This is a genomic window from Mycobacterium sp. UM_CSW, assembly GCF_000455205.1.
GTDB lineage: Bacteria > Actinomycetota > Actinomycetes > Mycobacteriales > Mycobacteriaceae > Mycobacterium.
In genome coordinates this window covers 57,672-113,557 of sequence record NZ_AUWQ01000041.1, presented here as the reverse complement: position 1 = coordinate 113,557, position 55,886 = coordinate 57,672, and the positions used below count along the sequence as shown (strand labels likewise).

Below are 55,886 nucleotides of genomic sequence, written 5' to 3'. Positions count from 1 at the left end.
GTGGCCATGGTGTCGGCGATGTGCAGGTAATGCGCGAAGCATTCGGCGAAGTCCTCCCACGGGTGCATCGTCGCGTATTCGGAGATGTAGGAGTCGCCCCAGTCCGGCGGGGGGCCGAATTTGTAGTGTCGTGCCATCTCGTGTTGGTAATCCGCGCGCTCGTCGCCGAAGATCTCGCGGCATTCTTCGAGATAGCGGGCGGCGCCGGGATCCTGCTCCACGAGGACGTTTTGGTAGTAGTGGCCGATCTCGTGGCGGAAGTGACCGAGCATGGTGCGATAGGGCTCGCCGAGATTGACCCGCAGCGCCTCACGGTAGGCGTCGAGCGACTCCACCAGGTCGATGGTGATCACCCCGTCGGCGTGTCCGATCACCACCCGCTCGCCGCCGCTGTAACTGGACAGCAGGTCGAACGCCAGCCCGCCGTCCTTCCGCCAGTAGGGATCGATCGGCAACCCGATGTCGATGAGTTGATATACCAAGCGGCGCAGCGCACGCGCGGTGGACGCGAGCTTCTCCACTGCGATGGTGTCGTCCGCGTCGGGCTCTCGGCGGATCAGCGAATCGGCTAGGCATCGGCCCTGCTCGCCGCCGATTTCTTGGCGCTCCGGGGTTAACCAGTTGCAGCCGAGGGTGGCCGACCTCGTGCACCGAATCCAGACCTCGCCGTCGACGACGGCCGCACCGGAGGAGGTCACGACCATCGCGCGGCTTGGCACATGCAGTCCAAGCTCGGCCGAGCAATTCGGGCAGCGCGTCGATTCGAAGGGCGCGAAGCCGCGACACCGGGGGCAGGCGAACGCGTGCACCGGAGGATCAACTCGGGTTGCGTAGGGGAAGCCCCGCGGCCCGGTAAATCTCGTCGATGACGGTCATGTTTTCGATCGCGTCCTCGGGGGTCGTCTTGACCGGTTCCCCGCGCAGCACCGCCGCGGCGAAGGCGTCGAGCTGATAGGCGTAGGTGGTGCGGCGCGAAAAGCGCTCGACGCGTCGACCATCGTGCGATCGGATCGTGAGCCGGTGGAAAGCGCTGGGCAACACGGGGTTCAAGACCCGCACCTCACCGTGCTCGCCCACCACGTGGGCGCTGATCTGCAGCAGCCGCGACGACCACATCGAGCAGCGGACTCGGCCGGTGTGCCCGCCGGCGAACTTCACTTCGGCCGTCATGGCCCGGTCGACCTGCGGATCGCGCAATTTCGCCCGCGCGGAGACGACTTCCGGCGTCGAACCACCGAAGGTGCGGACCATGTGGACCGAGTAGCACCCGGCGTCCATCAGCGCCCCGCCGGCAAGCGAATAGTTGTAGCGGATGTCGGAGAACCTGGGCAGGGGGAAGCACATGGCGGCCTCCACCCTTCGCAGCTTGCCCAGCTCGCCGGAGGCGATGATCTCCTCGACGCGGCGGGTCAGCGGGTGGTAGCGATAGTGGAAGGCCTCCATCACCACCCGATCGGAATTCGCGGCGATCGCGGCGATCTCGCGCGCCTCGGCGGCGTTGGCGGTGAACGGCTTTTCGCACAGGACATGCTTGCCGGCGTCCAGCGCGGCCCGCGTCCACCGGCCGTGCAGGCCGTTCGGCAGGGGGTTGTAGACCGCGTCGACGGTCGGGTCGGCGATCAGCGCGTCGTAGCTGTCGTGCACCCGCGGGATGCTGTGCTTGGCGGCAAAGTCCCGCCCACGCGCCGGGTCGCGGGCCGCCACGGCGGTCACCTCGACCTGGCTGTGTTGCTTTGCGGGGTTGACGACCGCCAGGGGCGCGATGCGGGCCGCGCCCAAGATGCCGATACGGATGGGGTTGCCGTCAGCTGACACGGAGCCGACGCTAGCACTCGGGCGCAACCCGCCACGGCTATCGAAGAAATCCGCTTCTAGAGGTCGGCGTCGAACACCGAGATGGGGTCGAGGATCACGCCGGTCTCCTCGACATAGCGATCCCACAGCGCCAGCAGCTCGGCCAGCTTGTCGGGCCGCTCGGCGGCCAGATCCTCGATCTCGCCCGGGTCGCCGGACAGGTCGTACAGCTGCCAGGCGCCCGGACCGTACGGCGCGGGCAGATAAACCGCCTTCCAGTCACCCTGACGGATCGCCCTGCGCCCAAACAATTCCCAGCCGGTGCCGGTGTCCACGCCGTGGACCGCTTCGCTTTCGCACGACAGGTATGGCACCAGGGAACGGCCCCGCATGGGCGCGACGTCGCGGCCCCGGTAGGCGGTGCCCGGGTGCGCGACACCGGCGAGCTCGAGCACCGTCGGGGCGATGTCCATGACCGTCGTGAAGGCCGTGCCGACTTCGGCCTGCCGGGCAAAGCCGGGCCAGGTCACGAAGCCCACCACCCGGATCCCGCCCTCGGTGGTGAACGCCTTGTGCAGTCGCGACGGCGCGGTGGCCGCCTGCGCCCAGCGCGGGCCGTACCAGATGAACGAGGTGGGCCCGCCCAGGTTGTCGAGGCTGTTGTCGCAGTACTTTTCGATCTGCGCGACGATCTGGGCGCCGCGCAGCGGCATCGCCTCGACCATCGCACCCTCCGCGCCGTTGTCGGACAGGAAGATCACGACGGTGTTGGCCAGTTCGCCGGTGTCGGACAAATAGTCGATGACCCGGCCGATGTTCTGATCCATCCGGTCCACCATCGCGGCGTAGACCTCCATGCTGCGGGCCGAACGCGCGCGCTCGTCATCGCTCATGTCGGCCCATTCGGGGGCGCCGTCGGCCACGACCGGGTGCGCCTCGACGTCGGGCGGGCACAGGCCGAGCTTCTTCAGCGCCGCCAGTCGGGCCTCGCGCAATTCGTCGGGTCCGGCGTCGTAGCGGCCGTGATAGGTCGCGATGGTCTCGCCCGGCGCCTGCAGCGGCCAATGCGGGGCCTGAAATGGCAGGTAGGCAAAGAACGGACGGTCATCCTCGTCGGAGCGCTCGCGGAAGTAGCGCAGCAGGGTGTCGACGTAGAAGTCGGAAGAGTAGAAGTCGTCACCAACGGTGACGAACTGGTCATCCTCGGTGTAAAGCGTTGCCACGGGCGAAAACCCGCCACCTACCGCGGGGCCGTAGTGGCTGGCGCCGGCCGGCAGCAAGGCGAACGAGCGCTCGAACCCGCGGGCCCACGGCGACGTTTCGATGGTGTCGCCCAGGTGCCACTTGCCCGACATCAGCGTCAGATACCCGGCGTCGCGCAGCAGCTCGGGCAGGGCCACGACCCGGTCGTTCAGGTAGCCCTCGTAGCCGGGGGCGCCGCGGAACTCGGGAATCGCGACCTCGAGCATCGTGCCGATGCCCGCGATGTGGTGGTCGGTGCCGGTCAACAGCATCGCCCGGGTGGGCGAGCACGCCGGGGCGGAGTGGAAGTCGGTGAACCGGACGCCGGCGTAGGCCAGCCGGTCCAGGTTCGGCGTATTGATCTCGCCGCCGAACGCGCCGATGTCGGAATATCCGAGGTCGTCCGCCACGATGACTAGAAAGTTGGGCCGCTTCACGGTGAAGCATCCTGTCAGGTCGGGCGCCGGGATGGAATGGCAATGCTTCGCCGATATTCTCAGGGCAGCGTGTGATCCGGACTCGAAGGGGGACTGCGATGCTGGAACAGTTCGAGATGTCGATACCGCTGGTCGCCGCCCCGATGGCCGGCGGGCCGACCACGCCGGCGATGGTGTCGGCCGCGACCCAGGCCGGCGCCCTCGGCATGCTGGCGGCCGGGTACAAGACCGTCGACGCCGTCGAGGCGGAGATCAAGAAGGTGCGTGCCGAGGGAATTCCGTTCGGGATCAACCTCTTTGCGCCCAATCCCCTGCCCGTCGACCCCGACAGCTACCGCGCCTACGCAGCGATCGTCCAAAAGGAGGCCGATCAGTTCGGTCTGACGCTTCCAACCGAGCCGATCGACGACACCGACCGCTTCGACGAGAAGATCGCGCTGCTGCTCGACGACCCGGTGCCGTTGGTGTCGTTCACGTTCGGGATACCGCCGCGCGAGGTGATCACCGCCCTGAAGAAGGCCAATACCGTTGTGGTGCAGACCGTGACGACGCCCGACGAGGCGGCGCAGGCGCGCGACGCCGGGGTCGACATGCTCGCCGTGCAGGCGGCGACGGCCGGCGGGCATTCGGGCACGCTCTCGCCCCGCAGGCCGTTGACACCGGTCCCGATCGTCGACCTCGTCGCGCAGATCGTCGCGACGGTACCGCTGCCGGTGATGGCCGCCGGTGGCCTCGCCACTCCGGTCGCGGTGGCCGACGTGATCCGCGCCGGCGCCGTGGCGGCCGCGGTCGGAACGGTTCTGCTCCGCGCCACCGAAAGCGGCGCCTCGGCCACCCACCAGGCCGCCCTCATGGATCCGGCTTACAGCGAGACCGTGATCACCCGGGCCTTTACCGGCCGGCCGGCCCGCGGCCTGCGTAACGCGTTCATCGATGCCCACGAGGCGCAGGCGCCGCTGGGCTACCCGGCGATTCACTACCTCACCAGCCCGATGCGCAAGGCTGCCGCCGCGGCGGGCAAGCCGGACTACGTCCACCTGTGGGCGGGCACCGGGTATCGGCACGCCACCGCCGAGCCCGCGGCGGACATCCTGCGGCGGTTGGCCTCCGACCTCTGACCGGCTACCGGCCGGGGCCGGGAAATCAGTTGCTCAGATACAGGTACCAGAGGCCGTCGGAATGCTGAACGCAGGAGAAATGGGTGAAGGTGCCGGGGTGGTTGACCTCTACGTGGGGGCCGTCTACCTCGCACGCGGCCTGGGTCGCGTAGTTGCCTTCGACCTGAATCTCTTCGGCGTTGCTGATGCCGACGCCGGTGGTCAGCAGCCCACAGAACGCCAAAGCACCGGCGGCAACGATCTTCCTCATCGGGCAACCTCCAGTTCGCTTCCGCCCCGGGGCGGAGATGTCAGCCAATTGCGATGGCCCGACGTTAGCGAGCCGCGGGCGTTCCCGCACAGCAAACGAAAAGAATTTGCACGCTCATAACATTCGAGCCTGCCGCCGGCGGTCAGCTGGCCGCGCCACGGACAGGCCGGCGCCGCATGGACATCACTCCGTCGATCGCCGCGCTGACGCACTCCGCGTCCTCTTCCAGCAGCATGTGCCCCGCGGAGGGCCGGTGCAGGTGGGTGGCGCCCGGGATGGCGGCCGCCAGATCACGCGCGTGCTCGGCCGGCGTGGTCCGGTCCGCTCCACCGCTGATGACGACCGTGTTCGCGGCGATCGCGGAGAGCCCGTCGTACTGGTCGTACCGCTTCAGGCTGGGCAGGAAGCCGGCCGCCGTCGTCAAGGAGATCGTGCGGATCGCGGATTGGGTGACCGCTGCGGCGCCGTTGCGCTCGACGCCGGAATATTTGATGAGGCCTTCGCAGACGGGTCGCACCAGCCCGTTGATCGCCTGATCCGTCGCCCGCCGCGGCATATGGTGCACGAGATCGAACAGCGCTCCCGTGGCCCGGCTGGCCAGCAAGCGGCCCAGCCCACGCTCGGCGAGCCGGCCCGCCGCCGTCGCCACCAGGACGAGGCCCTGCGGCTCCACCGGGCGCTCGGCGGCCGGCCGCGCCAGGTAGGCCAGGGCCGTCATCCCGCCCATCGAGTGGCCTGCCAGGGTCAGCGGGCCGCTCACGCGCAGAACGGCGAGGACGTCGGCGAGGTCTGCGGCCAGCCGGTCGATCTCGTAAGTGTGCATGTCGGCCCCGGTCGAACGGCCGTGGCCGCGGTGGTCGTAGGTAATGATTCGCACGCTGTCGCCCCACCGACGCACCAGGTGGCGGACCTGAAGGGCCCAGCTCGACTGGGTCAGGCACAGGCCGTGCATCAGGACCACGGTGTGATCCCGGGCGCCGGCCGCACCGTAGTCACGGACCGCGAGCCGCACGCCGTCACTGGCGATGACCGTGCGCTCGACATAGCCGTCCCGCCCCGTGGGCAGTCGCTGCGGAAGCGCAGCGGACGTCCCGCTGTAGGCGTTTGATCCCGTAGTCAGTTCCGGCTGAGTGAACACGGCGCGCTCCTGGTCGGTGTCTGGGTCGAGGGGGTCTCGACACCTTGTTCACTCGAAGCTACGGAGCGATTACGGCGCAGACGCGCTTGTGCGCAATACCCGCTCAACGAGCGATTTTGAGCTTTTGCGCATTGTGCTCGTGGGGTTGGGAGGCCTAATCGCCGCCGTGTCCCTTGCCATGCCCCTTGCCGGGGCCATGCCGTGGCGGAGGCGCCGGCTGTTCCGTGGGAGGGGCCGGCGGAACCGGATTGCTCACCGGCACCGGCACCGGCGACGGGGTGCTCGTCGTCACCGGATTGGCGGGCGCGCTCGAGGGCGCCGGGTCGGAAGCGATCGCAAACGGGACAACGAGCATCGCCGCCAGGACGGCCGCGGCGGCAAGCAGCTTCCTCGTCCGGCCCCCGGGCCGCGGATTCCGCGCCGGCAGGGGCGCCTCGAGCACCTTGGTCGGCCGGCGCGGCGGCGCCGCGACGGGCATCCCCGCCACCACGGCCGCCCCACGACCGTGCAGGGCGCCCCGCATGTCCGTGGCGCCGCCGAACCGCTGTCGCGGATCCGGCGCCATCGCGCGTTCGATCGCGGTGATCAGGGCGGGATCGACGTCGGGTCGCAGCAGGGCCAGCGGCGGCGGCCGGTCGTGCAAGATGGCGCGGGCCAGGGCGCCCATGTTCTCCTGCGGGAAGGGGCGATGCCCCGCGAGCGCCTCATAGCCGACCACCCCGACGGCGTAGAGGTCATCGGCCACGGTCGCCGGCGCCCCGGCGAGCCGCTGGGGACTCAGGTAGGCGATGGTGCCGAAGACCTGGCCCGTCATCGTGTGGGCGACTGCCTCGTGGGTTTTGGCGATCCCGAAGTCGGCGACCTTCATGGCCTCGCCGTCGGCACCGACCAGGATGTTTCCGGGCTTGATGTCCCGATGCAGGATCGCTGCGCGGTGCGCGGCCGTCAGCGCGGCGAGAACGTTGTCGAGGGTGGCTCGGACGTGCGGGACCGGAAGGGGACCGCGGGCGATCTGGTCGGCCAGCGAACTGCCCGGCAACCGCTCCATCACGATGAAAGGTATGCCGTCGTGCTCGCCGCAGTCGTGAACCGCCACGATGTTCGGATGGTTCAGCGCCGCGGCCGCGCGCGCCTCCGCGTCGAATCGCTTCCGAATGTCGGGCTGCGCGTTGAACACCGGGTGCAATAGCTTGATGGCGACGGGCCGGTTCAGTCGGGTGTCCCAGCCGTCGCGAACTTCGGCCATGCCGCCCAGGCCCAGCCTGCCGCGCACCTCGTAGCGGCCGGCCAGCAACGCGAGGGTGTTCATTCGCCTGCCAATCCCACTGCTTGTCTGACGGTCGGATTTGAACGCGCGGACCGACGTCCCCGAACGGCTACCCATCGCCCGGCGGTTCAAAACGCACGCCCGCGACCGCCGCGACCAGAGCTTTTGCGCATTGTGTTCGGTCGATGCGACGTGTTCGCCATCCGGTGGGGGCCTCGCTCCGAAGGACTAACGAGCAATTGTTGTCGGGGTCGATGCCGTCGGGTCGAATAGGGAGGCTGTCTTGATGGGAATTGCGACGTTCAAAACGGTTGCCGCTGGCGATGGTTCACCGCAGTCCCCGTCCGGATACTGCTACTACCTGGTTTTCCACGCGGTCGCGACGGCCTTGCTGCTCATCACGTTGGTGGCCGCCATCTGGCAGTTCATGAACTGGATCGCGGAGCCGTCGTGCCCGAGGGACGTGTCGCTGGCGTCCGTATCGTCATCCGTGTCGGCGCCGGTGGGCGCGTCGCACCACCTTTCGGCGCGCGGCGACACGGATTGCCCGTGTCCCCACGAGCGTCAACCCGAAAAGGCCTAGAAAGCATCGGGATTGCGCTGGACCTCGACCGGCACGGGATGCCGGTACAGCCGAGACGCGTTCTCCCAACTGAACTTTCGGATCACGTCCGGTGGCAAATCGCCGATCTGTTCGTGGATCGTTTCCTGGGTATGCGGCCAGGTGGAGTCGCAGTGCGGGTAGTCGGCCTCCAGCATGATGTTGTCAGCGCCGATCCGGTCGCGCTGCACGAACGACGATTTGTCCTCCACCGCGCAGAACCAGAAGTTGCGGGTGAAAACCTCTGCGGGAGTGAGGCTTTCGCCGAGGGCCTGCCAGGTGCCATACATCGCGTGGTAGCTGAGCATGTGGTCGAGGCGGTCCAGCAAGCCCGCGACCCAGCCGATTCCGCCCTCCGACAGGCAGATCTTCAGGTTGGGGAACCGGCTGGGCAGGCCGGAGTACAGCCAGTCGACCGCCGCGGAAATGGCGTAGGCGAAGAACAGCACGCCCTGGACGTCCGGCGGCGCGTCGTCGGTGGTGGACGGTGAAGAACCGGAGGAGCCGATGTGCAGGTTCACCACGGTGTCCGTCTCGGCGCACGCCGCCATCATCGGGTCCCAGTGGCCGGAGTGGATGCTGGGCAACCCGAGCATCGCCGGGTTCTCGCTGAAAGTGACGGCGTGAAAGCCGCGTTCGGCGTTCTCATAGATCATCTTCGCGCCGAGTTCGGGGTCCAGCAGCCACGGCAGCTGGCAGGGAATGATGCGTTCGGGATACGAGCCCGCCCAGACCTCGAGGTGCCAGTCGTTCCATGCCCGCACCGACGCCAACGCCAGGTCGCGGTCCGTGGTGACCTGCTGCAGCCGCTGGCCTGCGAACCCCGGGAGGAACGAGGGAAAGTTCAGCGAGGCGTAGATGCCGTTGAGGTCCATGTCTTTGACGCGCGCGTGGATATCCCATGCGCCCCTGCGCATCTCGTCGAACCGGACCGGCTCGAAGCCGTACTCGGCCACCGGCCGCCCGACGACGGCGTTGAATCCGACGTTGGGCAGTTCCCGGCCGTCGTACACCCAGGTCTGTCCCCCGCTGCCGGTCTCCACGACTTTTGGGGCGCGGTCGGCGAACTTGCGGGGCAGTCGCCCGGTGAAGGTGTCGGGCGGTTCGACGATGTGGTCGTCCACCGAGATCACCGCGTAACGCCGTGGCGCGCGGGGCGGATCGGGCAGGAAGGTAACCGAGCGGTCGCCGCCCGTCTTGGCGGTGGTGAAGTTCAGGTCGCCGGCCAGCTCATCGATCGATTTCACTCGTCAGTCTCCTCGCGGGGCAGGGCGCTTGAGTGTGCGCTGACGGCTTTGACTGTGCGCCCAGGGCGGGAATCTGGGCCGACACGCGCCAAGGGGACACACGCAACGCCCACGTTTCACGGGCATCACGTGAGGACATCGGGATCGGCCTTGATGGTCATCCGGGCCGCCCCCGCCCAGTACACGTCGGCGGCGCGCTCGATCAGCGACCGCTGCATGCCGGCCATGTCCGACCAGTTCATCTTCACCGGTTCCCGGCCGGTGAGCATGACGTCGTAGGCCAGCTTGCAGACCCGTTCGATGGACGCCGCCCGGTACACGGCTTCCGGCAGGTTGCGACCCGTCGCGATGACGCCGTGGTTGGCCAGGATCGTGAGGTTGGCGCCGCCGATCCGCGCGGCGAGATCCGCGGCGCGCGCGGGGCTGTCGACTTCCCCGTCGTACGTGTCGACCAGGCACAGGTCGTCGAGGTAGAGCGAACCGGTTTGGTGGACGAGTTCGGGAAGCTTGCCCAACGCGGCGAGCACGCACACGTAGTAGGGGTGGTTGTGGATGACGACCCGGGCGTCGTCGCGCACCCGGTGCAGTTCGGTGTGGATGTGGATGGCCGGGGTGACATCCCATCGACCGCGGACCACCCGCGCCTCGCTGTCCACCACGCAGATATCCGAGGCGGTGAGCTCCTGCCACCACAGCCCCCACGGATTGACGAACATGTCCGTCTGGCCGTCGAGCTGCCAAGTGATGTGTCCGGCCATGTTTTCCGCGAAGCCGATGCCGGCGAGGTGCCGGAAAGCCACGGCCAGCGCCTGCTCGTTGGACAGGTCGACGCCGATCGGGGGCACCACCGACGGCGCCCACACCTCGACGCCACCTCGACGTGCGTTAGGAGCGTTCATGATCCGCCTCCGTCCTGATTCGAATATCCTCGCGGAGCTGGCCTTTGGCAATCTTGCCGCCGGACGATCGGGGCAGCTCGTCGACCACGATGAGCCGTTCGGGCAGCAGCTCCTTGGAGACGCCCAGCGCCAACAGGTGCTCGACGAGCTCCGGCAGATCGACGGCCCGCGATTCGACGAGTTCGGCGTAAAGGCAAACCTTTTCACCGAATACCGGATCGGGCATCGCGACGGCCGCCGCTACCGCGATCGCGGGGTGGGTGGTGGCGGCGTCCTCGACCTGGCTGGCGCTGATGTTCTTGCCGCCGCGGACGATGAAGTCGGACGTCCGGCCGGTGACGCTCAGATAGCCGTCCGCGTCGATCTCGCAGATGTCGCCCATGCGCATCCACCCGTCGGCGGTGAACAGCTTGTCGTGGTCGGTCCCGCCCAGGTACCCGAGGCTCGTCGCCGGGCCCCGGCACGCGGGCTGTCCGCGCCCCGTCGCGGTGACGTCCCGGTCGCCGTCGAAGAGCCGAACCGCCATCTCCGGGACGATCCGGCCGCCGGTGCGCAGCCGGCGCTCCCGGGGGTCGTCGACCGTGGTCGCGCTCAGCATCCCCGTCTCGTTCGAGCCGTAGAACTGCAGGATCTTCGCTCCGGTGAGGTCCTCGAACTCCGCGGCGGGCCGGTAGGGCAGCGCCTCGCCGCCCGCGAAAACGACGCGTAGCGAACTCAGGTCGTGATCGCGAGATGTCGGGTCCGCCATCAGCATCGTCAGTTGTGTGCTGACACAACACAGCACGGTGACCTGGTGGCGGGCGATCGCCTCACACGCCGCAGACGCGGTGAACCTCGGCAGGATCACCGCGGTGGCGCCGAGGTAGATCGGCGTCGTGTGGCTGGTCCAAAGTCCAAACCCGAACGGCGTCGGTATCACCGGCAGGAAGACGTCGTCCGGTGTCAGCAACCCGTTTGCGACGGCCTTCTGGTGAAAGTAGTGCCAACGGTTTTGCGTGTGCACGACGCATTTGGGCAGGCCGGTGGTCCCGGAGGTGGAGTTGATCAGGAAGACGTCGTCGGGACCCAGTTGTGTCTCCGCGGTCACCGACCTTGGCTCCGCGTCGACGTTCAGCCGCAGCGCGCCCGGATCGCCGTCCAGGACCAGCGCGGATTCGCCGGCCACGCCCACCGCGGCGTCGGCGCGCTGGGCGTCGCTGACCAGAATCTTCGGCCCCGCGTTGCGCAGGATCGCGGCGACCTCGCGGGTCCCGGCGCGCGCGCCGATGCCGACCACGACGGCACCGCACCGTTCAATCGCGACGAACAGCACGTGGATGGCGGCGGAGTCGCCGTGCCACACCGCGACCCGATCACCGTGCGCCACACCGACACCGGCCAGTAGCTCGGCCAATTGTGTTGCGGCACGGTCGAATTCGTGCCATGACAGCGACTTCCCGGGATGGTCGACGTAGGCGGGACGCTCCGGCGCCGACCGAGCGTTCTGGCGCACCGCGGCCGACAGCGTCAAATCGGACCACCAGCCGGCGGCGCGAAACAGGGCCGGGTCCTCGTCGGTGAATGCCGGCGAGCCGACGGTATCCAGCCCACCTGCGCTCATTCGCAAATGATAGGAAAGCCGCCCGGGTCCTGGTCAGGAAGCCCGGTCGCTACGGATTTTGCGGGGGCGGAGCGTCGTGTTGGTTGGCGCCCGCCGTACCGGGATGCGGGTGCGGCGTGGGACAGGTGCGGTGCGGAATGCAGCCACAGTTCAGGCCGATGATGCAGGCGCCGCCGCCGACGGGCTGCACCGGTATCGCGCCGCCCCCATCGCCGGGAGCGGGCGCGACACTCGAGGACTGGGCCGTCGCGCCGCTCGGCGACTCACCAGCGCCGGTGACGCCCAGCCCGACCGCAAGCACGACACCGGCGCCAGCGCAGACCGCGGCCGCCGTACGGCGCATACGGTTCGTCATGGCAGTCAACTGTAGTTTCTTTTCAGAAGATGCGCATCGCGACAAGCGGAGGGCAGCGGCAGGATGAAATACCCACGGGCTTCCCACTTGTGGCCGGGGCTGCTGAGCGGCGCCGCCGCGGGAGCCGCCGGTACCACCGCGCTCAACGTGATCACCTATCTCGACATCGCGGTGCGCGGCCGGCCGACGAGCTCCACGCCCGAACGGACCGTCGAGGCGATGGCGAAGCTGTTCGGCCTGACGGTGCCGGGATCCGGTGACGTCCTGGCCAACCGGCTGCTCGGCCTGGGCGCGCTGACCGGGTATGCCGCGGGGATCGGGATGGGCCTGATCCTCGGGCTGGCCTACGCGCTGGGCTGGCGCCCGAGCCTCGTGGTCGCCACGCTGGTCGCGACGGCGATCGCCTTGATAGGCACCAACGGGCCGATGACCGTGCTCGGCGTGACCGACCCGCGAACCTGGGGCGTCGTCGGCTGGATCAGCGATTTGGTTCCGCACTTCGGCTACGGCGTCGTCACCGCCCTGGTGCTGGATTGCCTTTGCCGCAGTTGGGATCGGTAGCCACCCGCCCGGTTTCCACTTGCCGCATGAAGACCAAGGCCGCTGTCCTGTTGTCCGGCGCGCTGATCGCCCTGCTGCTGGTCTCGCGCTACTTCGCTCTGAGCCGCGCGGGCGTGCCGCTCGGGTGGATGCTCTACCTCGGGCTGCCGATCACCGCGGGCGGGGTGCTCTTCGCGCTCCGGCTCGTCAACCTCGGCTCGGGATGGGGCATCCGGGACACGAGGCAGCCCGCGCATCCGACGGCGCCTTCGTATCCGGACCCGCCGGTGCCGGTTCCCGAGCGCTTCAGGGAACTGGAGGCGCTGCGCGCCGCCGGCGCGATCTCCGAGTCGGAGTACACCGCCAAGCTCGCCCGCATCCTCTCGCAGATGTGAGTTGCCTGGGCTTGAGCGTGGGGCCTATGGACGAATCCGCGGCAGTTTCCCTACCTAGGGCCCACACTCGCCGGCCCCCGTATTGTCATTCTGTGCTCATCGGGTTCCTGCTCGCGCTGGGCTGCTCGGTGTGCTACGGCACCGCCACGGTATTGCAGGCGGTCGCCACACGATCGGTCGAACCCGCCAGCAAGTCCGGCGTCGACGCGGTGCTGCTGATGCGGGCCGTCCGGCAGTGGCGCTATATCGCCGGCATCGGCCTTGACGTCCTCGGGTTTCTGCTTCAGGTGATGGCGCTGCGGTTGGTGCCGATCTACGTCGTGGCCGCGGCGCTGGCAGCATCGATCGCGGTCACCGGCATCGTCTCGGCGTGGGTGCTGTCGGCACGGCTGTCCGCGACGGAATGGACGGCCGTCGCGGTGGTCTGCGTGAGCCTCGTCGTGCTCGCGTGCGCTGCGGGTCCCGGGCACTTTCGCCGCGCCCCGGCCGGACTCGGCTGGGCGCTGATCGGTGTGGTCGCCGCGATATTCCTCATCGGTGCCGCCGCCGGCCGGTTGCATGACCGCGCCCGGGGGCTCGCCCTGGGCCTTTGCGCGGGAAGCGGATTCGGCGTGGTCGAAATCGCGGTGCGCCTGATGGACGTGGTCGACCCGACCAAGCCTGCCTTCTACACCCAGCCGGCGCTCTACGCGGGCGCGGGCGGCGGGGTCGCGGGATTTCTCCTGCTCACCTCCGCCCTGCACCGCGGTTCGGTGACGACGACGGTGGCGGCCATGGTCGTCGGCGAGACGATCGCACCCGCGATCGTGGGCGTCGTCTGGCTGGGTGACTCCGCCCGCGACGGCCTCGGCTGGCTGGTGATCGCGGGATTCGTTGTGGCCGTGTGCGGAACGCTGGTGTTGGCGCGCTTCGGCGAGGCGCCCACGCCCGCCGAGGCCGGTTGAGTCATTTCGCTCTGCCCGCGGAACCTATTCTGCTGCAGCCGATATAGCGACCCTGAGTGACGACTGAGTCCAGGGCGACGACGACGCGGGTCGGTTTTCGTGCGCGGTCCGGCCGGCCGGAACCCAGGCATGCGAAAACGGCTCGGGGCCAACCCGATTGCGTCACACGGCCCGTTACAGACCGGCTCCTGCTATTCATCCTCGGCCAAGTAACCGGGCGCCACGTGCCTGGCGTGGCTGGCGGATTCGCTGATGCCGATTCGGTTGTGCAGCCAGGCTAGCGGTTTGGGGCTCCACCAGTTGGCCCGGCCCAGCACATGCATGAAGACCGGTAGCAGTACGGTGCGTATCACGGTCGCGTCCATGAGTATGGCCAGGGTCAGTCCGAGCCCGAACATCCTCATGAACGAGACCTGCGAGGCGGCCAGCGCGGCAAACGAGATTGACATGACCAGCGCGGCGGCGGTGATCACGCGCCCGGTACGGGCCACTCCCAACGCCACGCACACGTCGTTGGCGTCGCTGCTACGGGCCGATGCCAGCCAGTACTCGCGAATCCGTGACACCAGGAACACCTCATAGTCCATGGATAGGCCGAACGCGATGCAGAACATCAGTACCGCCGTGTTGGCGATCAGCGTTCCGGTAGACGTGGTCCCCAGGGCGTCAAGGTGGCCCTCTTGGAATATCCACACCAAGGCACCGAACGTCGCCGTCAGCGATAAGACGTTGAGGATCAACGCCTTGAGTGGCAGCACCACGCTACCGGTAAGCAAGAACAGCAGGGCGAAGGTGACGACAGCGATAAATCCGACCGCCAGCGGCAGGCGCGAGGTGATGGCTTCGACGCTGTCGCGGTCGGCTTGCGCGAGGCCAGCGAGCTGGACTGACCGGCCACCGGGGCCCGGCAGCTTGTGTAACCGGTCGAGTTGGGTGTCGGAGGCTGACGAATTCAACGGCGCGGAACTGGCGACGGTCAAAAATGCACTGCCGCCGACGATCCCAGTCGCGGCCTCCGGTGGCCCAACATCGTGCCCATCGATGAAGGTGCCGGCCGGAGCGGCTACCGCGGACACGTCGGGCACCCGAGACAGTTCGGCAGCGTAGCCGTCAAAGTCGGAAGGAACCAGGTCGCGCGCGTTGGGGATGACGACCTGTATCGCCGGCGCGGAATCGTTGGCGAAACCGTTGCGGAGCTGGTCGCCCACCTGATGGGCGGACGCAGATCGCGGCAACAGGCGGTCGTCGGAATAGCCCCACTTCACGTGCAGGAATGGGAATCCCAGCAGCAGCAGCACGGCGAGCGCGGCCAGCCCGATGGGCATCGCTCGGCGCATCACCAGCTTGGTTGACCGGTACCAGAACAGCTGTTCCGGTCGTCTCGGCAGCGGATCAGGTCGATGCAGCACCCGACGTGCCAGCCGGCGAACATCCAGGGAGTCCAGCCGGGGCCCCAGTGCGGCAATCGCTGCCGGGGTCACCATGATCGCCGCCAGACCCGCAAATGCGACGGTTGCAACTCCGGCATAGGCGAACGATCTCAAGAAGTACATGGGGAACAACAGCATCACGGCCATCGACAGCGCTACCGTGGTCGCGGAGAAGAGCACGGTTCGCCCGGCCGTGGCCATCGTCCGGATCAGTGCGTCGTTGGGAGTGGCTCCTTCGGCCAGCTCGTCGCGGTAGCGGCTGATGATCAATAGCGTGTAGTCGATGGCCAGCGCCAGGCCCAGCGCGGTGCTGAGGTTGAGCGCCAGAATCGAGACGTCCGTGGTGAAAGTCAGTAGCCGCAGTATCGACATGGAACCGACGATGGCGATCAGCCCCACGGCAACGGGCAGCGCCGCCGCGAGCAGGCCACCGAACACCCACACCAGCGCAAGGAAGCTCAACGGGATTGCGATGAATTCCATCAACACCAGGTCGCGCTGGGTTTGATCGTTGACCTGCGCGTAGACCATCGCCATTCCCCCAGCGCGCACGTCGACTCCGTCGCGGTCGCCCCCGATTTGATCGGACAGCGCCTTGGCGTATTTCGGCGCGTTGTTTTCCCCGCCTTTGAGGTTGGCCACGATCAAGCCGGACTTGCCGTCCTTGCTAATCAGCCCGGCCGCGATTTCCGGTGCAGCGGTCCACGCCGAGGACACGTTCAGCACGTGCGGGGACCGCAACAGCTGTTCGCCGATATCGGTGCCGACCCGACGAGCTTGATCGCTGGCGGCACCTCCGGGCGCAGTCACCACAAACACCAGCTGTTGATCGCTTTGACCGAACTTGTCGGTTAACAGCCCGCTGGCGTGGGCCGACTCCGAGCTCGGATCCCGGAAGCCGCCTACCGACAGGCTCGGAGCGACCGGGGCGCCAAAAACCGTTGCCCCGATAAGGATCAGCAAGGCAACGGCGATGACCCGCCGCGGCGCGGCGATAGCCAACAGCGCGATCCGGTGCAGCATGTAGTGTCCTTCCAAAGTTTGTCACCCGGTATCGCCCGACGTACCATCCCCAGTTGAGTAACGTGAGTACATGCCGATAGCGGTCATGATAAACGGGAGTACACATGGGCGGCCACGGGGATGCGCAAGGCGTGGAGAAGGGCGACCTGGCGGCCCGCCTGAACAAGCTCTTCGAGATCATGCGTCGGCCAGACACGCCGCCGCTGTCGAATGCTGCCGCCGCGGCCGCGATCACCACCCAAACCGGTGTCTCGATCAGCCCGGCATACCTCTGGCAGCTGAGAAGCGGAGTCAAGGACAACCCAACGGTCCAACATTTGCGCGCCATCGCCGAGTTTTTCGGGGTACCGGCCAGCTATCTCATTGATCGCGATCCGGACGCGCAGATCGATGCCCAACTCAATCTTCTGCAAGCGTTGCGTGATAACGGCGTACGGGACTTGGCCATGCGTGCGAGCGGCCTTACTCCGCAGGCACTCAACAGTGTGGCCCTGATTCTTGACCGCGTTCGCGAACTTGAGCGGCTTCCGCCGATCGCGCACCCGGGCGCCGGTGAGGGGGAGGCGTAAATGACACTTTCGAATGGTGACATCTTGGCGCTGGCACGTCGCCAACCGATCCCGGTCCCCTGGGACAGGGACGTGTTCATCCGCAATCTGGCCGAATTGCGCGGCCGCCCAATCAGATTGATTCCGACCGACACCGCCGCTCTGGCCGACAGTCCATGCGGGCTGTGGCTGGCTCGCGACAACGACGACCTGATCCTGCACGAGATCGGGACCACCGACTACCACATCGACCAGATCGTCGGCCACGAGATCGGGCACATGCTCCTAGGTCACCACCGAAGTCCTGCTTTCGGCGCAGACAAGGGGCGGGAACACGACCTGTGCCGCCAGGTCTTGCCCGATATCGATCCTCAAACCGTGCACGCGGTGCTCGGGCGCAGCAATGGCGGCAGCGAGCAAGAGCGCGATGCCGAAATGTTCGCTTCCCTGCTGATGATCGCGGCCGCCGAAGCCAACGAACGCTCGTCGATGATGATGCGTAGCGCCTTCTTCCATCGGCGATGACCTCCACCGTCCCAGGCTTCATCGCCTGGCCCGTGATCATCGCCATGGCGGTGCTTCTCGCCGCGCGCTTCCGCTGGTGCAGGACCAACCTCTACGAGAGGTACTACAGCAATCTGATGGCCTGGATCCTGCTGATCGAGCTCCTGCGTGAGCACGAAGTAGAAGTCATGCTGTCCAAACGGGCTCTGTTGACCGTCACCACCGCCCAGCAATTATCTTCCGCGGCAATGATCTTCGCCGCCACCGAATTCATTGGCTTCACGATGTTGTGGACTCGGCTCTCACCGGTCGAAACGCGCCGGGGTCACCGCTATTACCGCCTGGCCGCGGTCATATTATGCGTGGCATACCTGGTCGCGGCGACCCGTGCCCGCGTTGCCGGTCAAACCCTTGAAGTCGCCGGCGGCTGGGACGGAGTCTTGGCCTGCAGCTTCTATACGGCCATGATTCTCCTGCTGGCGGTTCGGGCTATTTGGATGTTCGCAGCCGAGGTGCGAAAGAGCACCCAGAAACGTGACCTCTTCCTCGCCGTCGGCGGGCTACTGGTCGGTGTGCTGACCGCAGCAGCCTGCCTGGAAGCGCTGGTCTCTGCCGCGACCGATCAGCTCGGCTGGACCGACACCCTGAGGTTCCGGCTCTGGTTGCACGGCTTTGAGGCCTTTTGCATAGCAGTCATCGTGTATGGCTTCGGAGCTGTTCCGCTCGTAGCGCGAGTGCTGCGGTACCTCGGACTGGATCCCACCAGCCGCTCCTGGAAAAACTTGGCCGCCTTAAGGGCAAGCTTGACAACGGTGGTCCCGGAAAGCAGTTTCAACCTCGACGACGACAATTATCGGTTTCAAAAGACCACCCTGCAGCTACACCAAACAATTATCGAAATCCGCGACGCCATCCTGCACCTGCGTCCCTATTTCCGCGACATAGCGCCGCACGAGCTGGCCGGGTTCCTCCAGGCAAACGCCGTGCCAACCGCCGAACACGACGCGGCGTCGCAAACCTTACAACTGGCTCACGCCGCCAGAGCCAAAACCGCAGACGCCACGCCCGGATCCCCCGACGTGGCAACGATCCTGCGCTCCCGGGCGACAACCCTCGACGAGGAGGTCACCGAACTGTTGGCCCTGGCGAAATGGTGGAAGCCCGCCCTAGCGGCCACCGAACAGTTCAGCCAGATTGCGCCCGCCGAGGCCGGGTGAGTCACGGCGTCACGCTGTAGGTGGTGCCGCGCGTCGCGCGGGTCCACAGCATCCCACCCTGCGCGGTGATGCCGGCGGCGATCAACTCCCGTTTGAGGATCTTGTTGGTGGCGGTCGCGGGCAGGTCGTCGTTGATCCGCACGTAGCGCGGCCACGCCTTGGGCGACAGGTCGGGCTGCGAGGCGAGGAACTTCTCGAAATCATCGGGGCTCAAGGGGGTTTCGTCGCGTAGCACGAGTGCGGCCATCACCTGGTCGCCGACCCGGTCGTCGGGCACCGCATAAACCGCGACCTGACCGACCTGCGGCAGCCGTTCCAGGATCCGCTCGATCGGCGCGGCCGCCAGGTTTTCGCCGTCCACCCGCATCCAGTCCGCGGTGCGCCCGGCCAGATAGATCCAGCCGTCGGCGTCGCGGTAGGCCAGATCGCCCGACCAGTACATGCCGTGCCGCATGCGCTCGGCCGTCGCGGCGGGATCGTTGTAGTAGCCGGTGAACGGTCCGGCGCCCTGGGTGTTGACGAGTTCGCCGACGGCGTCGTCGAAGTTGGTCAGCGCGCCGTGGTCGTCGAACTCCGCCACCGCGCACTCGGTCAGGGTTCGCGGGTTGTAGATGCTGACTCCCGGGTAGGGCTTGCCGATCGAGCCGGGTGGGGCGCCGTCCTCGCGCACGACGATCACCGCGAACTCGCTGGAGCCGAAGCTGTCGATGACGCGGCATCCGAAACGCCGTGCGAACTCGTCGATGTCGCGATCGGTCGCCTCGTTGCCGAACGCGATCCGCAGCGAGGTCTCGGCGTCGTCGGGACGTTCGGGCGTGGCAAGGATCAGCGCCAGCGGCTTGCCGACATAGTTCAGGTAGGTCACCTGGTAGCGGCGCACGTCGTCGATGAAGCGTGACGGCGAGAACTTGGCCGGCACCATCGTGGCGCCGCTGCCGATGGCGACCGCCCATCCGGCGGCGATCCCGTTGGAGTGAAACAGCGGCATGGCCAGGTAGCAGACGTCCTCGGCGGTGACGTCGTACTGCCAGATCAGGCTGGTCCCGCACATGATCGCCATGCCGTGCGCGAATCGGACGGCCTTGGGGTCTCCGCTGGTGCCGGAGGTGAAGATCATCATCAGGGTGTCCGCGGCGGTGACCTCGCGATGCGGAACGAGGGCCGGGGCCGCGGCGACCGCGTCGGCGTAACGCGTCGAGCCCACGTCGATGACCTGAATCCCGTTGAGCGCCAGGCCTTCCAACAGGGGCAGGTGCTCGCCGTCGACGAGCAGGATCTGGCAGTCGGATCGGCGGATGTCGGCGAGCAGCCCTGGCCCACGCCGGGTGGTGTTGATCCCGCACAACACGTAGCCGCCCAGCGCGGCGGCGGCCATGGCGCGCAGCATCGCCGGGGAGTTGCTGAGCAGCGCGCCGACGTGCAGCGGACGGGCGGGGTCGGCGAGGCCGATCAGCGCGGCCGCCTCGGCCTCGGCCTCGGCCAGATGTTGCCGCCAGGTCCACGTCCGGTCGGCGTGGACGACCGCGACAGTGTCGTCGTTGCGGCGTTCGCGTAGCAGCTGCTGCACAGTCTCGGTCATCGGGTGGTCAGCACCAGCCCGGCGTAGTTGTGGGCGGCGACCGCGTCGCAGTGGCGCCGGTAGTTACCGAAACCGCCGGCGTAGGGCATGAATACGCGCTTCTTGCCTTCGATGTTGGCGCCCAGGTACCACGACGACGCGGCCTTGGGGAAAAGCGTCTGGTCGGCGGCCTGTGCCACGTGGCGGGTCCAGGCCACGGCGGCGTCGCGGCGCGGTTCCACCTCGCTGAGGCCGAGTCGGCGCGCCGTGAGCATCAGTTCGATCACCCAGTCGATCTGCACCTCGGCGTGCAGCACCATGTTGGCCAGCACCGACGGGCTGCCGGGCCCGCTGATGGTGAACAGGTTGGGCAGGCCCGGCACCATCAGGCCGAGGAACGTCAGCGGGCCGTCGGCCCACACGTCGCGCAGCCGCACTCCGCCGGGCCCGCACGGGTCGATCCGGGTCAGCGCACCGGTCAGCGCGTCGAAGCCGGTCGCGAAGACCAGCACGTCGCACGGGTAGGTGGCTTCGCTGGTTCGCACGCCCTCACCGGTGATGGAGTCGATGGGCTCGCGGCGCAGGTTCACCAGCCGGACGTTGTCGCGGTTGAACGTCGCGTAATAACCTGCGTCGGTACAGATCCGCTTGGTCCCGATCGGGTGGTCGACCGGTATGAGATCGGCCGCGACGACGGGATCGTGCACGATTTCCCGGATGCGTTCCTCGGCGAATTCCCTTGCGATGTCGTTCGCCGCCGGGTCGCTGTTCTGATCGGGGAAGGTCTTGGCGAACAGCACGCCGCCCTCGCGCCAGCGCCGCCACAGGGCATCGAGGCGCTCCTGCGGTTCGGTGTCGATCGCCTTCTTGTGGTAGGTGCCGTGCGGCGTGCCCGCCGAGGCGTAGGCCGACAGCCGGCGGCGCTCCGGGTAGTCCTCCCGGATCTGTTGCTGTTCCTCGGGAGACCATGGGCGGTTGGGCATCGGGATGCTGTAGTTCGCCGAGCGCTGGAACACCACCAGCCGCTCCGCCTCGGCGGCGATGACCGGAACCGCTTGAATGCCAGACGAACCCGTGCCGATCAGCCCCACCCATTTGCCGCGCAGGTCCGGATCCTCGTCTGGCCACTCGGCCGTGAAGTACACCTCGCCGGCGAAGTCGCCGGCGCCGGGGATGTCGGGGCGGTTCACCGCCGAAAGGCAGCCCGTCGCGCACAACAGATAACGCGCGGCGTGCTCCTGGCCGCCGGAGGTGCGCACGTGCCAGCGCCCGTCGTCCTGGTCGAAGTCGGCGCCGACCACGTGGACGCCGAACCGGTAGTGGCGGCGCAGGTCGAACCGGTCGGCGACGTGGCGGAGATAGGCCAGGATCTCCGGCTGCGCGGCGAAGCGTTCTGTCCAGGTCCAGCTCCGCTGCAGTTCCTCGTCGAACGAGTATGAGTAGTCCACACTTTCGACGTCGCACCGTGCGCCAGGATAGCGATTCCAATACCAGGTGCCGCCCACGTCGGGAGCCGCCTCGATGCCGATCACCGACAGCCCCGCCGAGGCCGCCCGGTGCACGGCATACAGTCCGGCGAACCCCGCGCCGACGACGATGACGTCCGTATCGGTCATGTCGCCTCGCAACGCGTCGGCGCGAGGAGCCCGCGCAGGTCGCCGCATATCATCTCGCGCGCCGAGGCCGCCGGCGGAAAGGATTGAATCGTCATGAACCCGTGGAACAATCCCGGGAAATCGCGGTGCACGACCGGTACCCCGGCGCTGCGCAGGCGGTGCGCGTAGTGGCATCCTTCGCTGTGCAGCGGATCCAGCCCGGCGGTCGCGATCACCGCGGGGGGCAGGTCCGCATGAGAATCCGCGCGGGCGGGCGCCACCAGGTAGGGCGGGTCGACGAGCCTGTCGGCGCCGAGGTATTGCCGCCAGTACCACTGCATCGCGGCGCGGGTGTTGAAGTATCCGGTGCCATAGCGGTGGTAGCTGTCGGTGTCGAACGACGGGTCGATGGCCGGGTAGAGCAGCAGCTGGGCGGCCGGCGGGGAGACGCTTCGTTCGCGACACAGGATCGCGGTGACGGCCGCGAGATTCCCGCCGGCGCTGTCGCCGGCGACCGCCGTCCGCATGGGGTCGATGCCGAGCCCGGCCGCGTGTTCTACCACCCAGCAGTACGCGGCGAAGGCGTCGAGCGCGGCCGCGGGTGCGGGGTGTTCGGGGGCCAGGCGGTAGCCGACGGACACGACGACGGCCTGGGCGCCGCGCGCCAGGGCGCGACAGAAGCCGTCGTGGGATTCGATGTCGCAGAACACGAATCCGCCGCCGTGGTAGAAGACGATCCCGGGGCGGCGGCCGAACGGTTCGCCGTGCGGGTGGTAGATCCGCACCGGGAGGGCGCCCGCCGGGCCCGGGATCGCGTGGTCGATGGTGTCGCGAACGTCGCCGACGTTCTCGACGGGCAGCCGTCGTTGGGCGACCGCGGCGCGGGCTTCGGGTCCGGTCATGGTCTCGACGCGCGGGAATCCGTCGTTCAGTTCGCGCAGCATCGCCTGCACGACGCCGTCGATCGGGTCGTCCATGGTGGCCTCCGCCGCTGGGCCGGTCACGCCGGCCGATACTTCAGCAAGGTGATTCCGCTCTCGGGCAGATCGTAAAACACGGGCGTGACCCGCATTCCGATTCGGATGCCGGCCGGGTCGACGTCCACCAATTCGGTGCTGATCCGTGGCCCGGCGTCCCAAGCCACCACCGCGGGCAGTTGCGGCACCGCGTCGGCCCAGGGCGGGCCGGTGGGTCGGCGCGCGACGGTGAACGTGTACAGCGTTCCGGCGCCGTCGATTTCGCGCCATTCCAGGTCGTCGGCAAGCGAACCGGGGGCCAGGCTGCGCGGGTAGAAGACGTGGCGTTGCAGCGACGGCGAGTACTGCACCAGGATTCGGTGCTGGCGCAGGCCGTCCCAGAACGGTTGGGAGACCGGCGTGGGCTCGGGCACGGGGTATTCGGCGGTCACGCTAGTCCCCCCGGATCAGCAAGGCGACCTGCTCGCTCATGATCCCGCCGTTGCCGGTGATGAACCCGACGTCGCAGCCGGGCACCTGTGCGTCGCCGGCCCGGCCCATGACCTGACGCGCCCCGTCCACGACGTGGTGCATCCCCCCGGCCATCCCCGCCTGACCGAAGGACAGTTGACCGCCCGCGGTATTGAGGGGGAAGTCGCCGCGGTAAGTCAGATCGTGGTCGCTAACCCAGGACATGCCTTGGCCTTTGGCGCAGAAGCCGGCGTCCTCCAGGCTCATCAGCACCGTGATGGTGTAGCAGTCGTAGATCGAGGCGACGTCGACATCGGACCGGTCCAGCCCCGCCATCGCGAACGCCTTCTCGGCGGCGCGCGCAATCGGCGTGCGCAGCAGGTCGTCGGCGTAGGTCGGGGTTTTGAACGCGATGTGCTCACCGAAGCCCGTGATCCAGACGGGGCGGTTGCGGCTTCGGCGCGCGATGTCGGCGCTGGCGACCAGGACCCCGGCTCCCCCGTGCACCCGCATCACCGTCTCGAGCATGTGGATGGGATCGGCGATCATCGGGCTGGCGAGAACGTCGTCAACCGTGATCGGGGTTCCGTGGAACACCGCGCCCGGATGCGCGCAGGCGTTGGCGCGCTGGTCGACCGCGATTTTGGCGACGGCGGCGGCGTCGTAGCCGAACTCGGCCGCGTAGCGCTGGGCGATCTGCGCGTAGGGGGCGTTCTGGCCGACGTTGCCGTACGGGATCTCGAACTCGGCCTGCGGGGAGCCGTAGGTGTTCGATGACGCCCCATACCAATTCGGTGCGGGCGGCGGCCGCCGTTGGGACTGCGGCAGGGCGGCCGACCCCGGGACGACGGCCAGTGCCGCGTCGCAGATGCCGAGCTCCACGGCCGCCGCGGCGCGCCACACCATTCCCGCCGAGGTGGCTCCCCCGAGATCCACCCGCTCACCGAAATCCAATGCCATGCCGAGGTATTCGCACAGCGTGGCCGGGGCGAACATCGCCGATTCGGCCACCCCGTGGGTGAGCAGGCCGTTGACGCAGCCGGGGTCGACGCCGGCGTCCTCGATGGCCAGCTTCGCCAACAACGCGTACTGGTCGAGGGTGAACCGTGGCGGCCCGGTCGGGCGCCGTTCGGCGGGCAGCTCGGCGATCCCGATGATCGCCGCTTCCCCGCGCAGCCCGGTCACGACGGGGTTCCGCGTCGGGGCAGCTCGACGGTCGCCGTTCCGGGCATCAGCACGGTGTCGTCGCGGTGGCCGGAGATCTCGAGATCCAGGAGGCCCGCGCCGCTCTCGGTGAGGCGCTTGCCCGTCACCTCGCCGCCGAAGCTGAGCGGCTGGCCGGGATAGGCGACGGCCCGGTTCTGTACCGAGAAGGACACCAGGCGGCCGCGTCCGCCGATCCAGTCGCCGATCGCGCGGGCCAGCAGTGCCGCCTGCAGTGGCCCGTGTACGAGCACGTCGTCGTAGCCCTCGACGGTACGGGCCCACTCCTTGTCGTAGTGGATGCGGTGGCCGTTGTAGGTGGCGGCGCTGAAGAAGAACAGCTGCGTTTCGTCGACGGTGACCGTCAGCGTGGGCATCCGGTCGCCGACGGCGACGTCCTCGTAGAACACTTGGTCGGTCATGGCGCTCCTAGGGCCGCGCGATCATCGACGTCGACGCTTCGGCGACGAGATCGCCGTGCTGGTTGCGGTACACGGTGTGCCAGCTGACCAGCACAAATCTTCCTGAGCGACCCTGCTTTTCGACGATGGATTCGATGGTGCGGACCATCTCGATCTCGTCGCGGTGGTAGGCGGGCAGGTGGAAGGTGAAGCTCTCGCCGCCGGCCATCCGCTTGGGGGCGCGCGGAAAGGCGAGGCTGCCCGAGGCGGCACCGGAGGATCCGTCGGGGCGCAGCCCGTCCAGCCGCGTGACACCCAGGACGGCGTATTGCAGGAACAGCGGGGGGCAGATGATGTCGCGAAAGCCGTTGGCGCGGGCGAACTCCGGGTCGAACCATAACGGGTTGTGGTCACCGACCGCCGCGGCCCAGCGCTGCCAATCGCGACGGTTCACCTCGCCCGTGCCGGACGCGGCGACGGTGCCGACGCGCGCCGCCGATTCGGCGTCGATCAAGCTGTCCTCACTCATTCATGCTCTCCTCCAGCCAGGCCGCGGCGACGTCGGCTCCCCCGCCGAGCGTCGACCCCAGTCGCGCCCGCTCGCTCCACAGGTGCAGGTCGGTTTCCGTGACGTAGCCCATCCCGCCGTGCAATTGGTGGGCGTCCCGGGTGATCAGCCGGGCCGCGGCGGCGGCGTGCATGCGCGCGATCGCCGTTTGCCGGGTGGCCAGCTGACCGCGCGCCAGCCAGAAGACCGCGGAGTGCGCGGCCAATCGTGCGGCGGCCAAGGCGATGTGCATGTTGGCGACCAGGTGCTGGGCCGCCTGGAACGACGCGATCGGGCGTCCGAATTGGTGGCGCAGCTTGGTGTATTCGACGGTGCGATCCAGCGCGGCCTGCCCGACCCCAACGAGGTCGAGGGATCCCAGCGCCACCGCGGTGTTGGCGACGCGCCGCAGGCCCGGCCGGTCGACGTCGCCGAGCAGCGCGTCGGCGTCGACGACCGCGCCGTCGAAGCGCACCGTGCAGGCCCGGTGGCCGCCGGCCATGGCGAGCGGCTCGACGGTTAGGCCGTTTGCATGCGCGTCCGCGACGAAGACCAGCGTGCGCGCGCCGGCGGCGGCCGACACCACGACGACGTCGGCGACGTCGGCGTCGCTGACGTAGTCCGCCGTGCCGGTGAGCCGCCAGCCACCGGTCGAGTCGGGTTCGGCGCCAAGCACCGGGGTGATGACGGCGGCGTCGCGGGCGTTCCACAGCGCGGTCGCGCCGCGAAGGCTGCCGCTCGTCAGCCGCGGCAGCCACTCGGCCTTGGCGGGTTGGCGGCCGAGCTGATCGATCGCCAACGCGGCCTGGATCGTGCTGTGCGCCGTCGTCGGGCATAGGGCGCGCCCCGCCTCGGTGTAGAAGACGGCGAGATCTTCGACCGATCCCCCGGAGCCGCCGTGCTGCTGCGCGATGGCCAGCCCGAAGACACCGGCGTCGGCCAACGCCTTCCACAGCGCGGGGGTGCTTCGTTCCGCGCCCGATTCGGTCAGGCCGCGGACCAGGCTGATCGGGCTCTCCGCGGCCAGCAGCGCGCGCAGCGTCGCGGCGAACTCGCGCCGCTCGGCGGTCGGCCTAACGTCCATACGACGGCATCCCGTGGCCGCGCTGGGCGATGATGTCGCGCAGGACTTCGTTGGTGCCGCCACCGAAGCGCATCAGCGGGGCGGCCCGGTAGAGCCGTTCGAACTTGCCGGCCAGCGGCGCGTCCGGGCCGCGATGCGCCAGCAGGCCGTCCGGCCCGAGGAGATCGAGCGCCAATTCGGCGATGCGCTGGCGCAACTCGCTGGTGAAGACCTTCTCGACGCTGACCTCGACGGTCGGGATAGCGCCGCCGTCCAGGATCGAGGCGGCCTCGTAGCCCATCAGCGTGGCCGCCTCCACGTCGGCCTCGACTCGTGCCAGGCGGCGGCGCAGCGCCCCGTCTCGCACCGGCACCGAGCCGTCGCGGCGCGGGCTTCGCGCCAGGGCGTGCAGATCGTCGACGGCGCGGCGCAGATCGCCGGCGTTGGTCAGCGCACCGCGCTCGAGGTCGAGGGCGCCGGTGATGTAGGTCCAGCCCCGGTTGACCTCGCCGATCAGGTTGGTGACGGGGACGCGCACGTCGCGGAAGTGCACCTCGTTGGTGCGATAGCCCGACCACGCGTACAGCGGGCGGATTTCGACGCCCGGGCTGTCGATCGGCACGATGATGACCGAAATCCCCCGGTGGCGCGCGGCATTCGGGTCGGTGCGCACGCACAGCCACTCGTGGGTGGCGCGCTGGGCGCCGCTGTTCCAGGTCTTGGTGCCGTTGATCACCCAGTCCCGCCCGTCGCGCGTCGCGCGGGTGCGCAGGCTAGCCAGGTCGGTGCCCGCGTCGGGCTCGGAATAGCCGACCGCACAGATCATTTCGCCCCTGGCGATCGGTGGCAGCCATTCGGATTTGTTCCGCTCGGTGCCGTGCCGCATGATCATCGGCGCTACCGAGGTGACGGTCAGGTCGGGCCCGGGCACGCCCCAGTATTCGAACTCGCTCATCAGCAGGTGCTGGTGCACGGCGCCGAGGCCCAGCCCGCCGTACTCGCGCGGCCAGTTGAGCCCGAACCAGCCTTTTTCGCCGATCTTGCGGCGAAACCGGGCGACTTCGCCGTCGGGGAACTCAAGGTCATGCTCGGCGAGTTCGGCCCGCAGTTCCGCGGTGACGTTCTCCTGGAGGAATTCGCGAACCTCGGCCAGCCAGGCGCGTTGCCCGGCGTCGAGTTCGAAATCCATCGCGGCCCCTTTGCCCCACATCAGGTGACGTGCCCTCTCAGTGTGCTCAGCCACGATGGCCGGCGCCAGATATCCGTTCCATTAACCAGGCTTGCGATTCCCCCGCAGCTCGTTGACGGTCGTCATTGACGCGCGTCAATGAACCCGGTACGTTCGCTCGTATGCCGTCGGTGACGCAGGTGGTGAGCGCGAGGGAGGCGCAGCGGCTGCAGACGCGCGCTCGCCTGTTCGACGCCGCCGTCGCCGAGATCGGGAGGTCGGGGTTGGCGGGCACCGACGTCGCCGCGATCGCTTCGGCGGTCGGCGTGGCGCGGGGCACGTTCTATTTCCATTTCCCGACCAAGGAACACGTGCTGGCCGAGCTGGAACGCGACGAAGAGGCCAAGATCGTGGCGATGCTCGCCACGGAGACCGGCGCGCCGGGCGACCTGAGGTCGATGCTTACTTCGCTCGTGCGCCAGGTGCTTGCCGCCGAGGAGCGGCTCGGGCCGGTCGTCTTCAGGGACATGCTCGCGCTGCACTTCTCCGCGACGCGCCCCATCGAGGACGAGCTGGCCGAGCACCCGCTGGCGGAGTTCGTCATCGCCGCGATCGCGGAAGCGCAGGCCGCCGGGCGGGTGGCGCCGGACGCGGACGCCGGCGAACTCGGCGCCATCTTCTTGACCGGGCTGTTCGCATTGCTGGTCACCGCGGCAACGGCGCACCGGTCACGCGTGGCGCTCCTGGACCGATACGTCAAGACCATCGTCGACGGAATGGAGGCATCATGACCAGCACGGCCATCGAGGGCTATCGGGACTTTCTCGTCCGTCGGGACGGCGACGCGGATCTGCTGCATCGCCGGCTGTCCAGCCGGGAGGATTTCTTCGCGTCGCTGGTGGCCGACCCGGTTCGCTCCAGCCGGCCCATCGATCAGCGCGTGTTCCTGCGAAACCTGCGCCGCCGCCGACCCGAAGCGGGGCTCTCCCCCGAGATGCTGTTCCTGTTGGCCACCGCGAAACTGAACCAGACGGAGCGATTCGGCGTGGACCTGGGCGATGCGTATGGACTGATCGGCGGCGCGGACCAGCCGCCCGAGCGGGTGTACCTGGCGCTCGAGGAGCACTACCACACCCGGCTCTTGAGCTACGTGCTGGACATGTTCGGCCTGCCGTTCCAGGTCGTCGTGCCGCCGTTCGTGATGCGGCAATTCGTCAAGATGGAAGTTTTCCTGCCCGAGCGAATCGGGTTCCCGTTCGTGGGCGCCGGAGAGATGGCGGGCTGCATCATGTTTGACGAGTTGCGCCGGGTTGGCGTCGAGTTGTTCGCCGACGAGCCGGACGTGGCCGCCCGGATCGACCGGCTTTACACCGAGATCCTCACCGACGAGCTGGGCCACGTCGGCTACTGCGCGGCGCGGTGCAGCCGATCCGAACGGGCGTTGATGCGTTGGCTGTACCCGCTTTTCGGACGCCTGTTCGCGCGCCAGACCGCCGAGATCAGCCTGCTCCTCGACCCCGCGAAGCTGCGCGCGCGGCTGCGCGAACCCTTCGACGTCGACGGGCTGGCCGCCGGCGTGCCCAACGAGACCTTCGTCGCGGTGCGCCCCTGAGCCGCAGCGCGGCGATCCTGTTTCGACAGCCCGGCACCGCGGTACTTCTGATCGGTGGATGACAGATCAGATTTCGGCACATTCGGCCGGTTCGTCGAGACGCCGGTCGGCGAGATGTCGCCGCAGATGAAAGAGGCTTATAACTTCACCCGCGAACTGCGGGGGCTGGTTCCCGGTCCGCACAAGATTTGGCTCGCCAACCCCACGCTGTCGAAGACGATCGTCCCGACCGGTGCCTACTTCCAGCGCGAGTCGACGCTGACGAAAGCCGAGATCGAGATCGCGACCACCATCGTCAACGCCCGGTGGCGCAGCCCATACGCCAATTACGAACACGAGATCATCGCGGAGCGCGATGGCCGCCTGGACCCGCGGCGGGTCGAAGCGATGATCGCCGGGCTGCCAACGTCTTTCGACGACCCGCGCCAGCAGGTGGTTTACGAGCTGGCATCGGCGTTGGTCGCCGCACGCGTCGTGCCACTAGGCCTGTACCGGCGCGCCACGGAGTTGCTCGGTTACGCGGGCATCGTGGACGTCGCCGTGCTGCTGGGCTGGTTCACCATGGTGTGTATGACGCTGAGCGCCTTCGACGTCCCGGCCAATGCCCAGGGATTGGCGCAATGAGGATGGCCCTGCCACCACTGCCCGCCGTCACGATGACGCCCGTCGCCTTCTTCCCGCAGTGGTACTTCCCGGAAAACCTCGCCGTGCGCGCCGACGGGTCGATTCTCGTCACCGATGTCGTGCACAAAGAGCTCTGGTGGGTTCGGCCCACGGAGCCCGGAGCGGTCGCCGAACCGGTTTTGGCGCATACCTTCGACCACCCGATCACCGGCATCGCGGAGGTGGCGCCCGACGTGTTCGTGGTCTGCCTCACCGAGGGCTACACCACCCATGAATCGCATTTGGCCCGAATCGATTTCAATGGGTGGGCCCCCGGAGCGCCGTTATCGCCGGAGCTCATGTTCACGTTCGACGACCGCGTCCGCGCCCTCAATGGCAGTTGCGTGCTCGGGCCGAACGTACTGGCGATCGCCGACTGTTTTGCCGGACTGATCTGGCGCGTGGACCTGGCCGATGACGCCCGCAGCGCGACGGCCCGGGTGTGGCTCGCCGACGACACGATGGGCGATGATCCCGACAGCGGCGTGCCCCCGCCGCCGCAGCCGGGGGTCAACGGGGTGCGTTACGGGGCGCAGACCGGATACCTGTACTACACCTCAACCGCGCAGAAGGTGTTCATGCGCGTCCCCGTGGATTCATCCACCCTCGATCCAGCCGGGGCGCCGCAGTTCGTCGCCGCGATCGACAATGCCGACGACTTCTGCCTCGACGAGGACGCCGGATTCGCTTACGTCACAAGGCATCGCACCAACACCATCGATCGGGTGCCGCTCGCGCCGCGGCACGGCAGCGAGGTCCGCCACATCGCCGGCGACCCGTTCGATGAAATGCTCGTCGGACCGTCCAGCGCCGCGTGGGGACGCGGCCCCGGCGAGCACGGACGCGTCGCCTTCGTCACGACAGACGGCGGCACCACCGCTCCCCCGCAAGGCATCACGCGCCGGGGCGCACTGCTGCGCGTCGAATTGGATCCCGTTCACCAGATGTAAAAACCCTGTCAATCTCCCGTAAAAACGCTTCGCCCCGATCGCGGATCCGTGGGCGGGCTGAGAAAATTTCTCTCAGCCGCCACGCGTAGAGGAAGAAGCCATGCCCACCCTTGAGACCCGCCTCCGCCAGGAGTTGCGCGATTGCGCCCTTGAGTTACGGCAACTTGCCTACACGGTGCCACACGGGGTCGGCGAGCATGCCCTGCTTCAGCTGTCGGACCGGATGCGCGCCGCCGCCGAGCAGGCGGTGCGAAAAGGCGCCTAGTGCTTTGAGTGTGAACCCAGTGCTCTCAGCGTGAAGCCAGGGCGAGAAGATCGCGACTTCACCGCCCCGGACGCAGACCGAAAACCGCCAGCGCACACTCAAACGCCGATGAGGCTCAGCCGCCCTTGAGGCGAATCTTCCAGCGCACGAACCCCAGGTACACGACGCAGAGCAATATCAGCATGCCCATGTCGAACCACCACGCGCCGGCCGTGTGACGCCAGTGCGAGTCGTGCGGCGTCTGCGGAACCTTGTCCTGCAGGCTGAGCAGGTCGACGGTGGAGGCCGACGCCGCGAAGCCCCATCTGGCCGGTGTGGCCCAAGACATTTGGTCCAGCCCGAGGCGATCGGTGACCGGAATCATGCCGCCGGAGAACACCAGCTGCGACATCACCGCCACGACCAGCAGCGGCATGATCTGCTCGTTCGACCTGGCAATCGATGACAACACCAGCCCGAGCATCGCCGAGGCGACGGTCGTCATCGCGACGTCGACGAAGAGCTCCAGGTTGGGAATGCCCAGCGCCACCGCACCCTGCGTCGGGCCGCCCTTCCCGAGGACCGCGATGACGGTCACGATCGCGGACTGAATGACGGCGAACACGGTATAGACGAACACCTTCGCGAGTAGGTAGGCGGACGTCGACAAGCCGACCGCCTGCTCGCGCAGGAAGATCGCCCGCTCCCCGATGAGATCCCGAATCGTCAGCGCCGTTCCCATGAAGACCGCGCCGACGTTGAGCAGCACCAGAATTTGCGCCGGTTCGGTGGGCGCCGCGCCCATGGGGTTCGGCCTGCCGAAGCCCACATCACCGGGCACCGACATCGACAGCGAGCCCATGATGAACGGCAGCAGCGCCAGGAACACGAAATAGCCGCGGTCGGACACGATCAGCCGCACCTGCCGCCGCGCGATCGTAGAGAACTGCCGGAACAGGCTGGTGTGCGACGGGTCGCCGATCTCGGCGGGTTTCTCCGCCGGCGGTGGCGGCGGGGGCGGTCCCGTCCGCGCCAGGTAGCGGGCCTTGGCGCCGTCGGGGTCGCCCGCGACAGTGCTGAAGATGTCGGCCCAGTTCGTCGTGCCCATCGCCGGACCGATCTGGCTTGGCGGCCCGCAGAACGCCGTCTTTCCGCCGGGCGCCAGCAGCAAGACCTGGTCGCAGACATCCAGGTACGTCAGCGAGTGCGTGACCACGAGCACCACACGACCGGCGTCGGCCAACTGCCGCAGCATCGTCATCACCTGGCGATCCAGGGCCGGGTCCAGGCCGGACGTCGGCTCGTCCAGGATCAGCAGCGACGGCCCCGTCAGCAGCTCCAGCGCCACCGACGCGCGCTTGCGCTGGCCGCCGGACAGCTTGTCCACCCGGGTGTGCAGGTGCTGGGTCATCTCGAGTTCCTCGAGCACCCGCGCGACCACCTGCGCGCGGTCGTCCTTGGTGGTGTCCGGGGGCAGCCGCAACTCGGCTGCATACATCAACGCCTGCTGCACCGTCAGCTGCCCGTGCACCACGTCGTCCTGAGGGACCATCCCGATCCTGCTGCGCAGCGAGGCGTATTCCGCGTGAACGTTGTGGCCCTCGAAGGACACCGTGCCCTTGGTGGGGTGCGTGTAGCCGGCCACCAACCGCGCGAACGTCGACTTTCCCGCCCCCGACGGACCGATGACGGCGGTCAGCGTTCCGGGCTGCGCACCCAGCGAGATGTCGTCGAGCAGCACCTTGTTGTTCTCGATCGTCCACGTCACCCCGCGAACGTCGAGGCCGCCGGTGCGCGTCGCGGTCGCGGACTCGTCGCGCCGGGCCAGCGTGCCGCCGGCGAAAACGAGGTCGATGTTGCCGATCGTGACGACGTCGCCCTCGTGCAGCACGGCCGAATCGACCCGGGCGCCGTTGACGAAAGTCCCGTTGATGCTGCGGTTGTCGTGGATTTCGGTTCCCTGCGGCGTGGGGATCAGGGTCGCGTGGTGGCGCGATGCCAGCACCTCGGGGATGACGATGTCGTTGTCGTTGGCGCGGCCGATCTTGACCGCGCCGGGCAACGACACCAACCCGGTTCGACCCGGCCGCAGGATCTTCATCATCGACGTCGCGATGTTCGCGGCATCGCCGACGCGGCCCGTCTCGGACTCAGCGGGCGGCACCTGCATGGGTTGTGCCCGGTAGATCTTCGGCGCCTGCTGCGGTTCGCTGGGCGCTCCCGTCGGGTGTGCACCGGTCGGCTGCCACGGCTGCGGCCCGCTGGGCGGATGGATCGGCTGCGGCCCGCTGGGCGGATGCATCGGCTGGGGAGCACTGGGCGGATGGATCGGCCTGGACGCGCTCGGCGGATGCGTCGGCTGGCGGACCGGAGCCGACGGCGTCTGCTGGGGCTGGCCGGGCCAGGGCGTCCCGACCTGCTGCGGCTGGCTCTGGGACGCGGGGGCGCTCGGCGTGCCCGCGGTGTAAATCGGTATCGACGTGGTGAGGGGCGGCCGCCCGGCCGAACCCTGGTGGCGGCCAACTTCGAAGGTCAGCGCCGGTCCGTCCGGGTTGCCGATGTTGACCCGCAGGCCGTCCTGGATGTCGACGACCGGCACGCGACGGTTGTGGACGTAGAGCCCGTTGAGGCTGCCGTTGTCGATGGCGATCCATCGCCCCTGGTCGAATCGCACGATGAGGTGCGTCCGGGAGATCAGCGGGTGTGCGACGCGGACGTCCGCGCGAAGATCACGCCCGATTACGACGTCGGTGCCTGCTGCGAAGGTGCGCTCCGATCCCTCGTACCGCACGGTCAGCACTGGCGGGGCTGGTGGGCTCACGATGACCAACTGTATCGGCAGCCGGCCCGATTGCAGGCCAAGTAGTCAACGCCCGGCACGACCTCGGGTTGTGCGGGACGGCGACGTAGATGCCGCTGGAGACGACGGCTTCCAAGCGGCAGCAACAGCGGTAACCGTCCTTCCCCGCCCCGATCTCGAGGAACCCCAACGACGCGAATGACGGCCCGATCCGGGGCCGCCAAAGACATCTATCCCTGAATAGCGACTATCCCGCCGCGCGACACCGTACGGCACGGACTTCACTTCCCCGGTGACCTCTTTGATGAAATCGCCGAGATAGCGAATGGCCCGCCGGCCTTCCGGCAATACGTCGGCCGCCAACGGGAAGTCGTGGATTTGGCCGTCCCACAGGTGAAGGTCGCAGCGAACTCCGCTGAATTGCAACCGTTCGGCCATGAGCTCGGCGTCGGGAAGCAATAGTTCGTCGGAGCTCACATGGATCGCGACCGGCGGCAAGTCGGAGAGGTCCGCATCGACCGGAGACTCGACGCGGCGGGTGGACGTGCCGTTGCCCTGCGGAACGCGCACCTCGCCGAGGTAACGGGCGAACATCGAGAGCGCACCGCGAGTGAACATCGAACACCGGCGGGCGTTGCGGTGCCGCAGTTTTCGGGTGGGGTCCGCGTCGGTGAACGGCGAGATCGCGGCGACGCCGGCCGGCCTGAGCAGGCCGGTCCGGATGGCGGCGAGGGTGGTCATGAACGCGAGGTATCCGCCGGCCGAGTCGCCCGCCACCACCACCCGGTTCCCGTCGTAGCCGCGGTCCTGCAGCCAGCGGAGTCCGCACATTCCGTCCTCGATCGCGTCGGCGATCTGATGGGACGGCAGCTTGCGGTATCCGACGGTCAGCACCGCGGCGTCCGCCGCTTTCGACAGACGGGTCACCAGTGATCGGTGGGTGTTGAGGCCGCAGGTCAGGAACGCGCCGCCGTGGAAGTAGAGAATCGCGCGGTCGGACGAGACGCCGGGTGCGCGAACCCATTCGGCGGCGCAGCCGTCAAGCCTTAGCTGTTCAATGCTCGCCGAGGACGGGAAATGCGGCAGCAAACCGGCCATCTCGTCGACGTACCCCAGCGGCCAATGCAAATTCGGCTGAATGGCCCACGCGCGCACTATGTTCTTGACGATAAGCCGACTGGCCAACGACACCGCAAGTGATTGCGGACTGTGCCGATGGTGCACTCGCCGATTCATTGCGTGGCTTGGCAATATTCGGCGTCGGTCTGGCTTGGTCAGCATTTGTATTCAACTTTCGTAGAGGTAAAGGGGGTACCCGGCCCAAATCGGGAAAAACGCCCGATGAATCCCGGGCAAATGTTGGCTTCCTCACTGTTTGGTGCCAGCGGAAGTTGGGTAATACCGCCCGCCGCGTCCCGGGTGCCTCAAGATATGACCATGACAGAGGCGATGCAGGCCGGCGCGCTGCTGGCCAACCGGGTCGCGGTGGTGACCGGGGGCGGCGGTGGTATCGGCGCGGCAACCGCACGCCTGTTCGCCCAGCACGGCGCCCGGGTGGTCGTCGCCGACATCGACGCCGGCCTCGCCGAGCGAGTCGTCGACGAGATCGCGGCCTCGGGCGGCTCGGGCCTGGCGGCCGTGACCGACGTCCGGGACGAGGACCAGGTCAGCGCGCTGGCGCGGACCGTGCTGGATCGCTACGGCCGGGTGGACGTGCTGGTCAACAACGTGGGCCACTGGTTGCGGCATCCGGGCAGCTTCGTCGACACCGATCCACACCTGTGGGACGACCTGTACCGCATCAACCTGCACCACGTTTTTCTCGTCACGCACGCGTTCCTGCCCGCGATGATCGAGCAGCGTGCCGGGGCGATCGTCAACGTTTCATCGGTCGAGGGGTTGCGCGGCTATCCCGAGGATCCGGTCTACGCCGCCTTCAAGGCCGCCGTCATCCATTTCACGCGCAGCCTGGCCGTGCAGGTGGGTCGGGACGGGGTGCGGGTCAACGCGATCGGCCCCGACGTCACCGAATCGCTGCAGGTCCCGTACTCGCAGTGGCTGTCCCCGGACGAGCAGACGCAGTGGCCGCAGTGGGTGCCGGTCGGGCGGATGGGATTACCCGAGGACCAGGCTCGCGTGATCCTCTTCCTCGCGTCGGAGCTGTCGGCGTTCGTCACCGGCCACACCATCCCGACGGACGGCGGCACCGGCGCGGCGGGCGGCTGGTTCCGCTCGTCGCGCCGGGCCGACCGGGAGTGGACGAACCGTCCCGTCGCTCCCTGACATCGCTAGGCGTAGCCCAAGGCGGCGTTCAGTTTCCGGGGACCGACAGGGTGGCCTGCTGCTCGACCTGTTGGCCCTGCTGCTCGGCTTGCTGGGCCTCCTGAAGGTCGAGTTGCTCTTGCTGTTCGGCCTGTTGCTCGGACTGTTGAATCTCCTGTTGAATTTGCAGCTGCTGTTGCAGTTGGGCTTCGTCGTCGTCGCCATCCGTGGCGAAGCTCCGGTCCGCTAAACTCGTATCTGTCCCAACGGTTTTCGTGTCATCGGGCTGCACAGCGTGAAACAGCGCCAGCGTAGCGAAGGTCGCCACCCCGGCGAAAAACGTTTGCATCAGTATGAATTGCCTGTTTGCCGCCATCCCGCCATGGTGCGGGTCGGTGTTAGCAGCGCGCTGGATCGTGGTTAGCGATCAGCTGTGAAATCGCGCATCGCTCAAACCGTTTGCGCGGACCGAAACCGGGCTTGATCGTCGATGATGGTCACCGGGATGCCGTTGAGGGCGCCGTTGCCGGAAGGCTCGTCGAGGAACGTCGGCGGGGACAGCACGTTGGTGTTGGCGCCCGGTGAACCGTTGGCCACCGACATGCGGGTGCCCGGTTTACCATGCCCCCAGCCGTGCGGCATCGACACGACGCCGGGTTTGATCGTGTCGGTGACCTCGACGGGCACCTTGATCTCACCGGCCGCCGATTTCACCGTCACGATGTCGCCGTCGGAGACTCCGCAGCGGGCCGCGTCGTCGGGGTGGATCAGCAAGGTGCACCGATCCTTGCCCTTCATCAGCGCGGGCACGTTGTGCATCCAGGTGTTGTTCGATCGCAGGTGCCGGCGGCTGACCAGGACGAGCGGCTCGGCCGGGCGCTCCATGCGTGCCGCCAGCCGCGGCAGGTCGTCGAGCAGGTATTGGGGCGCGAGGCGGATCTTCTTGTCGGGGGTGCCGAGGATATCGGGCAGCTGCGGCACCATCGGCCCGAAGTCGATGCCGTTCGGGTTCGCCTTGAGCATGTCGAGCGTCAGCCCGCCTGGGTTCTTGCCGTACTGGTCCCCGAACGGCCCGGTTCGCAGCGTGAGGTCGAGCATCCGCTCGGGCCCGCCGTGATCGTAGAGCTTGCGGATCTCCGCGCCGTCGACGCCTTGAGTGAAGGCCAGGTAGTCGAAGAACCCGTCGTCGATGGCGGCGACGTCGACGTCCTCGGCCGGTGTCCCGGTGCACAGGCCGGTCAGCCGGATGAGGATCTCCCATTCGTGCGGGCGGTCGCCCGGGTCGAATACCGGCGCCGAGTAGTTGGCGATGCTGTGGATCGCGAAGAGGAGGATCAGGTCGTCGTGGTGCGGCTGCTCGAGCGGGGACAGCCCGGGCAGGATCACGTCCGCGTGCCGCGTCGTCTCGTTGAGCCAAAGGTCAACGGAGATCATCGCTTCCAGCATCGGCAGCACCTCGTCGAGCTTGTCGCCGCCGGGAGTCGACAGCACCGGGTTGCCGGCGACCGTGATCAGCGCCTTCAGCTGCCCCTCGCCGGGTGTCGCGATTTCTTCGGCCATGCACGACACCGGGGCCTGCCCGAGAACCTCCTTCGCGCCGCGCACCCGGGTGCGCCAGCGCCCGAATTCCGGGAGGCCGCCCTCCAGGCCGGGCAGTGGCTGCGTGGTGATCGACCAGGCCGCCGGCTTGGGGAACATCGCGCCGCCGGGCGTGTCGAAATGGCCGGTCAGAATGTTGATCACGTCGACCAGCCAGCTGGCCAGGCTGCCAAACTCCTGATTGCACAGGCCGATTCGCCCGTACACCACTGATCGCTCGGTGCCGGCGAGTTCGCGGGCCAGCCGGCGTATGCGGTCTTCGTCGATGCCGGTGACCGCGCTCACCCGCTCCGGCGGCCACTCGGCGGCGACCCGGCGCATCGTGTCGAGACCGTCGACATGCGGTCCGGCGTCGACCAGGTCCTCGTCGAAGAGGGTGTGCGCAACGGCCAGCAACAGCGCCGCGTCGGTGCCCGGAACGATTGGGAGCCACTCGTCGGCCTGGACGGCGGTCTGGGTCCGCACCGGGTCTATGACGATCACCTTGCCGCGTTTGCGAATCCCGTTGATCAGCCCCATCACGTCGGGCGCGGCCAAAAGCGAGCCCTGCGACGCGGCGGGGTTGGCGCCCATGATCACCATCAGGTCGGTGCGCTCGATGTCGGGCACCGGGAAGTTCCACCACAGGCCGTACATCAGATGCGACGACAGATTCTTCGGCCACTGGTCGACGGTCCCGGGCGAGTAGGTGACCGGCATCCCGGACATGCCCATCAGCACGCCCGCATATCGGGCCAGCGAAAACGAGTGCGCCAGCGGGTTACCGGTATAGGCGGTGACCGCACCGATCCCGTACTTTTCGATCACCGGTGTGAGCAGTTCGGTGCAGCGACGAAACGCCGCGTCCCAGCTGACTTCCTGCCACTGCCCGTCGACCTTGATCATCGGGTGCCTGATGCGGTCCGGGTCCTCGTGCACCGCGGCCAGCGACACGCCCTTCGGGCAGAGGTGCCCACGGCTCCAGACGTCGTCGCGGTTGCCGCGAATGCTGGTGACTTTGCCGCCCTCGACCTGAATTTCCAAGCCGCACATCGCTTCACACAGTGGGCAGGTGCGCAGGTGCCTGCCGTCATCGCCGGTCGCCACCCACCCACTGTATTCCGCTACTGCCGGTAGCGGAAGTAGCATCTTTCAGGGGGCGAAAGAGAGGAACATAGGGTGCAAATCAGCGTGAATTGCTTTCTCGGCGACGACCCCGCGCGGTCGCTGGTGGACGACTTCGTGTCGGAGCTTGCGACGCTGCGCGACGAGGGATTCCGGCGGGTCTGGGTGGCCCAAATGCCTTGGCAGGCAGATGTGTTGACCGTCCTTGCGGTCGCGTTCCGCGAGGTGGACAGGATCGAGGTCGCGACGGGTGTGCTGCCGATCCAGAACCAGCAGCCGATGCTGATGGCGCAGCGCGCGCTCACCCTCAGTTTGATCTCCGGCGGCCGATTCACCCTCGGGCTGGGCATGACCCATCGCATGGTCACCGAGGGAATGTGGGGGATTCCGTGGGACAAGCCGGTGCGCCGACTCGGCGAATACCTCGACGGCCTGCTGCCCCTGCTGGACGGTAAGGACGCCAACGCCACGGGTGAGACGGTGACCACCCGCGGATCGGTGCGCGTTCCCGGTGCGCCGACGCCTCCGGTGTATATCGCGGCCCTCGGCCCGCAGCTGCTGCGGCTGACGGGTCGGCGCTGCGCGGGGACCGAGACCTGGATGACCGGACCGAAGACCCTCGCCGAACACGTCGGGCCCACCCTTCGCAACGCGGCCGCCGAGGCCGGCCGCCCGGAGGGCGCGGTGCGGGTAGCGGCCTCGCTGCCGATCGCGGTCACCGATGACGTCGACGGACTGCGCGCGCAAGCCGCCGAGCAGTTCGTGCTCTACGGGCAACTGCCGTCATACCGGGCAATGCTCGATCGCGAGGGCTACCGCGACCCGCAGGATGCGGCCCTCATCGGCGACGAGGCGACCGTCACGGAACGCCTCGACGAACTGCGGGCGGCCGGTGTCGACGAGTTCGTCGGCTACGCGTTCGACACCTCGGACGAGGGCCGGGCCCGCACCCGGAGCCTGCTGCGGCGGTACGCCGGCTAGCGGCCTTCGGCGTTGGGTGTGAATCGTGGGCCTTGCGTGTGAATCCTAGGTGGGAAGATCGCGCGATTCCCGCCACTTGTACACGCTGAAAGCCCTGGATTCACACGCCGCAAGGCCCTGGATTTCAGGCCGTCCAGGGCCCGATGCCACCGACCTTCTCGATGCGGATGCGGGTGAGGAATCCCGGCGGCGCGCCGTCCGGCGGGAACTTCATGTTCGGGTCGCCCAGGACGGGGTTGAGCTCGGTCAGGAGCTCGGGCGCCCCGCCCTCGACGATGCGCGCGGTACCGGTGACCGACAGGTAGGGCCGCATGCCCTGGCCCGCCTTGTCCAGTGCCAGGATCGTGACGGCGACGCGGGGGTCGTTGCGGACGTTGCGCACCTTCTTGTGTTCGGCGAGGTGCGCGGTGACGAGTTCGTCCCCGTCGGGCGTCGACTGCAGCGCGACCCAGACAACGCTGACTTGGGGGCTGCCGTCGGGATTCAGGGTGACCAGCGTGGCGTCGGCACCCTTACCAATAAGATCGCGCGCGGCGTCGTTGAGTTTCATGCGTGCTTATACCGTCGCGCGCGGCGTTTCATTCCCGCTTCATATTTGGCAGGAATGACATTTGAATCCGACCAGTTGGCTGTACAAGCGGCGGACGTCGCTTTTAGCGTCGTTCACGACATGAGCGATCATCAGGAACCCACCGGCATCGAGCACCTGCGCAGCGAGTTACTCGATCGCATGGATGCACAGCATTTCGACGACTGGTCCCCCGCCCTCTTGCGTGCCCTCATCGCCGTCTTCGACCTGAACGGAGTCACGCCGGCGGCCCAGCGTGGCTTCCGGCCTTATCTCGTCAGGTAACGCACCCGTGCCGCAGCACTGTCGCGGATTAGGCTCGCACGGTGGAGATGTGGGAATTGGTCGCTCGGGAGCAGATCCGGGACACCCTCGCGCGCTACAACTGGTCGGGTGACGCGGGCCGGCTCGAGGGCCTGGCGGACACATTCTGCGCGGACGGCGTCCTCGAGATCCGCGGGCTGGAGCCGTTGCGCGGGCGAACCGAGATCGTGTCGTTCCTCGGCGGCGTGACGGGCAACGTCGCCCGCAACCTCGACGTCAAGCCCGTCGTGCGGCACAACGTCACCAATGTGCTCTTCACCGGCCTCACCCCCGACCGGGCGGAGGTCTCGTCCTACTTCACCGTGGTCACCCAGATCGGGCTCGACCATTTCGGGCGCTACCGCGACATGCTCGTGCCGGACGGCGACCGGTGGCTGATCAAGCATCGAAAGGTGTCGACCGACTGGGCGGCCCCGGATTCGACCATGGCCCGCTGACCCGCGCGGCGGTCAGATGAATCTTGGTGGCGATTTCGTTAAATGTCCCGCCGAGATGTTTGCCAAAGGCCGCCAACCGGCTACAGATTAGGGATCACATCAAGAGGTTGCGGTCTGCTCTGATGCTGTGCGCCGTCGGGGTCCGGGGTTGACCGCCGGTCATGTGACCAGGGGTCACGACCGTGCGAACGAGATGGGCGGGGCATGCAGCGACTGAGCGGGCTGGACGCGTTCTTTTTGTACCTGGAGTCACCGACGCAGCCATTGAATGTTTGCTGTGTCGTGGAGCTGGACCCGAAAACGAAACCGGGCGGCTACACGTTCGAGGGGTTCCGGGAGGCGCTGGCGGCGCGGGTGGACACCGTGCCCGAATTTCGCCTCAAGCTGGCCGACAGCCAACTGAACTTCGACCATCCGGTCTGGGTCGACGACGAAAGCTTCGACCTCTCTCGACACCTGCACCACGTCGCGCTCCCCTCGCCCGGCGGGCCGAAGGAGTTAGCGGAGATCTGCGGGCACGTCGCGGGCCTGGCCCTCGATCGGGATCGCCCGCTGTGGGAGATGTGGGTCATCGAGGGCCTGCACGGCACCGAGGCGCTGTCCATCGTCCTCAAGGCCCACCACGCGGTGGTCGACGGGGTCGGGGGCGCCAACCTGCTGGCCCAGCTGTGCAGCGGTGTGGCCGACGCGCCGCCGCCCGCCCCGGTGGAACGCACCGGCGGGGCGAACCCACTGCAGATCGCCGCGTCTGGGTTGATCGGCGCCGCGTTGCGGCCCTGGCGGTTGGCCAAAGTGGTGCCGGCGACCGTGCTGACCCTCGGGCAGACCATATTGCGCGCCCGGGGCGGCCGGCCCACGATGGCCGCCCCGTTCGCCGCGCCGCCGACGGCGTTCAACGGCCCGTTCACCCGCCGGCGCAACGTCGCCCTGACCACCGTGGACCTCGACGACGTCAAGACGGTCAAGAACCGGTTCGGCGTGACGATCAACGACGTCGTGACGGCCCTGTGCGCGGGGGCGCTGCGCCAGTTCCTGTCCGAGCGGGGCGAACTGCCGGACAGCCCGATGGTGGCCAGCGTGCCGGTGTCGGTGCGCGGCAGGTCCGATCGACCGGGCCGAAACCAGACCACGTGGATGCTGTGCCGGCTCGAAACCCACATCGACGACCCGGCCGAGCGACTGATCAGCATCGCCGAAGCCAACGCCTGCGCCAAAGAACATGCCGCCGCGATGGGTCCCACCCTGCTGCAGGACTGGACGCAAGTGGCCGGGCAAACCATGTTCGGCGCCGCCATGAAGCTGTTGCCGCGAATCCCGTTGCCCGAGAAGCCCCCACACAACCTGGTGTTGTCGAACGTGCCCGGCCCGCAGGAACAGCTCTACTTCCTGGGGTGCCGGATCGACGCCATGTATCCGCTCGGTCCGATCATCGCGGGCGCCGGACTCAACGTGACGGTCATGTCGCTCAACGGCCGGCTCGGCATCGGCATCATTTCGTGCCCCGACCTTGTTCCGGACCTGTGGGAGCTCGCCGACGCGTTTCCCGCGGCGCTGAAGGAATTGATGGATTGCGCCCCGCCCGGTGCCGGATAGCATTCGATTCGCGAATGTGGGGGATATGGACGAGAAACGGTCGTTCTGTGTACATATCCCCCACACCCGACGCGGATCTTGCGGCGCCGCTTGGTGTTTCAGGCCGGGGGCGCTGCGCCGATCGTCAGGACGGCGAGGCGGCACCCGTCCGGTCCCGCGCGCCAGGCGTGGTCGACGCCCGTGACCACCGCGCTGTCACCGGCGGCGAGCGGGTGCGCGCCGTCGTCGAGGATCAGGTCCACCGACCCGGAGAGCACGACGTCGAAATCGACGGTGTCCGTGTGGTGCATGGCGAACTCGGCGCCGGGTGCATACTCGATCATCGTCCAGCGCAGCGCGCCGGGCGGGACGACCAGGTCGAGCAGGTCCGCGACCCGCCCGCCGGCCGCAACGGACGGCAACGACGGCGCCGCGTACAGCACCGAATAGCGCAGGCCGCCGCGGCCGGCGTCCCCTTGCAGCGTGACGGGTTCGTCGCGCGCCGCGCATGACCGCCCGGACGCGTCGACGCCGGTGATCAGCAAGCGACCCGACATGGCCAGAGACTTTAGATGACCGGTCGGCGGAACACCGCTCCCGCGCGCCGCGGCGGCATGGCAGGGTGACATCCGTGGCCAACACTTCTGAACTCGTCGAACACGACCTGCGCGAAATCGGAACTCCGAAGGGCGCGTTGCGCTACTACGACTGTGGGCCGGATTCGGCGCCGACCCTGCTCTTCCTGCACGGCTCGGGTCCCGGGGTCACCGGCTGGCGCAACTTTCGCGGGATATTGCCGACATTCGCCGAGCAGTACCGCTGCCTGGTCCTGGAATTCCCCGGTTTCGGCGTCAGCGACGACTTCGGCGGCCACCCGATGGTCATGGCGTTCGGCACCGTCGGGCCGTTCCTGGACGCGCTGGGTGTCGGCAAGACGCACATCGTCGGCAACTCGATGGGCGGCGGCGTCGGCATCAACTTCGCCATCGGAAATCCCGACCGCGTCGACCGGTTGGTCACCATCGGCGGCATCGGCACCAACATCTTCAGCCCGAGCCCCAGTGAGGGCATCCGGCTGCTGCAGGAGTTCGTCGAGGACCCGACGCGCCAACGGCTGGTCGACTGGCTGAAGTCGATGGTCTACGACCAGTCGCTGGTCACCGACGAGCTGATCGAGGAGCGCTGGGCGCTCGCGACGGATCCCGTTGCCCTGGACGCCGCCCGCCGGATGTACGGCAAGGCGGCGTTCGCCGCGATGAACGCCGGCATGGCCGCCTCCGACCGGCCGATGCCGTGGGCGGTCATGCACAAACTGTCGGCGCCCACCCTGCTGACGTGGGGCCGCGACGACCGGGTGAGCCCGCCCGACATGGCGCTCCTGCCGATGCGCACCATCCCCAACGCAGAGCTGCACATCTTCCCGAACTCCGGGCACTGGGCCATGATCGAGGCCAGGCAGGCGTTCGAAAGCACTGTGCTGGCGTTCCTGTCGCGCACATAGTTCGACCCGGGGTTGGGCGCCGGGGGGCCGGCCGAAATCCGGTTGCGCGTTCTACTGGCGTTGGGGAGCGAGGCGCTTCAGCGCGAGCCCGCCCTCGAACGGGCGGTAGCCGAACGCGGCCGGGGCGTGATATCCGGTCTTCTCAAGAGGCGTGTGCACTTCCGCTACCGTCGGGCCGATTTCAGCCGCGATCGGCGCCAGCGCGTCGAGGTCGAACCGGTAGAGCCGACCCGCATTCTCGGAGAGAATTTTCCGGCATTCGTCTTCGGATCTGTCGTGCAACGCCCACCGGATGGCCAGCTTCGAATGCGGGGCGAAGCCCTCTTCGTGGGGGTAGTCGCTTCCCCAAAGTATGTGGTCAGCGCCCATGAAGTCGATCATGCCCGATTCGAAGGGGGTCAATTCGCTGGCCAGGTAGCAGTTCCGCTGAACGTACTGAGTTGGTGTCAGGGTTAGCTGATCGACCGAGGAACCTCCGAACATGCCGTAGGTGCGGTTACCGGCTTCCGTCTTCAGCGTCGGCACCATCGAATCCAGGGTCATCAGCTGCTGTTGCACCCAAAGGGTGCCCTGCTCAGTGGGCGCGAACCGTAATGTCGGATGACGTTCGAACACCCCGGCCAGTATCAGGTGCCCAAGGGTGCGCTGGGCCCACAGCGCCATTTCCGTGATGAGCACGGCATTCGATGCCGGCTGATCCATGGGCATCGCCGGACTTCCCGGACCCCCGTGCTGCACGATCGTGAGATCGAGTTCGTCACACAATGCCCAAATTGGCTCGTAGCGGGTGTGGAACAGCGGAGCGACGTTGGGGTCGCCTGGCGATACCGCGGGCAACAACACTCCACCAAAGCAATCCTGCTCGTTCCCCCACCGTATTTCGTCTAATGCGGCGTCCACATCGTTGGGGAAAACCTGGATCAACCCTCGCCGCCGCACCGGCGCCAGGGAACAGAAGTCAACCTGCCAGCGGTTGTGCGCTTGCACACCCGCCCACCGACGTTCGAGCTCGTCTCGAGTCTGCGGCAACGAAATGGTGATGTTGGGAGATGTCGGGAAGAAGGGAGGAACGGTGTTCGGGAGCAACAGCTCCGCCGCCACCCCGTCGTCGTTCATCTCGGAAATGCGCAACTCGTTGTCCCAATTGCGCTTCGCAGTGGCAATGATCAAATCGTCAAACGGACTCGCGTAAGTCTTGGCCCACGCATCGAAGTCGTCATGAAACGCCTGGGGCAGGTAAGGCTTGTAGTCGTAGAGGTCGGCTCCGGCGTGCGTATCCGCGGAAATGACGGTGTAGCGGGAAAGAGTCTCAGGCGCGGCCATGAATTCATCTCCTCGACGGGAATGCGATAAGCGTAATAGTCCCCCCAGCCGATAGCTATCGAACGCCAGACGTTTCGCTCAGCGGGAGCCGACCTCTCATATCGCATCGCCGGACCCGGCAGTTGATTGTCATCGCGGGGTGATGAACACGCCTTCGGCGGTGACGGTCGTTCCCTCACCGTCGGCAATCTCGCCCATCGCGAAGGTCTTTGTGCCGTCGATGCGATCGACGCGCGCGCTTGCGCGCACGAGACCCAAGGGCGTTCCCCGCACATAACGCAGGCTGAGCGTGCCCGTGTAGGCCGGGCGTCCCGGCCGATGCGCGGTTGCGCCGAGGACGTGGTCCAGGATTAACGCGCACACGCCGCCGTGAACATGACCGGGCGGACCCTCGTAAGCGGCACCGAGCGTTACCTCAGTCCACACAACGCCTTCCGCGTCGTGGTGTATCACCAGGGGCGGTGCGACGGCATTGCGGAGCCCGATTGCGACGTTTCCTGACGCCACCGATTGGCCGTCGGCGACTTGGCGAACCCCGAATGAGCCGGGCATCAGGTCTGCGCTCAACAGCCCTACCGCGCGATCGATGTGCGCTTTTGCCGCCGCAACGACGGCACCGTCCACTTCGGTGCGGATGGTGACATCGATGAGCCGACGGACGGAGCCGGCGAGCGACTCATATCCCGCCGGCCTACCGGCTTCGTTGTCATCAGCCACGACTGGCCGCCCGTTGAATCAGCCGGGTCCGTCGCGATCGCGCGTCAGGTGCCGGCTTTGGCCGAAAGCCGCTTACCCTCACGTTGGCCCCGCACCCAGTGCTGGTGCCGCCGCACCGGCGAGCCCAGCAGTCAGCAAAGCGCGCGCTCCGGGGTCGCCGTTGAGCACACGACTGGTGCGTTTGATGATCCGCCAGCGCCCCTCGATGCGCTGCAGCTCGAAATGGTTTGCCGTCGAGCGCCATACGCGGTAGCTCTCGCCATCTCGGACCAGCACCAGCGATTCGGCGACCGCCACCGCCGAATCTTCGGTCACCGTCACGACGCTCGGTCCGATGAAGTGACAGCAGCCATTGGCTACCAGATTCTGGTGGGACGCAGAATCCACCATCGCATGAACGTCGTTCCGGCTGTCCATGTGCCAGCCCTCGACGTCGTAGGTGCCGTTGGTCGCCCAGAGTTGCGCGGCGGCGTCGGCGTCCCCGGCATCTACGGCCGGGCCGTACGATGCGATGAGCCGGGAGATTTCGCGTTCGTCTTCGAGATGGCGAAGCCGTGCCGCAAGATCGTCGATCTCGGTCATGACCCGATTCCTTCCTCATCCTTCACCAGGTCCCGTAGGGCTGATAACTGATCGACGTAGTGCGCCGCCGAGTGGGCGCGCACCGAGCATGTCACCGCGGTGGCTCCGACGTCACGCAGCGCGCGCAGGTGTTCTCGGACACACGCGGGTTCGTGAGCGGGATCCAGGGCCCCGCAAGTGCCAAGCACGATATCGAAGTCTTCGGGAAGCTCGACGGCCGTCAGCATCAGACCGATATCGTCGAGGCCCAGTCCGAACGGCATCCATCCGTCCGCCAGTTCCACCGCGCGGCGCAGCGAACGTCGCGTCCTGCCGCCCACCCAGATCGGCATTGGGGATTGAAGCGCGAACGGCCGCAACGCGATTCCCGAATACGAAAAGTACTTGCCAGCGTAGACCGGCTCCGGTCGCGACAGCGATGCCCGGAGGGCGCGCAGCGCGTCGTCGGCCCGTTCGCCGCGATCGGTGAACGGCGCACCGAGCAAGTCGAATTCGGCCGCCAGCGAGCCCACACCGACGCCCAGTATCACGCGGCCGCCGCTGAGCCGATCCAAGGTGCCGTACTGCTTGGCGATCGCCAACGGATGATGATAGCCGAGCACCACCACCGATGTCGTCAACCGTATCCGGGTGGTCCGCGCGGCCATAAATCCCAACGTGGCCAGCGGATCCCAGTAGGTGTCTCCGCGGGTAGCGCAATCGGCGAGCGGCACCGCGACATGTTCGGAACAAGTGAGAAAGTCGAACTCAAGCCTGTCGGCGGCCTCGGCGATACTGGCCAGCGCGTCGGCCGAGGCGGTCGCCTCCCACTCGCTTGCGACACCAGGCAGCCCGGCCACCACCGGGGTGGCCAATCCGAGCCGCATCATTTCTGGCCCAGGAGTTCCTGCACGGTGCGATGCGCGCCCAACACGATCGCGGCGCGGTCCGGCCCGCTGCCCTGGTGTACCGCCTCGGCGTTGCCGCCGGCGATGAACACGGGACCATCGCTCAGGTGGTCGAGTCCCTCGCGGGCCACATCGACCGGTTCCGAGATCCGTAGACCCGGCACGTCGAAGTTCAGTCCCAGCCGTGCCATGGCCGGCGTGCGGGTCACCCCCAGCACGAGTTCGAGCACGTCCACACCAAACTCGCGCAATTCGAGCCACAAGCTCTCGGCGAACAGCCGACTGAAGGCCTTGGCGCCGGTGTAGACCGACTGCCGCATCGAGCCGTGTGTGGCGGCCATCGAGCCGACCAACAGGATGCCGCCGCGCCCGCGCTCGCGCATCGGCCGGGCGTAGTGCTGCACGAGTTGCAGCATCCGGGTGACGTCGAGGTCGATCACCCGGAAGAAGTCAGCGAGGTCGGCATCCAGAAAAGGCTCGCTGCAGGTGTTCGCGCCCGCGTTGTAGATCAGCAGGCCGACCTCGAGATCGGCCGTCGCGGCCATGATCGCTGAAACTGCTTCGGGGTCAAGGAGATCGACTGCCAGCTCGCGCACCTCGACCCCTATCTCGCGGCATTGCCGCGCTGTGTCCTGCAGGGGTGCCGGCTTGCGGGCAATCAGGACCAGGTTGAATCCGTCGGCCGCCAATTGCTTGGCGAACTCGGCACCGGCCCCTTCCGAGCCGCCGGCAATCACCGCCCACGGGCCGTATTTGCTGATGTCCGTCATGATTACCCCTATCGTTGGGTGGCGCCGGCGTCGACCGGCAAGCTGACCGAAGTGATGTAGCGCGCCTCGTCGGACGCCAGGAACAACGCCGCGTTGGCCACGTCGACCGCATCGATCCACGGAACCGGAAGCATGTTCATGTTCCGTGCCGCCTCGGCGAATTCGTCGCGCGTCGGCGCCCGACCCAAGTCGGGGCGGAATGCTGTGCGCACCGCGTCATTCTGGATCAGCGGGGTGTCGACGTTGGTGGGGTGCACGCAGTTCACCCGAATATTCTGCGGCGCAAGCTCTTTGGCCAGGCTCTGCATCAGGCCGACCACGCCGTGCTTGGCCGCGGTGTAATGCGCCACACCGACCAGACCGCGCAACCCGGCGATGGAATTGGTGAGGATCATCGCCCCGGCGCCGCGCGCCATGAGGTGTGGTGCGCTGGCCCGGCATGTGTGCCACACACCGGTGAGGTTGACGTCCAGCATGGTGCGCCAGGCTTTTTCATCCAGCTCGAGCGCCATTCCGCGCGACGTGATTCCGGCGGTCGCGCACACCACGTCCAATCCGCCGAACCGCCGCACGCCGCGGTCGGTGGCGACCTGGACAGCGGCGAGGTCCCGCACGTCGACCGTTTCGGTGTGCACCCGACCACCGGCCTCCGCGACTAACGAAGCCGTCCGGTCGAGGTCGGCGACTGTGCTGTGCGGGACCACCACGGTGTCGATGGGTCCGCACACGTCGAGCGCCACGATGTCGGCGCCCTCCTGCGCGAACCGCACCGCCTGTGCGCGGCCGATCCCCCGCGCCGCACCGGTGATCAGCGCGACCTTGCCCGCCAGACGCTCTGTCATGCGGCGTTAAAACTCGACGCGGACATGGTCACTGAGCGGGCGCGCCTGGCAGCAAAGGATTAAGCCCTCGGCACGGTCTTGGGGTCCGAGAACGTCGCCACCGACCAAGTCCACCTCCCCGGACAGCACCGTCGCCACGCACGAGCCGCAATGGCCCTCGCGGCACGAATGTGGCACGTCAATTCGCGCGTCGAGCATCGTGTCCACGAGGGATTTGTCGCGCGGCCACCGCAGCCGATAGAGCTCGCCGTCCAAGTCGACCTCGACGGAGGCGGCCTCTGCATCGGCGTGCACGGCGACCTCGCACCTTCGGACTTCTGGCATGCCCGCGATTCTTACGAGGCGGACAGCACGGGCGGCTGCTTCATTCCGATGGCCGGGAGGCCGTTATCACGGCGTCCGGTCACCGGGAGATCGCGGCTGACGGTGCCCGCCGCGACCTACCGTAGACACCCGTGAAGACTGCCAGTGATCCGCGGGTGGCCCCGGAAGTCGATGCCGTTGTCGTCGGTGCGGGCTTCGCGGGCCTCTACGCGCTGCACAAGCTACGGTCGGCGGGGTTGAGCGTCCGGGTCTTCGAGAGCGGGCCCGACATTGGCGGTACCTGGTACTTCAACCGATATCCCGGCGCCCGCTGCGACGTCGAAAGCGTGGACTATTGCTACTCGTTTTCGGATGAATTGCAGCAGGAGTGGGATTGGTCGGAGAAGTACGCCACCCAGGCCGAGATCCTCGCTTACATCCACTGGGTCGCCGACCGACTGGATCTGCGCCGCGACGTGACCTTGAACGCCCGCATTACGTCGGCGGTAGTCGACGAACGGAGCCTGCGCTGGACGGTGACCACCGATAGCGGCGAGCAGGTAACCGCACGGTTCTGCCTGATGGCAACCGGCCCCTTGTCGGCGGCGCTGACCCCTTCCTTCCCCGGGTTGGAGACCTTCGCCGGGGATGTCCACCACACCGCATCGTGGCCCCACGAGCCGGTGGACTTCACCGGCAAGCGGGTGGCGGTGATCGGCACCGGATCGTCTGGCATCCAGTCGATCCCGATCATCGCCGAAGCCGCGTCCCAGCTCTATGTCTTCCAGCGCACCCCGAATTACAGCGTGCCCGCGGGCAATCGGCCTCTCACCGATGCCGACCGCGCCGAGGTCAAGGCCAACTACGCGAAGCGGCGGCGGGCGTCATGGCGCAGCTCCGGCGGTTCGCCCCACGTGGCGTATCCCAAGCCGACGATGGAGGCCACGCCCGAGGAACGCCGCGCGGCATTCGAGAAGCGCTGGGATCTCGGCGGCGTGCTGTTCTCCAAGACCTTCACGGACCAGATGGTCGACCCGGCCGCCAACGACGAGGCCCGCAAGTTCTACGAAGAGAAGGTCCGTGCGGTCATCGACGACCCGTCGCTGGCCGAACTGCTGATCCCTAACGACCACCCGATCGGTACCAAGCGAATCTGCACCGACACCAACTACTTTCAAACTTTCAATCGCCCTAATGTGAAGTTGGTCAGCGTGCGCAACACACCGATCGAGTCCATCGACCCGACCGGGATCAACACCACCGACGCCCACTACGACGTCGACATGATCGTGCTCGCGACCGGCTTCGACGCGATGACCGGTGCGCTGACCAAGATCGACATCGTCGGCCGGGGCGGCAGGCGGCTCCGTGATTACTGGCGCGAAGGACCGCGCACCTACCTCGGTTTGGGCGTCGACGGGTTCCCCAATCTCTTCGTGATATGCGGCCCGGGGGCTCCCGCGGTGCTGGCGAACATGGTGTTGCACGCCGAGGCCCACGTGAACTGGATCGCCGATTGCATCACCTACCTCGACGCCCACGGCTACACCGCGATCGAGGCGACCCCGGACGCGGTCGATGACTGGGTCGCCGAGTGCGCCCGCCGGGCCGACGCCACCCTGTTTACCAAGGCCAACTCGTGGTACCTCGGCGCGAACATCCCCGGGAAGCCGCGCGTGTTCATGCTTTTCATCGGCGGCTTCGGGGTCTATCTCGACATCTGCACCGAGGTCGCCGACGCCGGCTACAAGGGATTCTCACTGATCAAGGGATCCTGATGTCTGGTCTGCGTGGCCGCGTGGCGTTGGTGACCGGGGCCGCCCGGGGCAGCGGACGCTGCCACTGTGAGCGGTTCGCCGAGGAGGGCGCCGACGTGATCGCGCTGGACATGCCCCAGTCGGCCGCCGACCTCGAACAGACCGCGACCGCCGTTGCACGGCATGGGGTGCGCGTCGCGACGGGTCTGGCCGACGTCGGCGACTTCAGCGCGATGACGGCCGCGGTGGATGCTGCCGTCGCCGAACTCGGTCGCATCGACGTGGTTGTCGCCAATGCGGGAATCCATCCGGCGGGCGCCCCTACTTGGGAGATCGCCGCCGAAAGCTGGCAGCAGGTCCTGGATATCAACCTCACCGGCGTCTGGCACACCGTCAAGGCCAGTGTGCCCCACATTGGTCGATACGGGGGCGAGCGAGGCGGATCCGTCGTCATTGTCAGCTCCACCAACGGTATTCGGGGCACGGCCAACACAGCCGCCTACACGGCCAGCAAGCATGCCGTCGTAGGACTCGCACGCACGCTCGCCAACGAGCTCGGACCGCGACGTATCCGCGTCAACACCGTTCACCCCGGGGCGGTCGGAACCGCGATGGTGCTCAACGAGGCGACGTTTCGACGCCTGCGGCCCGACTTGGACAATCCGACGGCGGAGGACGCCGCCGAGGTGCTGCAGGCTCGTCACCTGTTACCGGTGCCCTGGGTCGAACCCGTCGATGTCAGCAACGCCGTCGTGTTCCTCGCCTCCGACGAGGCGCGCTACATCACCGGCACCCAGATCGTGATCGACGCCGGCCTGCTCGCGAAAGTTTAGGAGGCGTCGCGGCCGTTGACCGGCGACCGCGTCGTTGACAACGGCACCTATGCCGGGTTATGACCCAATTTCGTCCGCTGATCGGGATCAGCGGCGAGTCGGCCTCTGGACTGCGGTAAACCATTCATAAGCCCACACACGTTAGGACAGACAAATGAGCGAGCGGGTACTTGACCGAGTCGTAGAAATGGCCGACCAATTGCGTGAGCAGGCGCCCATGGCCGAGCAGATCGGCCGGCTTACCGACGAGACGGTCAAGAGCATGAAGGCGGCCGGTTTGATCCGGTTGCTGCAAACCAAGAACTACCAGGGTTTCGAGGCCCACCCCCGCGAGTTCGCCGAGACGGTGATGGCCACGGCGGCCCTGGATCCAGCCGCCGGGTGGATCGTGGGTGTGGTGGGCGTGCACCCCTACCAGCTGGCTTATGCCGATCCGAAGGTCGCTGCCGAGGTCTGGGCCGACGACGTCGACACCTGGATGGCTTCGCCGTACGCGCCGCAGGGCGTGGCCAAGCCCGTGGACGGCGGCTACATCTTCAACGGCCGCTGGCAGTTCAGCTCGGGTACCGACCACTGCGACTGGATCATCCTGGGCGCGATGCTCGGCAACGAGCAGGGCATACCAATCATGCCGCCGCAGATGCTGCACATGATCCTGCCCCGCAAGGACTACGAAATCGTCGAGGACTCCTGGAATGTGGTCGGGCTGCGCGGAACCGGTTCCAAGGACGTCATCGTCAAGGATGCGTTCGTCCCGACCTACCGCACCATGGACGCGACCAAGGTCATGGACGGCACCGCGCAGCGCGAGGCCGGCATGACCGAACCGCTGTACCTGATGCCGTGGTCGACGATGTTCCCGCTGGGCATCTCCGCGGCGACCATCGGCATCGCCGAGGGCGCGCTGGCCGCGCACCTGGACTATCAGCGGGAGCGCGTCGGCGCCACCGGAACCGCGATCAAAGACGACCCGTACGTCATGTACGCCGTCGGCGAGGCCGCGGCCGACATCAACGCCGCCCGCCAGGAACTGCTCGCCAACGCCGACCGCATCTACGACATGGTCGCCGCCGGCAAGGAGGTGTCGTTCGCCGACCGCGCCGCCGGTCGCCGCACTCAAGTCCGTGCGGTCTGGCGCGCGGTGTCGGCGGTCGACGAAATCTTCGCCCGTTCGGGCGGCAATGCGTCACGGATGGACAAGCCACTGCAACGCTACTGGCGAGACGTGCATGTCGGCCAAATGCACGCCATCCACGTCCCCGGCACCACCTATCACGCGTCCGCGCTCAGCTCGCTGGGCATCGACCCGCCGGAAGGCCCGCTGCGGGCGTTGATTTAACGGCGAACTAGGAGCACGCGATGAGCGACCTGAAAAGCCTTGGCTACATCACTATTTCGACCAACGACGTCGATCGCTGGCGGCATTTCGCCTTCGACGTCCTAGGTTTCGCCGAAGGTAAGGGATCCGACCCCTCGGCGCTGTACCTGCGGATGGACGAACGGGCCGCCCGGATCGCCGTCGTGCCCGGCGAAACGGAGCGGGTGCTCACCATCGGCTGGGAGGTGCGCGATCGTGCGGCGCTGCAACGGGTGAAGTCCACCCTTGACGGCGCCGGGGTTGCGTTCAAGCAGCTCTCCGTCGACGAGGCCGAGGAGCGCAGGGTCGAAGAGGTGATCGCGTTCGAAGACCCCGCCGGCCACACGCTGGAGGTTTTCCACGGCCCGGTGCTCGACCACAGCCCGGTGATCACGCCGTTCGGCGCGAAATTCGTCACCGGCGATCAGGGCCTCGGCCATGTCGTGCTGCCCGCGATGGACCCCAACGCGCTGTTCGACTTCTACACCGAGGTACTGGGTTTCCGCTCCCGCGGCGCCTTCCGGGTGCCGTTGCCGAAAGAATTCGGTCCGGTGCGGGTGCGCTTCCTCGGCATCAACGAGCGCCATCACAGCCTGGCGATCGTTCCGGCCGCGCACCTGCGCGACCCCCGCGTAGTTCACATCATGGTGGAGGTCGACACCCTCGACGCGGTCGGCCAGGCGCTGGACCGGGTTAACGCCGAGGGTTTCCAGCTGTCCTCCACGCTCGGCCGCCACACCAACGACAAGATGATCTCCTTCTACGTCCGGGCGCCCGGCGACTGGGACATCGAGTTCGGCACCGACGGCATGCGCGTCGACGAAACCTATTACACCGCAGAGGAAATCACCGCGGACAGCTACTGGGGTCACCAGTGGATCGGCGAGATGCCTGCGGCGATGCGGCTATGACGCCCGACGCGGACGTCACACCCGTCCCGGCATCGTCGATCGCCTCCTGGGATCAGGAGGCCGACGTCGTCATCGCCGGCTACGGGGTCGCGGGCGCCGCCGCCGCGGTCGAGGCGGCCCGGTCCGGCGCCGACGTGCTGGTCTTGGAGCGCACCGGGTCGTGGGGCGGCGCCGCGGCGATGGCCGGCGGCTTCATCTACCTCGGCGGCGGCACCGCGCTGCAAAAGGCTTGCGGCTTCAACGATTCCGTCGACAACATGGCCGCCTTCCTCAACGTGGCGATGGGACCCGGCGCCGACGAGAACCGGATCGCCGATTACTGCGCGGGCAGCATCGCGCATTTCGACTGGCTCGTCGGTTGCGGGGTGCCGTTCAAGGCGGAGTTTTTCTCCGAGCCCGGCTGGGAGCCGATGGGCGACCAGGGCCTCATGTATAGCGGCGGCGAAAACGCATACCCGTTCAACACCATCGCCTCCCCCGCCCCGCGCGGGCACGTCCCGCAGATGCAGAACAAGAAGCAGGGCGAAGCCAGCGCGGGCTACATGCTGATGAAGCCCCTCGTCGAGACGGCCGCGGCGGCCGGCGCGCGGGCGCTCTACGACGTCCGCGTGCAAAGCCTGATCGTCGAGTCCGATGGCAGGGTCGTCGGCCTCCGCGCCCGCCAGTACGGTGCCGAGATGACGGTTCGGGCCCGCCGCGGGGTGGTGCTGGCGACGGGCAGCTTCGCCTACAACGACGCGATGGTGGCGCGGTACGCGCCGCGGATCGCCGGGCGGCCGGCCGCCTCGATCGAGCAGCATGACGGGCAGGCGATCCGGATGGCGCAGGCGCTGGGCGCCGATCTGGCCCACATGGACGCGACCGAGGTCGCGATCTTCATCGATCCCCAGCAACTGGTGCGCGGCATCCTGGTCAACGGCCGCGGCCAGCGTTACGTCCCCGAGGACACCTACCCGGGCCGGGTCGGGCAGCTGACGCTGTACCAGCAGGACAACGTCGCGTATCTGATCATCGACGACGACGCGCAGCAGGAGGCGATGGCGTCGTGGTCGCCCAAATTCATGCTGCGGCAGCCGACCTGGGTGGCCGACACCGTGGCCGACCTGGAAGGCGACATGGGCCTGGCCCCCGGTTCGCTGCAGGCGACGGTGGCCGCCTACAACGAGGGCGCCGCGCGCGGCGAGGATCCGCTCCTGCACAAGAAGCCCGAGTGGCTCAGGCCGATCGGTTCCCCGGTCGGGGCAATCGACCTGCGGGAGAACACCGGAGGGTTCACGCTGGGCGGGCTGGCGACCACGTTGGAGGCCGAGGTCCTGCACGTCAGCGGCGAGCCCATCCCGGGGCTCTTCGCCGCCGGCCGGTCGACCGCGGGACTGGCCGCGTGGGGTTACGCCAGCGGCATCTCACTGGGCGATGGCAGCTTCTACGGCCGCCGCGCGGGCCGGTCGGCGGCCAAGGGCTGAGCCTCCTCTACCC

General features: G+C 67.6%; 56 protein-coding genes and 1 pseudogene (1 of these 57 only partly in view). 24 read left to right on the top strand and 33 right to left on the bottom strand.

Annotated elements, in window-relative coordinates; translation table 11 throughout:
• The 3 genes in view from N415_RS16525 to N415_RS16515 are tightly spaced (at most 56 nt apart) and all read right to left on the bottom strand, a layout consistent with a single transcriptional unit that may run on beyond the window.
• Positions 1–809: the 5' portion of a putative zinc-binding metallopeptidase gene (locus N415_RS16525; protein WP_068183951.1), read on the bottom strand. It extends 259 nt beyond the left edge of the window; the window shows 809 of its 1,068 coding nt (coding positions 1–809); its start codon is at positions 807–809; its stop codon lies off the left edge, out of view.
• 7 nt (positions 810–816) lie between these two features.
• Positions 817–1,815 carry a Gfo/Idh/MocA family oxidoreductase gene (locus N415_RS16520; RefSeq protein WP_068183947.1) on the bottom strand — a complete coding sequence of 333 codons (999 nt, stop codon included), beginning with the start codon at positions 1,813–1,815 and terminating at the stop codon, positions 817–819.
• A gap of 56 nt (positions 1,816–1,871) precedes the next feature.
• The gene (locus tag N415_RS16515; RefSeq protein WP_068183945.1) at positions 1,872–3,473 is read right to left on the bottom strand and encodes an arylsulfatase; all 1,602 of its coding nucleotides are present in this window, start codon (positions 3,471–3,473) and stop codon (positions 1,872–1,874) included.
• Between the two features lie 98 nt (positions 3,474–3,571).
• Here N415_RS16515 and N415_RS16510 point away from each other — a divergent pair, with 98 nt between their 5' ends.
• Positions 3,572–4,591, top strand: a complete 1,020-nt coding sequence (locus tag N415_RS16510) for a nitronate monooxygenase (RefSeq protein WP_068183943.1) — start codon at positions 3,572–3,574, stop codon at positions 4,589–4,591.
• A gap of 25 nt (positions 4,592–4,616) precedes the next feature.
• Here N415_RS16510 and N415_RS16505 read toward each other — a convergent pair whose 3' ends face one another.
• The 3 genes from N415_RS16505 to N415_RS16495 form a co-directional block, all read right to left on the bottom strand.
• Entirely contained in the window at positions 4,617–4,841 is a 225-nt protein-coding gene (locus tag N415_RS16505; protein ID WP_068110900.1) for a hypothetical protein, read from the bottom strand.
• A gap of 142 nt (positions 4,842–4,983) precedes the next feature.
• Positions 4,984–5,979: an alpha/beta hydrolase gene (locus tag N415_RS16500; RefSeq protein WP_068183940.1), complete on the bottom strand. Its 996-nt coding sequence runs from the start codon at positions 5,977–5,979 to the stop codon at positions 4,984–4,986.
• Between the two features lie 154 nt (positions 5,980–6,133).
• A complete protein-coding gene (locus N415_RS16495) occupies positions 6,134–7,288 on the bottom strand; it encodes a serine/threonine-protein kinase (protein ID WP_068183935.1) in 1,155 nt (384 codons plus the stop codon).
• 244 nt (positions 7,289–7,532) lie between these two features.
• Here N415_RS16495 and N415_RS16490 point away from each other — a divergent pair, with 244 nt between their 5' ends.
• On the top strand, positions 7,533–7,829 hold the full coding sequence (locus tag N415_RS16490) for a hypothetical protein (RefSeq protein WP_068183933.1): 297 nt from the start codon (positions 7,533–7,535) through the stop codon (positions 7,827–7,829).
• Here the strand turns inward: N415_RS16490 and N415_RS16485 are convergent.
• The 4 genes from N415_RS16485 to N415_RS16470 form a co-directional block, all read right to left on the bottom strand.
• Entirely contained in the window at positions 7,826–9,094 is a 1,269-nt protein-coding gene (locus N415_RS16485) for an amidohydrolase family protein (protein WP_068183930.1), read from the bottom strand. The genes N415_RS16490 and N415_RS16485 overlap by 4 nt on opposite strands.
• 125 nt (positions 9,095–9,219) lie before the next feature.
• Positions 9,220–9,993, bottom strand: coding sequence for a class II aldolase/adducin family protein (locus tag N415_RS16480; protein WP_068183927.1), 774 nt, complete (start codon positions 9,991–9,993; stop codon positions 9,220–9,222).
• A complete protein-coding gene (locus N415_RS16475) occupies positions 9,980–11,593 on the bottom strand; it encodes a class I adenylate-forming enzyme family protein (RefSeq protein WP_068183925.1) in 1,614 nt (537 codons plus the stop codon). Before N415_RS16475 ends, N415_RS16480 begins: the two co-directional genes overlap by 14 nt.
• Before the next feature lie 49 nt (positions 11,594–11,642).
• Positions 11,643–11,948, bottom strand: a complete 306-nt coding sequence (locus tag N415_RS16470; RefSeq protein WP_152531427.1) for a hypothetical protein — start codon at positions 11,946–11,948, stop codon at positions 11,643–11,645.
• 63 nt (positions 11,949–12,011) lie between these two features.
• On the opposite strand from N415_RS16470, the gene N415_RS16465 reads away from it, so the two are divergent.
• The 3 genes from N415_RS16465 (at position 12,012) to N415_RS16455 (ending at position 13,827) form a co-directional block, all read left to right on the top strand.
• On the top strand, positions 12,012–12,509 hold the full coding sequence (locus N415_RS16465; RefSeq protein ID WP_068183921.1) for a hypothetical protein: 498 nt from the start codon (positions 12,012–12,014) through the stop codon (positions 12,507–12,509).
• 26 nt (positions 12,510–12,535) lie between these two features.
• Complete coding sequence (locus N415_RS16460) at positions 12,536–12,883, top strand: SHOCT domain-containing protein (protein ID WP_068183918.1); 348 nt, start codon at positions 12,536–12,538, stop codon at positions 12,881–12,883.
• Between the two features lie 92 nt (positions 12,884–12,975).
• Positions 12,976–13,827: a DMT family transporter gene (locus N415_RS16455; RefSeq protein WP_068183916.1), complete on the top strand. Its 852-nt coding sequence runs from the start codon at positions 12,976–12,978 to the stop codon at positions 13,825–13,827.
• Positions 13,828–14,018: 191 nt separating this feature from the next.
• Here N415_RS16455 and N415_RS16450 read toward each other — a convergent pair whose 3' ends face one another.
• Positions 14,019–16,280: an MMPL family transporter gene (locus N415_RS16450; RefSeq protein ID WP_068183914.1), complete on the bottom strand. Its 2,262-nt coding sequence runs from the start codon at positions 16,278–16,280 to the stop codon at positions 14,019–14,021.
• A gap of 104 nt (positions 16,281–16,384) precedes the next feature.
• Between N415_RS16450 and N415_RS16445 the strand changes: the two genes are divergently transcribed.
• Genes N415_RS16445 through N415_RS16435 form a run of 3 tightly spaced genes read left to right on the top strand, consistent with a single transcriptional unit; the run spans position 16,385 to position 18,549 of the window.
• Positions 16,385–16,849 carry a helix-turn-helix domain-containing protein gene (locus N415_RS16445; protein ID WP_068183911.1) on the top strand — a complete coding sequence of 155 codons (465 nt, stop codon included), beginning with the start codon at positions 16,385–16,387 and terminating at the stop codon, positions 16,847–16,849.
• Positions 16,850–17,353, top strand: coding sequence for a hypothetical protein (locus N415_RS16440; protein ID WP_068183908.1), 504 nt, complete (start codon positions 16,850–16,852; stop codon positions 17,351–17,353).
• Positions 17,350–18,549, top strand: a complete 1,200-nt coding sequence (locus N415_RS16435) for a DUF6545 domain-containing protein (RefSeq protein ID WP_068183905.1) — start codon at positions 17,350–17,352, stop codon at positions 18,547–18,549. Before N415_RS16440 ends, N415_RS16435 begins: the two co-directional genes overlap by 4 nt.
• A gap of 1 nt (position 18,550) precedes the next feature.
• Here N415_RS16435 and fadD1 read toward each other — a convergent pair whose 3' ends face one another.
• The 9 genes from fadD1 to N415_RS16390 are packed head-to-tail and all read right to left on the bottom strand — an operon-like array spanning position 18,551 to position 27,532.
• Positions 18,551–20,128, bottom strand: coding sequence for a fatty-acid--CoA ligase FadD1 (gene fadD1 / locus N415_RS16430; RefSeq protein ID WP_068183902.1), 1,578 nt, complete (start codon positions 20,126–20,128; stop codon positions 18,551–18,553).
• Positions 20,125–21,723, bottom strand: coding sequence for an NAD(P)/FAD-dependent oxidoreductase (locus N415_RS16425; RefSeq protein WP_068183899.1), 1,599 nt, complete (start codon positions 21,721–21,723; stop codon positions 20,125–20,127). The genes fadD1 and N415_RS16425 overlap by 4 nt, the downstream gene beginning before the upstream one ends.
• On the bottom strand, positions 21,720–22,706 hold the full coding sequence (locus N415_RS16420; RefSeq protein ID WP_239645597.1) for an alpha/beta hydrolase: 987 nt from the start codon (positions 22,704–22,706) through the stop codon (positions 21,720–21,722). The genes N415_RS16425 and N415_RS16420 overlap by 4 nt, the downstream gene beginning before the upstream one ends.
• Positions 22,703–23,110 carry an OB-fold domain-containing protein gene (locus N415_RS16415; protein WP_068183897.1) on the bottom strand — a complete coding sequence of 136 codons (408 nt, stop codon included), beginning with the start codon at positions 23,108–23,110 and terminating at the stop codon, positions 22,703–22,705. Before N415_RS16415 ends, N415_RS16420 begins: the two co-directional genes overlap by 4 nt.
• 1 nt (position 23,111) lies before the next feature.
• Positions 23,112–24,314: a thiolase family protein gene (locus N415_RS16410; protein ID WP_068183894.1), complete on the bottom strand. Its 1,203-nt coding sequence runs from the start codon at positions 24,312–24,314 to the stop codon at positions 23,112–23,114.
• Positions 24,311–24,754, bottom strand: a complete 444-nt coding sequence (locus tag N415_RS16405) for a MaoC family dehydratase (RefSeq protein ID WP_068183890.1) — start codon at positions 24,752–24,754, stop codon at positions 24,311–24,313. The genes N415_RS16410 and N415_RS16405 overlap by 4 nt, the downstream gene beginning before the upstream one ends.
• A gap of 7 nt (positions 24,755–24,761) precedes the next feature.
• Entirely contained in the window at positions 24,762–25,262 is a 501-nt protein-coding gene (locus tag N415_RS16400; RefSeq protein ID WP_068183888.1) for a MaoC family dehydratase N-terminal domain-containing protein, read from the bottom strand.
• On the bottom strand, positions 25,255–26,364 hold the full coding sequence (locus N415_RS16395; RefSeq protein WP_068183885.1) for an acyl-CoA dehydrogenase family protein: 1,110 nt from the start codon (positions 26,362–26,364) through the stop codon (positions 25,255–25,257). The genes N415_RS16400 and N415_RS16395 overlap by 8 nt, the downstream gene beginning before the upstream one ends.
• The gene (locus N415_RS16390; protein ID WP_068184031.1) at positions 26,354–27,532 is read right to left on the bottom strand and encodes an acyl-CoA dehydrogenase family protein; all 1,179 of its coding nucleotides are present in this window, start codon (positions 27,530–27,532) and stop codon (positions 26,354–26,356) included. Before N415_RS16390 ends, N415_RS16395 begins: the two co-directional genes overlap by 11 nt.
• Positions 27,533–27,693: 161 nt before the next feature.
• Between N415_RS16390 and N415_RS16385 the strand changes: the two genes are divergently transcribed.
• The 5 genes from N415_RS16385 (at position 27,694) to N415_RS32270 (ending at position 31,001) form a co-directional block, all read left to right on the top strand.
• Positions 27,694–28,302: a TetR family transcriptional regulator gene (locus N415_RS16385; RefSeq protein WP_068183882.1), complete on the top strand. Its 609-nt coding sequence runs from the start codon at positions 27,694–27,696 to the stop codon at positions 28,300–28,302.
• Positions 28,299–29,123 carry a hypothetical protein gene (locus tag N415_RS16380; protein ID WP_068183879.1) on the top strand — a complete coding sequence of 275 codons (825 nt, stop codon included), beginning with the start codon at positions 28,299–28,301 and terminating at the stop codon, positions 29,121–29,123. The genes N415_RS16385 and N415_RS16380 overlap by 4 nt, the downstream gene beginning before the upstream one ends.
• Before the next feature lie 54 nt (positions 29,124–29,177).
• Positions 29,178–29,747, top strand: a complete 570-nt coding sequence (locus N415_RS16375; protein ID WP_068183876.1) for a carboxymuconolactone decarboxylase — start codon at positions 29,178–29,180, stop codon at positions 29,745–29,747.
• A complete protein-coding gene (locus N415_RS16370) occupies positions 29,744–30,736 on the top strand; it encodes a hypothetical protein (protein WP_239645596.1) in 993 nt (330 codons plus the stop codon). The genes N415_RS16375 and N415_RS16370 overlap by 4 nt, the downstream gene beginning before the upstream one ends.
• Before the next feature lie 100 nt (positions 30,737–30,836).
• Entirely contained in the window at positions 30,837–31,001 is a 165-nt protein-coding gene (locus N415_RS32270; RefSeq protein ID WP_193376463.1) for a hypothetical protein, read from the top strand.
• Between the two features lie 115 nt (positions 31,002–31,116).
• On the opposite strand, the gene N415_RS16365 is transcribed toward N415_RS32270, so the two are convergent.
• Together N415_RS16365 and N415_RS16360 are read right to left on the bottom strand one after the other, a co-directional pair.
• Positions 31,117–33,810 (bottom strand): FHA domain-containing protein, encoded by a 2,694-nt coding sequence (locus tag N415_RS16365; RefSeq protein WP_239645595.1) that lies wholly within the window; start codon positions 33,808–33,810, stop codon positions 31,117–31,119.
• 261 nt (positions 33,811–34,071) lie between these two features.
• Positions 34,072–35,016: pseudogene (locus N415_RS16360) on the bottom strand (alpha/beta hydrolase); the annotation flags it as partial.
• Positions 35,017–35,217: 201 nt separating this feature from the next.
• On the opposite strand from N415_RS16360, the gene N415_RS16355 reads away from it, so the two are divergent.
• On the top strand, positions 35,218–36,063 hold the full coding sequence (locus tag N415_RS16355; protein WP_068184027.1) for an SDR family oxidoreductase: 846 nt from the start codon (positions 35,218–35,220) through the stop codon (positions 36,061–36,063).
• Between the two features lie 28 nt (positions 36,064–36,091).
• On the opposite strand, the gene N415_RS16350 is transcribed toward N415_RS16355, so the two are convergent.
• Together N415_RS16350 and N415_RS16345 are read right to left on the bottom strand one after the other, a co-directional pair.
• Positions 36,092–36,418, bottom strand: a complete 327-nt coding sequence (locus N415_RS16350) for a hypothetical protein (RefSeq protein ID WP_068183869.1) — start codon at positions 36,416–36,418, stop codon at positions 36,092–36,094.
• Between the two features lie 74 nt (positions 36,419–36,492).
• A complete protein-coding gene (locus N415_RS16345; RefSeq protein WP_152531425.1) occupies positions 36,493–38,727 on the bottom strand; it encodes a molybdopterin-dependent oxidoreductase in 2,235 nt (744 codons plus the stop codon).
• Positions 38,728–38,799: 72 nt separating this feature from the next.
• Between N415_RS16345 and N415_RS16340 the strand changes: the two genes are divergently transcribed.
• Positions 38,800–39,726, top strand: a complete 927-nt coding sequence (locus N415_RS16340) for a TIGR03564 family F420-dependent LLM class oxidoreductase (RefSeq protein WP_068183868.1) — start codon at positions 38,800–38,802, stop codon at positions 39,724–39,726.
• Between the two features lie 124 nt (positions 39,727–39,850).
• Here the strand turns inward: N415_RS16340 and N415_RS16335 are convergent, their stop codons facing one another.
• Positions 39,851–40,276: a PPOX class F420-dependent oxidoreductase gene (locus N415_RS16335; RefSeq protein ID WP_068183865.1), complete on the bottom strand. Its 426-nt coding sequence runs from the start codon at positions 40,274–40,276 to the stop codon at positions 39,851–39,853.
• Between the two features lie 54 nt (positions 40,277–40,330).
• On the opposite strand from N415_RS16335, the gene N415_RS16330 reads away from it, so the two are divergent.
• The 3 genes from N415_RS16330 (at position 40,331) to N415_RS16320 (ending at position 42,648) form a co-directional block, all read left to right on the top strand.
• Positions 40,331–40,579, top strand: a complete 249-nt coding sequence (locus N415_RS16330) for a hypothetical protein (protein ID WP_068183861.1) — start codon at positions 40,331–40,333, stop codon at positions 40,577–40,579.
• A gap of 41 nt (positions 40,580–40,620) precedes the next feature.
• Positions 40,621–41,055, top strand: coding sequence for a nuclear transport factor 2 family protein (locus N415_RS16325; protein WP_068183860.1), 435 nt, complete (start codon positions 40,621–40,623; stop codon positions 41,053–41,055).
• Between the two features lie 204 nt (positions 41,056–41,259).
• Complete coding sequence (locus tag N415_RS16320) at positions 41,260–42,648, top strand: wax ester/triacylglycerol synthase family O-acyltransferase (RefSeq protein ID WP_068183857.1); 1,389 nt, start codon at positions 41,260–41,262, stop codon at positions 42,646–42,648.
• A gap of 98 nt (positions 42,649–42,746) precedes the next feature.
• On the opposite strand, the gene N415_RS16315 is transcribed toward N415_RS16320, so the two are convergent.
• A complete protein-coding gene (locus N415_RS16315) occupies positions 42,747–43,184 on the bottom strand; it encodes a cupin domain-containing protein (protein ID WP_068183853.1) in 438 nt (145 codons plus the stop codon).
• Positions 43,185–43,258: 74 nt separating this feature from the next.
• On the opposite strand from N415_RS16315, the gene N415_RS16310 reads away from it, so the two are divergent.
• Positions 43,259–44,128: an alpha/beta fold hydrolase gene (locus tag N415_RS16310; RefSeq protein ID WP_193376462.1), complete on the top strand. Its 870-nt coding sequence runs from the start codon at positions 43,259–43,261 to the stop codon at positions 44,126–44,128.
• 51 nt (positions 44,129–44,179) lie between these two features.
• Here the strand turns inward: N415_RS16310 and N415_RS16305 are convergent, their stop codons facing one another.
• From N415_RS16305 to N415_RS16275, 7 genes are all read right to left on the bottom strand, one after another.
• The gene (locus N415_RS16305; protein ID WP_068183850.1) at positions 44,180–45,451 is read right to left on the bottom strand and encodes an amidohydrolase family protein; all 1,272 of its coding nucleotides are present in this window, start codon (positions 45,449–45,451) and stop codon (positions 44,180–44,182) included.
• A 129-nt stretch (positions 45,452–45,580) separates the two neighbouring features.
• Positions 45,581–46,168 (bottom strand): PaaI family thioesterase, encoded by a 588-nt coding sequence (locus N415_RS16300; protein WP_068183847.1) that lies wholly within the window; start codon positions 46,166–46,168, stop codon positions 45,581–45,583.
• A 78-nt stretch (positions 46,169–46,246) separates the two neighbouring features.
• Positions 46,247–46,750 (bottom strand): nuclear transport factor 2 family protein, encoded by a 504-nt coding sequence (locus N415_RS16295; protein WP_068183843.1) that lies wholly within the window; start codon positions 46,748–46,750, stop codon positions 46,247–46,249.
• Positions 46,747–47,616: an LLM class F420-dependent oxidoreductase gene (locus tag N415_RS16290; RefSeq protein WP_068184019.1), complete on the bottom strand. Its 870-nt coding sequence runs from the start codon at positions 47,614–47,616 to the stop codon at positions 46,747–46,749. The genes N415_RS16295 and N415_RS16290 overlap by 4 nt, the downstream gene beginning before the upstream one ends.
• Positions 47,616–48,407 (bottom strand): SDR family NAD(P)-dependent oxidoreductase, encoded by a 792-nt coding sequence (locus N415_RS16285; protein WP_068183839.1) that lies wholly within the window; start codon positions 48,405–48,407, stop codon positions 47,616–47,618. Before N415_RS16285 ends, N415_RS16290 begins: the two co-directional genes overlap by 1 nt.
• Before the next feature lie 8 nt (positions 48,408–48,415).
• On the bottom strand, positions 48,416–49,249 hold the full coding sequence (locus tag N415_RS16280; RefSeq protein ID WP_068183836.1) for a mycofactocin-coupled SDR family oxidoreductase: 834 nt from the start codon (positions 49,247–49,249) through the stop codon (positions 48,416–48,418).
• A gap of 6 nt (positions 49,250–49,255) precedes the next feature.
• Entirely contained in the window at positions 49,256–49,573 is a 318-nt protein-coding gene (locus N415_RS16275) for a 2Fe-2S iron-sulfur cluster binding domain-containing protein (RefSeq protein WP_068183833.1), read from the bottom strand.
• Positions 49,574–49,704: 131 nt separating this feature from the next.
• On the opposite strand from N415_RS16275, the gene N415_RS16270 reads away from it, so the two are divergent.
• The 5 genes from N415_RS16270 (at position 49,705) to N415_RS16250 (ending at position 55,873) form a co-directional block, all read left to right on the top strand.
• A complete protein-coding gene (locus N415_RS16270; protein ID WP_068183829.1) occupies positions 49,705–51,330 on the top strand; it encodes an NAD(P)/FAD-dependent oxidoreductase in 1,626 nt (541 codons plus the stop codon).
• The gene (locus tag N415_RS16265; RefSeq protein ID WP_068183825.1) at positions 51,330–52,142 is read left to right on the top strand and encodes a mycofactocin-coupled SDR family oxidoreductase; all 813 of its coding nucleotides are present in this window, start codon (positions 51,330–51,332) and stop codon (positions 52,140–52,142) included. Before N415_RS16270 ends, N415_RS16265 begins: the two co-directional genes overlap by 1 nt.
• Positions 52,143–52,296: 154 nt before the next feature.
• Positions 52,297–53,481, top strand: coding sequence for an acyl-CoA dehydrogenase family protein (locus tag N415_RS16260; protein WP_068183820.1), 1,185 nt, complete (start codon positions 52,297–52,299; stop codon positions 53,479–53,481).
• 20 nt (positions 53,482–53,501) lie between these two features.
• Positions 53,502–54,410, top strand: a complete 909-nt coding sequence (bphC, locus tag N415_RS16255) for a biphenyl-2,3-diol 1,2-dioxygenase (RefSeq protein ID WP_068183817.1) — start codon at positions 53,502–53,504, stop codon at positions 54,408–54,410.
• Positions 54,407–55,873: an FAD-dependent oxidoreductase gene (locus N415_RS16250; RefSeq protein ID WP_068183815.1), complete on the top strand. Its 1,467-nt coding sequence runs from the start codon at positions 54,407–54,409 to the stop codon at positions 55,871–55,873. The genes bphC and N415_RS16250 overlap by 4 nt, the downstream gene beginning before the upstream one ends.
• Positions 55,874–55,886: the final 13 nt, after the last annotated feature.

Bases quoted from the DNA above. Each gene is read 5' to 3' on its own strand.
- N415_RS16390 (WP_068184031.1), bottom strand. From the start codon at position 27,532: ATGGATTTCGAACTCGACGCCGGGCAACGCGCCTGGCTGGCCGAGGTT.
- N415_RS16510 (WP_068183943.1), top strand. From the start codon at position 3,572: ATGCTGGAACAGTTCGAGATGTCGATACCGCTGGTCGCCGCCCCGATG.
- N415_RS16285 (WP_068183839.1), bottom strand. From the start codon at position 48,407: ATGACGGACATCAGCAAATACGGCCCGTGGGCGGTGATTGCCGGCGGC.
- N415_RS16320 (WP_068183857.1), top strand. From the start codon at position 41,260: ATGCAGCGACTGAGCGGGCTGGACGCGTTCTTTTTGTACCTGGAGTCA.
- fadD1 (WP_068183902.1), bottom strand. From the start codon at position 20,128: ATGACCGAGACTGTGCAGCAGCTGCTACGCGAACGCCGCAACGACGAC.
- N415_RS16355 (WP_068184027.1), top strand. From the start codon at position 35,218: ATGACAGAGGCGATGCAGGCCGGCGCGCTGCTGGCCAACCGGGTCGCG.
- N415_RS16280 (WP_068183836.1), bottom strand. From the start codon at position 49,249: ATGACAGAGCGTCTGGCGGGCAAGGTCGCGCTGATCACCGGTGCGGCG.
- N415_RS32270 (WP_193376463.1), top strand. From the start codon at position 30,837: ATGCCCACCCTTGAGACCCGCCTCCGCCAGGAGTTGCGCGATTGCGCC.
- N415_RS16445 (WP_068183911.1), top strand. From the start codon at position 16,385: ATGGGCGGCCACGGGGATGCGCAAGGCGTGGAGAAGGGCGACCTGGCG.
- N415_RS16350 (WP_068183869.1), bottom strand. From the start codon at position 36,418: ATGGCGGCAAACAGGCAATTCATACTGATGCAAACGTTTTTCGCCGGG.
- N415_RS16405 (WP_068183890.1), bottom strand. From the start codon at position 24,754: ATGACCGACCAAGTGTTCTACGAGGACGTCGCCGTCGGCGACCGGATG.
- N415_RS16425 (WP_068183899.1), bottom strand. From the start codon at position 21,723: ATGACCGATACGGACGTCATCGTCGTCGGCGCGGGGTTCGCCGGACTG.
- N415_RS16330 (WP_068183861.1), top strand. From the start codon at position 40,331: ATGACATTTGAATCCGACCAGTTGGCTGTACAAGCGGCGGACGTCGCT.
- N415_RS16250 (WP_068183815.1), top strand. From the start codon at position 54,407: ATGACGCCCGACGCGGACGTCACACCCGTCCCGGCATCGTCGATCGCC.
- N415_RS16480 (WP_068183927.1), bottom strand. From the start codon at position 9,993: ATGAACGCTCCTAACGCACGTCGAGGTGGCGTCGAGGTGTGGGCGCCG.
- N415_RS16290 (WP_068184019.1), bottom strand. From the start codon at position 47,616: ATGCGGCTCGGATTGGCCACCCCGGTGGTGGCCGGGCTGCCTGGTGTC.
- N415_RS16385 (WP_068183882.1), top strand. From the start codon at position 27,694: ATGCCGTCGGTGACGCAGGTGGTGAGCGCGAGGGAGGCGCAGCGGCTG.
- N415_RS16400 (WP_068183888.1), bottom strand. From the start codon at position 25,262: ATGAGTGAGGACAGCTTGATCGACGCCGAATCGGCGGCGCGCGTCGGC.
- N415_RS16295 (WP_068183843.1), bottom strand. From the start codon at position 46,750: ATGACCGAGATCGACGATCTTGCGGCACGGCTTCGCCATCTCGAAGAC.
- N415_RS16305 (WP_068183850.1), bottom strand. From the start codon at position 45,451: ATGGCCGCGCCTGAGACTCTTTCCCGCTACACCGTCATTTCCGCGGAT.
- N415_RS16450 (WP_068183914.1), bottom strand. From the start codon at position 16,280: ATGCTGCACCGGATCGCGCTGTTGGCTATCGCCGCGCCGCGGCGGGTC.
- N415_RS16260 (WP_068183820.1), top strand. From the start codon at position 52,297: ATGAGCGAGCGGGTACTTGACCGAGTCGTAGAAATGGCCGACCAATTG.
- N415_RS16370 (WP_239645596.1), top strand. From the start codon at position 29,744: ATGAGGATGGCCCTGCCACCACTGCCCGCCGTCACGATGACGCCCGTC.
- N415_RS16465 (WP_068183921.1), top strand. From the start codon at position 12,012: ATGAAATACCCACGGGCTTCCCACTTGTGGCCGGGGCTGCTGAGCGGC.
- N415_RS16495 (WP_068183935.1), bottom strand. From the start codon at position 7,288: ATGAACACCCTCGCGTTGCTGGCCGGCCGCTACGAGGTGCGCGGCAGG.
- N415_RS16265 (WP_068183825.1), top strand. From the start codon at position 51,330: ATGTCTGGTCTGCGTGGCCGCGTGGCGTTGGTGACCGGGGCCGCCCGG.
- bphC (WP_068183817.1), top strand. From the start codon at position 53,502: ATGAGCGACCTGAAAAGCCTTGGCTACATCACTATTTCGACCAACGAC.
- N415_RS16435 (WP_068183905.1), top strand. From the start codon at position 17,350: ATGACCTCCACCGTCCCAGGCTTCATCGCCTGGCCCGTGATCATCGCC.
- N415_RS16315 (WP_068183853.1), bottom strand. From the start codon at position 43,184: ATGTCGGGTCGCTTGCTGATCACCGGCGTCGACGCGTCCGGGCGGTCA.
- N415_RS16335 (WP_068183865.1), bottom strand. From the start codon at position 40,276: ATGAAACTCAACGACGCCGCGCGCGATCTTATTGGTAAGGGTGCCGAC.
- N415_RS16380 (WP_068183879.1), top strand. From the start codon at position 28,299: ATGACCAGCACGGCCATCGAGGGCTATCGGGACTTTCTCGTCCGTCGG.
- N415_RS16470 (WP_152531427.1), bottom strand. From the start codon at position 11,948: ATGACGAACCGTATGCGCCGTACGGCGGCCGCGGTCTGCGCTGGCGCC.
- N415_RS16275 (WP_068183833.1), bottom strand. From the start codon at position 49,573: ATGCCAGAAGTCCGAAGGTGCGAGGTCGCCGTGCACGCCGATGCAGAG.
- N415_RS16505 (WP_068110900.1), bottom strand. From the start codon at position 4,841: ATGAGGAAGATCGTTGCCGCCGGTGCTTTGGCGTTCTGTGGGCTGCTG.
- N415_RS16490 (WP_068183933.1), top strand. From the start codon at position 7,533: ATGGGAATTGCGACGTTCAAAACGGTTGCCGCTGGCGATGGTTCACCG.
- N415_RS16460 (WP_068183918.1), top strand. From the start codon at position 12,536: ATGAAGACCAAGGCCGCTGTCCTGTTGTCCGGCGCGCTGATCGCCCTG.
- N415_RS16475 (WP_068183925.1), bottom strand. From the start codon at position 11,593: ATGAGCGCAGGTGGGCTGGATACCGTCGGCTCGCCGGCATTCACCGAC.
- N415_RS16395 (WP_068183885.1), bottom strand. From the start codon at position 26,364: ATGGACGTTAGGCCGACCGCCGAGCGGCGCGAGTTCGCCGCGACGCTG.
- N415_RS16440 (WP_068183908.1), top strand. From the start codon at position 16,850: ATGACACTTTCGAATGGTGACATCTTGGCGCTGGCACGTCGCCAACCG.